Raw genomic sequence first — 57,671 nt, 5'->3', positions numbered from 1 at the left:
GGGCAATTCTATGACGACTATACTTATTCGCAACGCAACGATAATGACGATGAATGAACGTGGCGATATTTTAACGGGAGATTTGCTCATTCGCGGCAAGCGTATTGCTCAAATTGGCGGTGAGATATCGGCTGATGGGGTGGATCGAATCATTGAGGCTGATGGCAAAGTTATACTTCCCGGCTTCGTACAGACACATATACATCTATGCCAGACGTTATTTCGCGGTCGGGCAGATGATCTGGCTTTAATCGAATGGCTGCGCGAGCGGATTTGGCCGCTAGAGGCGGCTCACAGCCCAGATTCGGTTTATTATTCCGCTATGCTGGGCATCGGCGAGCTGATCCGCAGCGGGACAACAACGATTTTGGATATGGAGACGGTGCATCATACCGAGTCGGCATTCCAGGCGATATTAGAGAGCGGCATTCGCGCCATTTCCGGCAAGGTGATGATGGACCATGGCACGGAAGTGCCGCTGGCGCTTCAGGAAAATACGCAGCAATCGTTGCAGCAAAGCGTGGATTTGCTCGAAAAATGGAATGGCGCTGGCGAAGGCCGGATCCAATATGCTTTTTGTCCAAGGTTCGTTGTGTCTTGTACAGAGGAATTGCTCATTGGAGTACGCGATTTATCCGAGCAATATAAGGTTAAGGTGCATACCCATGCTTCCGAAAATACCGGAGAAATCGCAATTGTGGAAGCGGAACGCGGCAAGCGCAACGTCGTTTATTTGGATCATATCGGGCTGGCAAAGCCGAATTTGATTTTGGCCCACAGCATTTGGCTCGATGAGGAAGAGAAGCGGATTATTAAGGAAAGAGGCGTGAAGGTCACCCATTGCCCCGGCTCTAATATGAAGCTGGCATCCGGCATTGCGGAAATTCCCGAGCTGCTGCGCGAAGGCATCGATATTGGTATTGGAGCGGATGGCGCGGCATGCAACAACAATTTGGATATGTATCAGGAAATGCGGCTGACCGCCTTTATCCAGAAGGTGAAGCATGGCCCCACGGTCATGGATGCGCGCACCGTGCTGCGGATGGCGACGATGGGCGGCGCGAAGGTGCTCGGCATGGAAGACGACATTGGCAGCTTAGAGGAAGGCAAGCTAGCGGATTTGCAAATGCTTGATTTGGAGGATTTTCATGTGTATCCGTCCTATGATGCAGATTGGTTCTCGCGGGTGGTCTATGCGGCAACTCGTGGCGACGTGGATACCGTAATTATTGACGGACAAATCGTCATGGAGAAACGCATTATGAAGACGATTGACAAGCCGCTTGTGCTGCGGGAGGCTGATCGTTCCCTTCGCGGACTGCTGGCAAGACTGTAGCATATAGGCTGCAGGCCAGAAATTCATTTCATTAATAACCTCATATATATAAAAGGCGGTGGCTGCTTGTGGATATGCACGAAGTGCTGGATTCAATTGCGACACTTGAACAGCCGGCCGCGCTAGCAACGATTATACGGGTAGAGGGCCATGCTTACCGTAAGGAAGGGGCAGCGATGCTGCTAAGACTGGATGGAACGAGGACGGGAAGTATTAGTCCCGGCTGTCTGGAGGCCGATTTGCAGGAGCGGGTTAGCCGCGTGTGCTCTGCCGAAGCTTTTGAAATTATTATCTATAATATGCAGCCGGAAGAGGACATAATGTGGGGCGATACCATCGGCTGTGGCGGCATTATCCATGTGCTGCTGGAGCCTGTAACGACGGTACTCAGGGAGCAGCTGCTGACGGCAAAAAATAGGCTGCGGGCGGGAGCGACGATTTTTTTGAATCGAAGCTGGTCGAGCGTAGGGGATAGCATCTGCTATAAATTGGAGCCAGCAGCAGTGGTCAGCCTTTCTCGAAATAGATGGAAAGCTGGTCCTGATGAGCACGGAGAGGCTGGGACATTTTCGGTGAAGCTGGAGCCGCGTTCACGAGCGATTGTATTTGGCGCTGGACCAGATGCAGAGGCGCTTTGCACGATGCTTCCGGGCTGCGGATTTGATGTTGTTGTGGCGGGTTGGCATACACAGATTAGCTCTGAAAATCAGGTTAACCCCTGTGGTAGCGTGGTGAGGGTTACTGGTAAGCCTGATGAGCTTGCCTCGAAGCTGCAATTTAATAGAACGGATTATTTCGTCGTATGCAGCCATCAGCTCCACTATGATCATCAACTGATTCAGCTGGCACTGGCAGCACAATCTATTTATATCGGCGTCATGGGCTCTCGTAAACGAATGCAGCAATTATTTGGTGAAGGAAAGCTTCCTGAAAATGTTTATGCTCCGATTGGACTTTCGATAGATGCAGAGGGACCATACGAAATTGCGTTAAGCATCGCTTCCGAGCTAGTGCAAGTAAGGGCTGCGAATCGTGCGAAAGATAAGGAGGCGACTGGCGATGCAGGTGTCAGGCATTTACTTGGCGGCGGGCCTCAGCAGCAGGATGAAGCAGCCGAAGCTGCGGCTTCCTTTATCGCCGGGAGCTATGCTTGGCAGTCAGGCGCTTCATGCTCTATTAAATAGTGTCATCAAAAGCTGGATTGTCGTTCATCGCACCAACGATGAACTGGAGTGGCTGGACACTCCTGAACTGGAGCGGGCTTGCACCGCAGCACAACTGCACAAGCGAGAAAGCCCTTTGGCGGCGCGTGGAATGTCCTACTCGCTGCACAGCGGGTTTGAGGCGCTGCTTGCTCTACATCCACATACGGATGCCGTTCTTATTGCGTTAGCTGACCAGCCTTTTGTGACGGCAAGGATGGCAGAGCGTTTGATTGAGGCGCTGGAGCAGGATTCTGCGCTTGATTACGCGGCCTTCAGCTACGGAGCGGCGACGATGCCTCCGGCGCTGCTGCGAACAACGATGTTTTCCGCTTTGGAGGAGCTGGAGGGTGATCAAGGAGCAAGACGGCTCTTTGCTACAGGCAAGTATAAAGGGAAAATACTGGATTTAAACGGTGAGCCTGACTTTGCGCTTCATGATATTGACGACGAGGAGAGTCTGCTGGCTGCTATTGATTTTTGGAACAGGAGGGAGAGCGATGGCCATAAATAAACAAACGAAGCCGGAGTCTCCCATCGTATGGCAGGCAAGTGATGCTGCGGAAGCTTGCACGCTCAAGCAGCAGCTTGGCGAGGATGGCGTTTTTGTTGCAGGAGGGACGCTGCTTCGTACGTGGTGGGAAGCGGGAACTGCCCGTATGCCTGGCCATTTAATCGATATAAGCGGAATGGCCAACATGCAGAAGCCGATTGTGCTTGTTTCAAGCAGCCATGATCGGCAAATTTGTCAGATCGGAGCGGCAGCGCTGCTGTCAGAGGTCAGAAATGCTTCATATATAAGGACTCATTATTCGCTGCTCACAACCGCGATGAAAAATATCGCTGCCCCATCAATACGGAACCTGGCTACGCTAGGGGGCAATGTTCTCTCCCAGGTGGGCGACGCACTTCCAGCGCTGCTTGTATATGAGGCGGTGCTCCTCTGGCATGATGGGCAAGGAGAATTTCAGCAGTCGCTTGCAGAATGGTTATTGGAAGCCCAGGTAAGTGCCGCATGGAAAAATCGTCTGCTGCTCGCCATTATATTGCCGCCAGTTGAACTACCAGAACAGGAGGGGGACAGAAGGTTGGACGTCTATCACAAGGTTGGCCGCCGCGAAGTGTTCACTCCGTCGATAGCGACTGTCGCTATAAGCGCCATTGTAAGCTCCGAGCAGCATATCGTGGATGTACGCCTCGCAGCTGGCGGCGGGCAGACGGCGCCAAAGCGGCTTGAGCATACAGAACTGCTGCTTAAGGACGGCAAGCTTGACCGTTCGCTGCTCCATTCTTGTTATACGTCGGTCATGGAGCATTTTCATCCGGTAGGCGATGTGTTCGCTTCGGAAAGCTATCGTAAGAAGACAGCTGCCAATCTAATTGTGTCGGAGCTGTGGAAAGCGATGCAGCCCAAAGCATAATATGCTAGCTAGCTTAGCGTTCATAGAGGAGAGGTGATAGCGATGCTGTTGAACCGTGAATCAAGTGGCAAACGGTGGCGAATCAGGCCGGATGGGCTGGGGAAGGTAACAGGCCGCCTTGCTTATTTGACAGATATGTCGGCAGCAGGCATGCTCTATGGCCGGGTTCTGCGCAGTCCGCATCCTCATGCTCTTATTCTCAGCATTTGTACCGAGAAGGCGCAGCAGCTTGAAGGTGTTCATGCCGTGCTGACCCATCTCGATGTACCCGGATTGAACCGCTATGGCATTGCCCATCAAGATCAGCCTGTTTTTTGTGAAAATAAAGTTCGGTATGTCGGCGATGCAGTGGCAGCTGTAGCCGCAGAGACGGCTGAGCTAGCCGAATATGCTCTTACTCTCATTGCTGTCGATTATGAGCTGCTGCCGATCGTTGCCGATGCGGAGCTGGCGCTTTTGCAGGATGCGCCGCTGCTTCATCCACAGGGGAATATTCTTCACCGCAGCCAGTTTAATAGAGGGCAGCTAGGCAGCGGGTTCGCCGCCTGTACGCATATTGTAGAGGATACGTATTTCACGCCGAGGCAGATGCACACCTATATGGAAACCGAAGGCGGCTTGTTTGTGCCGGAGGAGGATGGGCGGTTGACGGTATATTCGCCTACTCAGCATGGGTTTATGGATCGTCTGCAATTATCGCGAATTACCGCGATGAAGCAGGAGCGAATCCGCATCGTCTCAAGCCCGATTGGGGGCTCCTTCGGCGGCAAGGATGAATTGAATGTACAGCCTTATGGCGCGCTGCTGGCGCTCAAAACAAATCGCCCCGTCAAGCTTCATCATTCCAGATGGGAATCGGTTCGAGCGGGACTCAAACGTCATCCGATGAAAATTTCGATGAAAACCGGTACAGATGCGAGCGGCCGACTGCTTGCGCATCAAGTGCGGATTATCGCCGACACTGGCGCGTATGCGACGCTGGGAGCAGAGGTACTTAACTTTGCCGTTGAGCATGTACTTGGACCATACCGCTACGAGCATGTGGAGGTAGACGGTTATTCCGTCTATACGAACAACGGAATGTCCGGCGAGTTTCGCGGCTTTGGCGGAAACCAAGCGATTTTTGCATTGGAAGGGCAGCTTGACCGGCTTGCAGAGAAGCTTGGCATGGACCCTTGGGAGCTGCGGCGGATGAATATGCGTATGCCGGATGATCCGGGCCCGTTCGGCCAGCCAATCGTCGTAACCGAAGGTGCCATGCAGGTGTGGAATGCAGCTGAAGCGAGCGGCTTGTGGCAGGAAAGAGGGGTGCCGAATCGAGAAGAGGAGCGCGAGCCGTGGATTAAGGTGGGTATTGGCTCAGCCTTCACCATGCACGGCGGCGGGCTGGGTGTAGGCATTCCCGATCCGGCAGGCGGCAGGCTCTTGTTGGCAGCCGATGGCCGTATTGAAGCGATATTCGGCTACGAGGAATTTGGGCAAGGCTTGCTTGCTACGCTTGCGCTGATGCTGATCGAGCAATTCGGTTTGGCTGAATCCGATATCCGAATGATTATCGGGGATACCGATCTAGTGCCCGACAGCGGCTCTACAACAGCTTCTAGAGCGACCAGCATGATGTGGAAGACGCTGCAAAATCTGAAGGCGCCGTTTACCTCGCAAATGCTGGAACGGGCGGCGGAGCTGCTGGGGAAATCAGCTGATAAGCTCGCAATGGGAGTAGGAGGCATTTATGAGACGGCAAGCGATTCCTTGCTGCTGACATATAAGGAGCTGGCTGAGGCAGAAGGAAAGCGGATAAGCTGCTCGACCGCCTTTCAGTTCCCGACATCAGATACCCCACGAACAGGAGCCCATTTTTTATATACGTATGCGGCTGTTGTTGTGAAGGTCGAGATTAATCAGCTGACGGGAAGAGTGAGGGTGCTTGACCAATACCATGCGGTAGCGGCAGGACCTGTCATGAACCCGCAAGGCTTTCTTGGGCAGATTGAAGGCGGCAGCAGCATGGCGCTTGGATTTGCGATTACGGAAGATGCGGTTATGCAGCAGGGACAATATATGACGAAAAATTTGGATACGTATTTAGTTCCAACGATTGTGGAGCATCGCGGTACGGTCAGTGTTGAGCCGATTGAGCATTTGCCGCATGGAGATAGCTACGGTCCGCGCGGCATTGGTGAAGTAGGCTCGATTACGCTTGCTCCGGCCATCGCCGCTGCCATTCATCAGGCGGTGGGCATTCGCGTGACGAAGCTGCCGATAGAGCCGGAGCTGCTGCAAAATGATTGTGCTTTTGCTTTTGCTGAAGAGGCGGTGATCAAGCGATGAGCAAGCATGAAATGCTGGGAACGCCGCGAGGCGCAGAGCAGTCGGAGCTGTCCTGCACCATCAATGGCGAGGAAATGAAGCTGGAAGTGGCGGGAGCAAGACGGCTGCTGTCCGTACTGCGGGACGATTTAGCGCTTACGGGAACGAAGCGTTCCTGTGAAATTGGGCGCTGCGGCGCCTGTATGGTACTAGTAGATGGCAAGCCGATCAATGCTTGCTTAACGATGGCCTACCAATGCGCGGGCAAGCAAATTACGACAATTGAAGGCATCGGTGCGGCTGATGGAGGCATGGACCCCGTACAGCGCGCTTTTCTCGAAGAGGGAGGCTTTCAATGCGGCTACTGCACGCCTGGCATGATTATTTCGGTTAAGGCGCTGCTGGATCGAAGCCCTGACCCAAGTGAAGAAGAAGTAGAAGAAGCACTATCAGGCAATATTTGCCGATGCACCGGCTACGGAGGCATTAAACGGGCCGCCCAGCGGGCGATAGAGTGGAGGAGGGAAGCGCCATGAAATTGGACTTGTTAAATACGATGAGCCGTGAGGCATTTACGGAAGCGCTTGGCGCAATTTTTGAACATTCGCCTTGGGTGGCGGAACTGGCATGGGAGAATAAACCGTTCAGCTCGGTTGAACAGCTGCATGAGAGCATGGTAAATGCGGCATATACGGCGGGAGAGGAGCGGGTGCTTGTGCTTATTCGCGAGCATCCCGATCTGGCAACTCGAATCAGCATTGGCGAATATTCCACAAAAGAGCAGCAAGGGGCGGGACTTAGCCAGTTGACGCCTGAGGAGTATGGGCAGTTTGCAGCGATGAACCGCCAGTATACGGAGAAGTTTGGCTTTCCATTTATTTTGGCGGTTCGTGGCAAAAGCAAAGCAGACATCCAGGAAGCGATGGCAGCGCGCATCGACAACAGCCTTCAGGAGGAACTAGAGGAGGCGAAATGGCAAATCGCCCGCATCACATCCTTACGCCTCAACGATTTAATAGAGCAGTAGAACGTACAGGTTTATACCAAAATGGATATAGAACAAAGGGAGAGGGTATACATGTTGAAACTTCACAGCGGACGTACACTTTATTATGGCAAAGGGGATGTACTGACTTACCGCACCTATGCTGCTCCACTGGTGGTGAAGTCCATTCCAGAATCGGCTTTTACTGGCGATACGAACGTGATTTTTGCCCATAATATTACATTTGCAGTAAGTGGCGAGACGCTGCTGACCTCTTTCTCCAAAGGCGACAATACGCAGGTCGTAGCGACGGATTCGATGAAAAATTTTATTTTGCGGCAAACGGCCGACTTTGAGGGGAGCACGACAGAAGGGCTGCTTGCGTTTATCAGCAAGCAATTTCTTAGCCGCTATCCGCATATTGACGCCATTGAGCTGAGTGCAGACCGCATTCCATTCCATACGCTTGAAGTGGCAGATGGCAGTGACGGACTGGTGGATAGCTCGCTTGTATACCGCCGTTCCCATAATGATCATGCGAGCGCTTCGATGAAGCTCGTCCGTGACGGCGAAGAGGGAGCGGCCGTTATAGTGGAGCATGAGTGCGCCATTACTGATTTGCAGCTTATTAAAGTTAGCGGCAGCTCTTTCTTTGGATTTGTCCGCGACGAATATACGACACTTCCGGAAAGCTTCGATCGGCCATTATTTATCTTTCTAAATATATATTGGACCTATGGAGATGTTGAACATGCCGTAGAAGCGGGCTCAAGGCAATACGTAGCAGCCGAGCATATCCGGGATATTACCCATAATGTGTTTCACGAATATAAAACGCCATCGATTCAATATTTAATTTATCAAGTCGGCTTGCGTATTTTGACCCGTTTCCCGCAATTGGCGGAGGTGCGGTTTGAATCGAACAACCGGACATGGGAAACGGTGGTTGACCATACCGAGGAGGATGCAGCCGCTGTCTATACCGAACCGCGCCCGCCATTCGGCTTCCAAGGCTTTACGCTTACCCGCGAGGATTTGGCTCATGAGGAAGCTTCCTCATGAGCGGCAAAATAACGACGCATGTGCTTGACATTTCCACGGGAAAGGCTGCGGCAGGGATGGAGCTGGAGCTGTGGCAGTTGAGTGAGGAAACGGGGGAACGGCTGCTGCTTCAATCGGCTGTGACCAACGGGGATGGACGGCTGGAGGCTCCGCTGCTTGCTGGCGAGGATATGAAGCCGGGTGTCTATGAGCTTGTGTTTGAGGCTGGAAGCTTTTTGTCACGCGATAGTGGCACGGTGCAGGCATCGTCGATTGAATTTATTTTTCAGCAAATACCGATTCGTTTTCGCGTTAACGATGCGCAGGCGCATTATCATATTCCGCTGCTTGTTGCGCCGGGCGGCTACAGCACTTATCGCGGTACTTAGGAGCTGCGAGGAAATTAGCGTCACTTTATTTCGTCGTAGTCTCTTAGAATAGTTTGGTAGACAGATAGGCTTGGCTTATGGGGGAAAAGGGGTGGATAGGCATGGCTTCCTACTATGATTGCATCGTTATGAATGGTTTTGTTGTTTTGACTGGTGAAGTGAAAAAGCTGGATATAGGCATTCGCGATGGCCGCATTGCTGCCTTGGAGCAGTCACTCGCAGGTGCCGAGGCCGGCTCCCGAATCGATGCGGAGGGACAGTATGTGCTGCCCGGCATGGTCGATATTCACGTGCATTTCAATGAACCGAATTTGGGGCATTGGGAAGGCTTTGCGAGCGGGTCAGCCGCACTAGCTGCCGGAGGAGCGACCTGTTACGTAGATATGCCGCTCAATGGCAATCCTCCGACTGTAACGACAGAGGCGCTTGCGCTGAAAGCAGACCAGGCAGAAGGCAGCTCGGCTGTTGATTATACGTTCTGGGGCGGACTCGTCCCAGGAAAGCTGGAGGAGCTTGCTCCTATGTTCGAAGCGGGCATCGTCGGCTTTAAAGCGTTTATGTCCAATCCTGGCGGCGAAGGAGAAGGACGTTTTCGCGAGGTGGATGACTGGACCCTCTATGAGGGGATGAAAAAAATCGCCGAGCTTGGCGGCTTTGTCGCCCTGCATGCCGAGAGTGACGCCATGACGTCCCAGCTCGCTGATGCCGCCCTTGCAGCCGGGCGCTTTGATGCTGAGGCATTCGCAGCCTCTCGGCCGATTATTGCCGAGCTGGAGGCGGTAAATAAGGCGCTGCTGTTCGCGGAGCAGACGGGCTGCCAAGTGCATTTTGTTCATATAAGCAGCTATGACGCGGTGGAGCTGATTGATCGCGCGAAGCAGCGCGGCTTGCCGGTAACGGTGGAAACCTGCCCGCATTATTTACTGCTGACGCAGAAGGACATGACGGCGCTTGGAGCGGTTGCCAAATGCGCGCCTCCATTGCGCGGCGAGGAGCAGCGCGAGGGATTGTGGCGAATGATTGGCGAAGGCAAGCTGGATGTTATCGCTTCAGACCATTCGCCATGTCCGACTTCGATGAAGGTGGATGCTGCTAAAACGTTTTTCGAGGCATGGGGAGGCATATCCGGCGCACAAAGCAGCATGGAGCTGGTGCTTGGTGAAGGGTGGATCAAGCGTGGGCTGCCGCTGCCATTGCTAGCCTCGCTGCTGTCGGGAGGACCTGCTCAGCGCTTCGGGCTTTATCCGCGAAAGGGAGCTATTGCAGTCGGCTCGGATGCCGACCTGGCTATTGTTGACCCTAATGCGGCTTATGAGCTGCTGGAGGAAAATTTATTATATCGGCACAAGCATAGCCCTTATGTGGGAAAAGAGATGGCCTGCCGAGTCGTGGCAACACTCGTTCGAGGAACCGTTGTCTATTCGGTCGACGGCGGTTTGGCAAGGACTGCATCGGGTAAATCGCTGCTCCCGATTGAGGTCGGGTCGGAAAAGGGCATGATGAAGGGGAGCGTTTGAGATGACAATGACTAGCAAACTGCAGCTCGCCTCCTTTGTCCCTAAGCTGCTGGAGGAATTGTCCCAGTTCGGCGCTGATCCGCGTGGTGGTGTGACAAGGCTGCTTTATACGGATGAATGGCTGGAGGCGCAGCAATATTTAGCCCAGCAAATGAGAGAATGGGGCATGGACGTTTATTTTGACCGGGTAGGCAATTTGTTTGGCCGGCTGCAAGGCAGTTCAGGAGAAGGACCCGTTGTTATGACGGGCTCCCACATCGATACGGTGCAATCAGGCGGATACTATGACGGGGCTTATGGTGTCGCTGCTGGGATTGCCGCTTTGGCGCATTTGAAGGAAGCTTATGGGCAGCCTGTAAAGACGCTTGAGGTAGTCTCGCTCTGCGAAGAGGAAGGCAGCCGTTTTCCGCTTACGTATTGGGGATCGGGCAATATGACCGGGCTGTATGATACGGAGCAGGACGCGGAGCGCTATGATGCTGCGGGAATTAGCCTGCAAGCGGCGATGCTCGCCTGCGGCTTCGGCAAACCGGAGCAGCGTGACCCCCGCAGATCGGATATTGCAGCGTTTGTAGAACTGCATATTGAGCAAGGACCTGTTTTGGAACAGCGGCAGCTCAGTGTTGGCATTGTTGAGGCCATCGTAGGGCAGCATCGTTATACGGTAACGGTGGGAGGAACAGCCAATCATGCCGGGACGACGCCAATGCCGCTGCGCCGCGATGCACTGGCTGGAGCAGCTGCGATGATCGTGCAGCTGGAGACGGAAGCGATTTTAACCGGATCTCCGCTCGTTGCTACGGTTGGGAAGCTGACGACAACGCCAAATACGCCGAATGTCATTCCCGGCTCCGTAAGCTTTACGGTCGATGTTCGCCATATTGATAAGACAGCCATTCGACAATTTTGCCAAACCGTTTTTAAACAGTTTGAAGAAATTGCTGGCGAACGGGAGCTTTATGTGACGATTGAACAATGGATGGAGGCAGCACCTGCTCCAATGGATCGGCAATTGCGTGAGCTGCTGTCACGAATTGCTGAGCAAATGTCTCTGCCTTATACGGTTATGCCGAGCGGAGCGGGGCATGACGCCCAGCTGCTGTCAGGCGTGTGTCCTACAGCGATGTTATTCGTTCCCAGCCGCGGCGGCATCAGCCATTCGCCAGATGAATATACATCGCCGGAGCAACTGGTAGATGGGACGGCGATACTGTCAGCATTGTTGTATGAGCTTGCTTACGAGGAGAAATGATGATGAAGAGCTACCGAGAGCTGTCGCCTTCCCCCCGCACGATTATGACGCCCGGCCCTGTTGAGGTTGACCCGCGTGTGCTTCGTGCGTTATCTTATCCTATACTGGGTCAATTTGACCCCGAGTTTACGGCGCTTATGAATGATACGATGGAAATGCTGCGCAGCTTGTTCCAAACGGACAATCGCTGGGCTTATCCTATAGATGGAACGTCGCGTTCAGGCATTGAAGCGGTACTTAACAGCTTGATTGAGCCGGGAGACAAAGTGCTGGTTCCGATTTATGGCCGTTTCGGCAATCTGCTTTATGAAATTGCCGAGCGCTGCGGCGCAGAGGTTGTGGCGCTGGATAAGGAATGGGGCGAAGTTTTTGAGCCGGATGAAGTCATCGCCGCAATGAAGCATGAACGTCCGGCGCTTGTGCTCATGGTTCACGGGGAAACGTCCACAGGCCGGATGCAGCCTTTGGAGGCGATTGGCAAAGCATGCAGGGAGCAAGACATTCTGTTTGTCGTTGATGCCGTTGCGACCATCGGCGGCGTTCCCGTTGAGACGGACGCCTGGTGTATAGATGCAGTCATTGGCGGCACGCAAAAATGCTTGTCCGTACCATCGGGCATGGCCCCGATCACTTATAACGACAGGGCGGAGCGGAAAATTGCTGCCCGCAAAAAGGTCGAGCGAGGCCTGCTCGCCCCTGGTGATGCTGTCAGCGGCAATCGCCGTCCGGCTATTCAGAGCAACTATCTGGATTTGAGCCAGCTTCAGGATTATTGGGGGCCAGCAAGACTCAATCATCATACGGAGATGACCTCGATGCTGTATGGCTTGCGCGAAGGGCTGCGAATTTTGCTCGCTGAAGGGCTTGAGGAGCGATTCGCTAGACATCGCAGGCATGAAGCTGCACTAATGTCAGGGCTTGCAGCAATGGGATTAACCTTGTATGGAAATCCAGCCTGCAAGCTTCCGGTTGTTACTTGCGTGATGATTCCAGAGGGCATTGACGGAGAAGCGGTTCGCAGCATGCTGCTAAGCAGCTTTGGCATCGAAATCGCCAGCTCGTTCGGAGTGTTAAAAGGGAAAATCTGGCGCATTGGCACGATGGGCTACAGCTGCAGCCAGAAAAATGTGCTGCATGTGCTTGGTGCACTTGAAGCGGTGCTCATTCGGCATGGCGCAGTTGTGCCAGCTGGAGAGGGCTTGCAGGCGGCACTAGCTGTGTATGATTCGTACGATCGTTAAACTTATGCTATTTTATACCGCCGCCCGGGTTTTTCCTGGAAATATAAGAAAGTATACGAATTCGCCATACTTTCTCTCTATTTCTCGGACTGAAACGCGCCAAGCCGCTAGAAGACGGCTTTCGGCCGTTTAACCTGGTTCGGCGGTTTGCTATAGCTTTGACTAGCATTTTAAATTTAAAGGAGTGCTTACGATGAAAGATGTAGTGGTACGGGAGCAATTGAAAAAACTGCCCAAAATCGATTTGCACTTGCATTTGGATGGCAGCGTTTTGCCCAATACGCTGCGCGAGCTGGCAAAGGAGCAAGGTAAGGAGCTGCCCGTTGAAGCAGGCAGCGATCTTACTCCATGGATGCTTGCAGATGAGAGCTGCAATAGCTTAAAAGAATATTTGAGCAAATTTGCTTTTGTCGAGCCCTATTTGCAAACGCCAGAGGCGCTGGAGCGCGTAGCTTACGAAGTGGTTGAGCAATCGGCGAAACAAGGCTGCCGTTATATCGAGGTGCGATTTGCACCGCTGCTGCATATTAAAGGAGGTTTGTCTCTGGAGGAGGCGATGCGCCACACCATTCATGGCTTGCGGCGTGGAGAACGGGATTTCGGCGTAAAAGCGCGGGGTATCGCCATCTGCCTGCGCCATGACGCTTATGAGCGCAATGAACAGGTCATACTGGCCGCCGCTAAGCTGCATGGCGATGGAATCGCAGCGGTAGATTTGGCTGGTGATGAAGCATCCTTCCCGCCAGAGCTGCATCGTTCCTTATTTAATCTCGCAGCGAGCAAGGGGCTGCCGATTACAATTCACGCCGGGGAAGCGGGCGGCGCGCAAAATGTGCAGGAAGCGATTGAGAGCCTTGGAGCCACCCGTATCGGCCATGGCGTGCGCATTACGGAAAATCCTGCTATTATGGAAATGGTACGCCGTACAGGCACGCCGCTGGAGCTATGCCCGCTAAGTAACATACAGACAAAGGCGGTTAGCGGCTGGGACGCTTATCCGATTAAAGCCTTTCTAGCAGCAGGCATTCGGGCGACCATTAATACGGATAATCTGACGGTTTCGGGTACGACGATTGGTTTGGAATATGAGCTGTTGATGCAAAAATGCGGCGTGACGCTGGAGGAAATCGGCAGGCTGATTTTGAACAGCGCCCATGCGGCCTTTTTGGAGCAGGATGAAAAACGGCAGCTAATTGCCGACATAGAACAGGGGCTTGCAGCTGCGGGAGTGAAGCCTGCCGTATAAGGAGAGTCCCTGATTCGGAAACAATGGAGGAAATGACGTATGCGAACCATTTTAGCCGTAATTGGGGATTATTATCATCCAGCGGAGGCCATTGCCGAAGGCTTGCAGCAAAGCTTAGCGCCATTAATGGCGTCGGGGGACATCGAGCTCAGCTATACAACGGTCAAATATTTGGCGGAGGAGCTGGCAGCAAAGCCAGATGCGGTCATATTGTACAAGGATAATAATATGAATCCCGCTGATGAACAGGTACAGCAATGGCTCGGCGAGGAGACAGAGCAGGCGATATTGCGGTATGTCAGGGCTGGTGGAGGCTGGTTCGCTTGGCATTCCGGGCTTGCATCGTATCCGGCAGATGGTGGCTACGTGCAGATGACGCGGGGTTATTTTCAGCATCATCCCGAGCAGAAGCTTGTGCATTCTTTAACGGTTGAGCCTGCTTGGCGTCCAGGCGAGGAGCATGTGAATATAGCGGCAGATCTGGCGTTTGAAACGGTCGATGAGCATTATTTTGTCCATTGTGATGAAGCAGCAACAACGGTATTTATGCGTACGTATTCCGAGGATGGGCAGTCGATTGGCGGCTGGTCCCATGCCTACGGAGAAGGCCGCGTATGTTGCTTGACGCCCGCGCATAATCGCGAAAGCCTGCTGCATCCGGTGCTGGGCGAGCTGGTGAATTCCTGTGTGCAGTGGTGCGCGCGGATGGCGTAGCTTTGCCGCCAAAGGACGGCGAAAGCCGTTTCACCTTGAAATATAGGAAAGGACATGATGTTTCCATCCTTTCTCTATATTTCTCGGACTGAAACGCGCTGCGCCGCCAAAGGACAGCGACAGCCGTTTCACCTTGCAAGATCATTTTGGCTATATATATGCTTGAAAAGCGCGGTTCCTGCAAATGATAGAGGAACTGCGCTTTTGTCTGCTATAATAAGATCATAAGCATTACGATTAGAGGGTGGTGGGTTCGAATGGATAAAGTGATAGATGAGCAATGTGACGACACATGTATAGGGACGAAGCAGGAGGGCGCAGATCTGCTTACCGCAAAGGTTGAGGAGCAGACGGCCATTGATTTGGCTGAAATGTTCAAAGCGCTAGGCGACCCGACGCGGGTTAAAATGATTTATGCGCTGCTTTCGCAAGAGCTGTGCGTGCATGATTTATGCGTCGTGCTGGATATGGCACAGTCGGCAATTTCACATCAATTGCGCTATTTGCGCAATGTGCGCATCGTAAAGCGCCGCAAAGTCGGGAAAACCGTCTATTATTCGCTTGACGATGATCATGTAAAGGAAATTTTCATCCAGACACTGCAGCATTTGCATCACAGCTAAGTGCTGCGTCCAGATAAGGAGAGGATCTAGACGTGACAGAAATGCCGCCAATTATTATACAGGCTAGCGAGGAACATATTGCGGACGCTGTCGCTTTTGCAGCGCTAGTACGTAAAGAAGTCATGCCAATGTTTTCGTCAAATGGTTTGTCGCCTGATCTCGTGAATTTCTCGGAGCATTATTTGCATCAAGCGGGAGCTGGTTTTTTTCTGGCCCTTTCAGAGCAAGGGGAAATACAGGGGTGCATCGGTGTGCAGCCCTATGATAACCGAATTGAAACGGCTATGTATGAAGCGGACCGCCCAGCCGCCGAAATTGTAAAATGCTACGTAGCGGCAAGCAGCCGCAGAAGCGGCCTAGGCTCGCTGCTTACAGCAGAGGCCAAACGTTTTATCGCACAGCAGGGCTATAGCGTAGCGTATTTGCATACACATCGTTTTCTAAAGGGTGCAGTCGATTTTTGGCAGCGTCAGGGCTTTGCCATAACGGCTGAAGATCAGGATGAATGGCAGACGGTACATATGGATGCGAGCGTTACATAAACGTACTTATAACCAGATCGATTCAGGCGCGTAGCGCTTGGGTCGTTTTTTTTGACATAGATTGGGTCAACCCTTGACATACCCCCATGGGGTATTATATGATAAACGCAACAACAGATACCCCCATAGGGTATAAAAAGGTGGCAATCAGGATGGAAAACAGGCAAACAACGCTGGAAATTTCGGGTATGACATGTGCGGCATGCGCGAATCGCATAGAGAAAGGATTAAATAAGCTGGAGGGCGTATCGCAAGCGACAGTCAACTTTACAATGGAGACGAGCCATGTCGAATATCGTGCAGATACGATTGATTTGGCTGCGGTCATTAAGCGGATCGAGCAGCTTGGATTTACAGCTGAGGAGAAGGTAGAGCAGAAGCAAGGAACGGATCGCCGGCGTGACGAGATCCGCAAGCAGCAGCTGAAGTTCATCCTATCGGCGATATTGTCTCTGCCGCTTTTGTGGGCGATGGCCGCACATTTTTCATTTACGTCGTTTATATGGGTGCCAGATTTATTGCTTAATCCGTGGTTTCAACTGGCGCTGGCGACCCCTGTACAATTTATAATCGGCTGGCCCTTCTATAAGGGGGCATTTAATGCGCTGCGCAGTGGGGGCGCGAATATGGATGTCTTGGTAGCGCTTGGAACTTCGGCAGCCTATTTTTACAGCTTGTATTTGACGTTGAAGCCTGAAGAGCATGTTGGAATGGCTAATATGCCCGTTATGCAGGAGCTGTATTATGAGACAAGCGCCTTGCTCATTACGTTGATTTTACTTGGAAAATGGTTCGAAGCGCTCGCTAAAGGCCGCTCATCGGAAGCGATTCGCTCGCTCATGGGTCTGCAGGCGAAAACTGCACTCGTTGTGCGCGACGGCTCCGAAATGAGCATCCCGGTCGAGCAGGTAATCATTGGCGATCAGCTTATTGTGAAGCCGGGTGGCAAAATTCCGGTCGATGGCGTAGTGCTGGACGGTAGCTCGGCGATAGACGAATCGATGCTGACTGGAGAAAGTCTCCCTGTTGACAAGCAGTCAGGTGATCAGGTATTTGGGGCGACTATTAATAAAAATGGCGTCTTGCGTATTCAGGCTACGAAGGTTGGCAAAAATACGACGCTGGCGCAAATTATTCATATTGTCGAGCAGGCACAGGGCTCGAAAGCACCGATTCAGCGAATAGCTGACCGTATTTCCGGCATCTTCGTTCCGATCGTTGTCGGTATCGCCGTTGTTACTTTCGCCTTGTGGTTTTTATGGATCGAGCCCGGTTTATTCGCCGAAGCGCTGGAGAAAGCCATCGCGGTGCTCGTTATAGCATGTCCTTGCGCGCTCGGACTTGCTACTCCAACTTCTATAATGGCTGGATCTGGCCGGGCAGCAGAAGTAGGCGTCTTGTTCAAGGGCGGTGAGCATCTAGAATCAACGCATCATATTACAGCGGTACTGCTTGATAAAACAGGTACGGTGACGGAAGGCAAACCTTCACTGACCGATGTTATCGTCCAAGGTGATATGCCGGAGCAGGAACTGCTTGCCCTCGTTGGCGGAGCCGAGAAAAGCTCGGAGCATCCGCTCGCAGAAGCTATTGTAGCTGCAATTGAAGCGCGGAACATTGCTCTTCCCGAAGCTGCTGAATTTACAGCAATTCCGGGCTTTGGCATTCGGGCAACTGTGGCGGGCCGCGATGTAGTTGTCGGAACACGTGCTTTAATGGAGCGTTACGCTGTTGCACACAACGGTGAAGCGTCAATGGCCGAGCTGGAGGAAGCCGGAAAAACAGTTATGCTGACGGCTGTTGATGGTCAATATACCGGCATGATTGCGGTTGCGGATACGATTAAACCTTCATCCAAGGAAGCGATTGACCGTCTCAAGCATCTCGGCATTCAGGTCATGATGATTACAGGAGATAATCCGCGGACTGCAGCGGCTATTGCAAGTGAAGCGGGGATTGAGCATGTCATCGCAGGCGTGCTGCCGGAAGGCAAAGCGGATGAGGTCAAAAAGCTTCAGGCGGCCGGCATGAAGGTAGCGATGGTCGGGGACGGCATTAATGATGCACCGGCATTGGCAGCAGCGGACATTGGCATGGCGATGGGTACAGGAACGGATGTCGCGATGGAGACGGCAGATGTTACGCTTATGCGCGGCGATTTAAACAGCATTGTCGACGCCATAACGATGAGTAAAAAGACGATGAGCAACATTAAACAAAACCTGTTCTGGGCGCTGGCCTACAATGTCATCGGTATTCCTATAGCGGCAGCGGGCCTGCTCGCTCCTTGGCTGGCAGGGGCGGCGATGGCGCTGAGCTCCGTATCGGTTGTACTCAATGCCCTGCGCTTGCAGCGGATGAAAATCAAAGCGTAATGCTAATGGCAGGGTTGCCCGTCCACCTATGAATCGGGTATTCTAAAAGGGTAATTCATTTCGTTTCTGGGAGAGGACAGCATCCAATGAATAAAAATGCAAAAATTGGCGGCGGCGGCCTTCATCACATCGCGCTGCGCGCATTTGACTTTGAAGCAACCGTAAAGTTTTATACAGAAGGACTCGGCTTTACGCCAAGACATAGCTGGGGTGAAGGGGATGGCCGCGTTATTATGCTCGATAGCGGCGATGGCAACTACCTTGAAGTATTCGCTGGCGGCAAGGCGCCGGTGGCGGACGAAGGCTCCTATTTCCATTTAGCTTACCGCTCCGAAAATATAGAGCTTGCCGTTCAGTCAGCAGTAGCTGCTGGCGCGGTAGTAACGGTGGAAACAAAGGATGCTGTGCTTGGCGACAATCCGCCAACCCCAGTGAAAATCGCCTTCGTAAAAGGCCCGAACGGAGAGATTATTGAATTTTTCCAAAGCACAGGTGACAATCAGCTGTAAGCAATCGGCAGGCTATAAGCAAGAATCATCATCTTGTGTCAAAAATGTTGGAACAGCCGAAGGCGATGCCTTCGGTTGTTCCGGCTTATGGCCTCCCATTATGAAGGCGGGCCGCTATTTTTAAAATATAGGAAAGGATATGATGTCGCCATCCTTTCTCTACATTTCTCGGACTGAAACGCGCTGCGCCGCCCAAGGACGGAGTCAGCCGTTTCACCTTGTTAGCGGTTTTAGTAGTAAGGAGGGCTTGCATGGTCGTTGTTATGGTAGTTGCGGCGCTTGCGCTGCTATTTTATTTGTTTTTCATATTGCCGACGCAGTGGTTTAAGGTGGAGCGTTACCACTATCCGGCGGGGTTAGGGCTCAAGGTGCTGCAAATTAGCGATCTGCATGTTGAAAATATTCGTATCAGCCCAAGGCGAATCCAGAAGCTGATTGAAAGGGAGCAGCCGGCATACATATTTCTCACCGGAGACTTTACCCAGAGGCTGAGCTATTTACCGAAGGTTAGGCAGTATGTGAAAGTGATTTGCGCAGCCGGCATTCCGGTTTATGCGGTGTATGGCAATCACGACCACCGGATAAAGCCTTCCGGAGTGCGCGAACTGAAGAAGCTTCTGGAACGGGAAGGCGTTATCGTTCTGACTAACGAGAGCATCGATTTAGGTGCATTTCAGCTGGTTGGAATTGATGATTGGAGCAGCAAAAAAAGCAAGCCGGGAAAAGCTTTTCTCCACGTTGATCAATCAAAGCCCATTATCGTGCTCGCACATGATCCCAATACGGTGCTTCATATTAAGCATTCCTATGATTATCTCATGTCGGGTCATTTTCATGGCATGCAGTTTAATGTTCCATTTTTGTTCCGGTTTATTAACAAGGGAAAGCTCGCTGCTTCTGGCTTTTATAAAGGCCAGCATAAATGGAGCAACGGCACCTTCTATATTTCCAAAGGCATTAGCCAGACCGAGCCCAACGCCAGATTCCTTATTCGCAGTGAAGTAACGGTGCATCAATTGTAGAACGGCTATAGCAAAGGGGGAACGTACCAATGATTTATGTAGTTAGACATGGGCAAACCGATTATAACAAGGAACAAAGAATGCAAGGAAGGTCGGGACTGCCATTAAATGTGCAGGGGATAAAACAAGCGGAGCAGCTAAGAGAGAGACTGCGGGACGTCACTTTTAATTTTGTATTTTCCTCGCCGCAAGAAAGAGCTGTGCAAACAGCTGAAATAGCAACCGGCGCAACTGCCATAATAGATGCTAGGCTCGATGCTTTCGATTTAGGGGAAGCGGATAAATTAAAAGCGAGTGAAGTGAAAATGAAAGGTTTTACTCCTGATTCAAGCGTCTATAAAGGAGTAGAAGAAACCGATCATTTTGCTGAACGAATTTTTGGTTTTATGAGTGAGCTTGAGGCGAAGAATGAAGGCAAAGAGGTTAATATTTTAATATCCGGACATGCTTGCACAACGGGCTGTATTGGTGCTTACTTCAATGGCATACCGGATGATGGAAATATTACGAGGTACTCATCAGCTAATGGGGACTACAAGACATATGAGTTCAAATCAGTGTTGGCCGATTAGCAAAATAAAAGATGTCGTAAGCAGCTTATCCTTATGAGGAAAACGAGCTGCTTTTTTCTATTGCAAAAAACGCATCGTACACTCGCTATAAGAAGCAGAGTATACGATGCGTTTCGCTTAGCAGAGGAATGTTTCTCCTCTATTTCAGGACTCACATTCCTCTGCAGTCAAGGCGAAGAGAAGGTGATCCTCCCAAACCCCATTAATTTTTAGATAGCGAAGGGCAAGGCCTTCTTGGCGAAAGCCTGCACGCTCCAGAACACGAATGGAAGGCGTGTTTCGCGGCATTACCCCAGCTTGCAAGCGGTGCAGACCGAGCTGCCCGAAAGCATAAGCGGTGACCAAGCGAACGGCCTCCGATACATAACCGTTGCCTTGATGAGCTCGATCGAGAAAATAACCGACATTGGCATTTTGCAAGGGTCCTCGTATCACATTAGACAACTCAATTCGGCCAATTAACTGCTGCCCCAACATAATGCCGAATGGAAAAGAAGCAGCTTCAGCCTGCTTCTGTATGCCAAGACTAATATGCTCCTGCTGGCCTTCCAAGGTCAGGAAGTTATCGGGGCGAACGGGATCTATAGGCTGGAGCAAGGCTTGGTTGCTTAATCTAAGCACAAGCATGGCCTCGGCATCAGCAAGCTCAAGGGGCTTTAAATAAATGCTCTGCTTTATTGTCATCTATCGGTCCTCCTTTCTAAATAGCCGCACCTGAAATCGAAGGTGCGGCCAACGGGGATAGAAGCGGGCATTTAAAAAATGCTAAGCTTAAACGGCTTCTTGTATAGCGGATAAAGCCATTTGACCCCACTCGGCGTCAACGTATCTGCGAATAAATGGGATAAGTATCCGATAATGGCCACTCGCATAATGCCTTCAAGATGAAGCTGCTGCTCCAGTCCCCAGGCGATTGCGCCCCATGCCGCGGTAGCCCATACCGTATGGGTCATGCCGCGATGCTTGAGCCAAGGCGCCACAGCCACGAATGCACCCAGGCCGATAAGCCAGTTCATGCCGAACCAGAAGCCGCCATACACAAAGGCTCCACCGATAGCGCTGACAAGTGCATTGCGGATGACGCCGCGTTTCGCAACGAGTCCAAGCAGCACGACGCCAACGGAAGCAACAAGCAGCTTCCAGCCAACGGTATGATTGACCACATACAAGTAGCTGACAATCGCAATCATAATAACGCCGCCCCAAATGAGCAAATCATGAATGAGCTTGGACACTTTGCCGAGCTTGCTGCTCAAAATACTGGGGCCATCCAGATCCGCGCTTAAGGCGGAGATCGCGGCAACGGCTACATAAGCAGCCGCATTCGCAGGAGTGAAGGAATAATAAGCTGCCGCACCGGCTCCAATAGCCATGCCAATCGTAAGATGTGTCGTGCCTTTCATTGTTCCTCCTAATGCCTGGCTATTATCCAGCTGTGTATTCAAACGTATGTTCGCTATGTTATTATACTAGAAACAGCCGAAGGGAACAAGAGTGCGCATCATTTCTTTCGTATATTACAAGTGGGGAGGTATAAGAATGGAAGAAACGATTATGTTTTTTGAAACGCCTGACGAATGGCGCAGCTGGCTGGAGCATAATCATGAGCAGGAGGCGATGCTTTGGGTCGGTTTTCGTAAAAAAGGCAGCGGGAAGCCATCCATTAGCTGGCCCGAGTCAGTAGATGAAGCGCTATGCTTTGGCTGGATTGACGGCATTCGCAAAAGCATAGATGAAGAGAATTACAAAATACGCTTTACGCCGCGGAAAAAAGGAAGTATCTGGAGCTCTGTTAATATACAGCGTGTTACGGAGCTAAGTGAAAGCGGACTAATGCAGCCAGCAGGGCTTGCTGCTTATGAACGGCGCAAGGAAGCGAAATCTTCCGTGTATGCTTATGAGCAGAAGCCGGAGCATATTGTACTGGCGCCAGAGGAGGAAGCGGCTTTCAGGAAGCAGGCAGCGGCATGGAGCTATTTTCAGGAGCAGCGTGCAACATATCAGAAAACGGCCCTGTGGTGGGTGATCAGCGCCAAGAAGGAGGAGACGCGCAGCAAGCGGCTTCGCACCTTGATTGAAGACTCCGCCAGCGGACGAAACCTACAGCAATTTACGCCAATCGTCAAAAAGTGACAAGCGTAAACGGCCGAAAGCCGTCCTCTGGCGGCAAAGCTACCGTTTCGCGTTGAAATATAAGCCGGTTATACGAGGGAAACTTATAAATGCTTATATTTAAAGAAAATTTTTTTTGTTTCTTTTTTGCAACACTTTTCGCCGTATCTGCGTTGTATAGTTATTAGCATAGAAACGAGTAAGGGAGCGGTACAAAATGAAAAAAGCAATTCTCAGCGCAGCACTCGCCATCGCTTGTTTATTAACACTAGGTTTAGCCGTAGATAATGGCAAAGGTAATGCATCCAGCAGCCCGATTAATCAAACGACCGTCTACATGGATCATATAATGAAACAAAATAACGCCTTCGTCGTTACATATGATGAAATTCAGTGGTACGAAGGTGAGGCGGCGAACGTTCAGTTCCGCCAGCATGAACAAGATGCTGAAATGACGGATGCACCAGATGGCTACTACATTGTCAATGACGATCCTCAGCTTCATGACCTGCCGATTGCAGCAGATGCTGAAGTATTCATGCAAATTTACAATCGTACGGGCAACGCTGCAGAAGCAGATATTCAATGGAATGAGCCGATCACCGTTGACAAATTCGTCTCGATTATGAATTCCGATGATCCATTTCATCTGAAAAATTTCCCTTATCACGTTACGATTAAAGACGGGGAAATTGTGAAAATTGTTCAGCAATATATCCCGTAAGCCAGAGTGTGAATCCGGGGCATTCGAGCCAAGGAACACATAACCCTAACTCTGGACTTGATGAATAGCTGCAAGCGAAGCTGTTATGCGATTATGCATAGCAGCTTTTTATTTTGCATTAAAAAAAGTTGATGACAATCGATTGACACAGGAATGAAGGCCATGGTATCATTCCTGATAGTAAATATTACGAATAGATAACGAGCTAAAGCGCTCGTTTTTTATTTGAATACTAATCGTAATGATTACATATATTTAGCGCGAAAGATATGCCCGAAAGGGAGAGGGAGCTTGGTTATGCTGTTATTGAAGGGGAATAAAACGAATAAACGATTATTTTTCACCATCCTGCTGCTCGTTCTGTCTATGGTCATTGCAGGCTGCGGAAAAGCTGGAAATCCATCATCGGAGACCGGAAATGCTGGTCAAAGCACTGCTGCTGCGGAAAATAAAGCGGGAAAAAAGCTGACGCTGCTCTACCATTTTAAGAGCGGAAGTTTGGACCCGCATAATGATTATATTGTTTTGAAAGCGGGCGTAGTTGAAACGCTTGTACGTATGGATGACAAGCTGGAGCTTCAGCCGTGGCTAGCGTCCGAATGGGAGTCGGTAGATGCCTCAACGTGGCGTTTTACAATCCGCGAAGGCGTTACCTTTCATAATGGTGCCAAGCTTGATGCGGCTGCTGTTAAAGCTTCGCTTGAACGCGGCATAGGCGTGAACAAGGCGCTGGACACGACACTTAAGATCGCTTCTATGAAGGCGGAAGGCCAAGAGCTTACCATTACGACAAAGGAGCCACTGCCAGCTTTTCCATCTGAGCTTGTAAATCCATATAGCGGCATTATCGATGTGGCGGCTGAGCAAGCAGTGGGTACAGAAGCGTTTAATAAGGCGCCAGTCGGTACGGGGCCCTTTCAAGTAAAAGGCTTCACGCCGAATATGGAAATCAATCTGGCCCGTTATGACAGCTATTGGGATGGTGCCGCACAGCTTGAAGAAATTACGTTCAAATTTAATGAGGACGGCAATGTACGGGCACTGGCGCTTCAGGCGAAGGAGGCCGATCTAGCATTTCAGCTTCCAGCCGAAATGGTCGATGTCATTAAACAGGATCAAGACTTGAAAATAGAGTCGCTTGCTGGCTTGCGTGCGCATTTCCTGCTTTACAACCAACAGCAGCCCGCTTTAAAAGACGTACTGGTCAGACAGGCGCTGGATTTGCTCATTGACCGTGAAAGCATGGCGAAGGACGTCATGCTGGGCAATGCTTCTCCTGCCAATGGTCCATTTAACGCGAATTTGCCTTTCGGCAGCAAGGAAGCGGTCCAACCGCTCGATACGGGCAAGGCGAAGCAATTGCTCGAACAAGCCGGCTATGCACAAGGCAGCAGCGGCAAGCTGGAGAAGGATGGAAAGCCGCTGACCCTTGAGCTTGTTACTTATAAAGGCCGGCCAGAGCTTCCGCTCATTGCCCAGCTCCTGCAATCCGATGCCGCTAAAATTGGCGTAACGTTAACGATAAAGAACGTTGAAAATGTAGATACGTATTTGCGGGATAATAGCGATTGGGATTTGGCCACTTACAGCAATTTGACAGCTCCGCGCGGGGATGGAGGCTTTTTCCTGAATTCGGCGTTTACAGTTGGAGGTTCGCTTAATCCGGCTAATATTAGCAGTGACGAACTGAGCGCAATCCTTGCACAGCTGAATGCTACGGGTGACGCAGCGCAGCGCGTAAAGCTTACCCAAGCTGCCGCTGCGGTAATTAAAGCGCAGGCTCTGCATTCCTATGCGGTCTATCCAAACATAATTGTAGGCATGAATAAGAAGGTGACTGGTTGGACACCAGGACCTGAAGAATATTACTTAGTTACAAACAAGATGGATGTGTCTTAACGTGCTGCAGCTCATAAAAAAACGATTGCTTCAACTCATATTTGTACTCTTTATTTTATCCTTAGTTATTTTTATTCTGATGAAGCTCGCTCCTGGCGACCCTGTGCTTACCTTGCTGCATGCTGATGAAATGTCGATTACACAGGCCGATGAAGCTGCGCTTCGGGAGGAGCTTGGCTTCGATCAGCCCGTGCTTGTGCAATACGGAAAATGGATGCTCGGGCTAATCCAGCTTGATCTGGGCAATTCGTACTTAAAAGGCCGTCCGGTGCTGGATGAGCTGCTGGATAAGCTGCCGGCGACGATTCAGCTGACAGCTAGCGGCCTTGCAGTCATGGTAGCCATTGCACTCCCGCTCGGCCTAATCGCTTCGCGCTATCCAAACCGCTGGCCGGATCATGTGTCCCGCATACTCGCACTTGTTGGCGCGTCGATTCCGAGCTTTTGGATGGGGCTACTGCTCATCTACTTATTTTCCTTAAAGCTAGGGTGGCTGCCGACAAGCGGCAAGGGCAGCTTCGCACATATGATTTTGCCATCTATTACGCTCGGTTTTGCAATGGCTGCTGTCTATGCAAGGCTGCTGCGCTCCGGGCTGCTGGACAGTCTATCCCAGGATTATATTAAAGCAGCAAGGGCACGTGGGCTAGCTGAACGCCGCATATTAATGGGACATGCGCTGCGTGCCGCGCTGCTTCCGGTTATTACAGTGTTCGGCGTCAGCTTCGGCAATTTGCTCGCAGGATCCGTTGTCATTGAAACGCTGTTTGCTTGGCCGGGGCTTGGCAGCTTGGCGCTTGAGGCGATTTTTGAACGTGATTATCCGATTATTCAAGGGTATGTGCTGGCGACGGGACTATTCGTTGTTGTCGTCAATCTGCTAGTTGATCTCAGCTACAGCTTGCTTGACCCGCGAATTCGCTTAGGGAAAGGAGCTGTCTCATGAATGGGAAAATAACTGCGGAGCTTTCACTGCCGCTAAGACGGAGCCAAATGGGCCGGCAAATGCTGCATAACCGTACGATGCTGCTGGGCATGGGCTTGCTTGGAATCATCGTGCTGCTTGCGCTGTTTGGACCTATTATTGTGCCTAATGATCCTTTAACTGTGCAAATGGGAGAACGGCTGCTCTCCCCAAGCTGGCAATACCCGCTCGGAACGGATCATCTCGGAAGATGCATTTTCACAAGGCTTGTTATAGGTGCGCAGCTTACGCTAGGCATCTCAGCCATTGTCATTGTTACGGTAATCATACTTGGCGTACCGCTGGGGCTTATTTCGGGCTATATCGGCGGACGCTTCGATTCGATTATTATGCGGCTTGTAGATGGCATGGGTGCGCTTCCGGAATTTATTTTTGCCATCGCGTTTGCTGGTTTTCTCGGACCTAGCCTGCCTAATTTGATTTTTGCCATTGTGCTGGTGAAATGGATTGGCTACGCCCGGGTTGTGCGCAGCGTCGCCTTATCTGAGCGCGAGAAGGAATATGTGCTGGCGGCAAAGGTTGCGGGCTGCAGTACTTGGACGATTTTGCGCCGCCACTTGCTGCCGCAAATAATCTCTCCTGTTATCGTGCTGGCGGCACTAGATATTGGGAAAATTATGATCATCTCGATGCTCTCCTATCTGGGACTTGGCGCACAGCCGCCAACGCCAGAATGGGGCGCCATGCTCAATGATGGCCGACCTTATTTTCAATCTGCGCCGCAGCTCATGATTTATCCGGGACTTGCCATTATGGCGATCGTCATTGCCTGCAATCTGCTCGGTGAAGGGCTGCGCGAAGCACTGGATGTCCGCAGTCGCTAGTATCGATTCGAGGTTAGCAAGGGAAAGGAGGCGTATGACCTGATGCTGCAAATAATGGATAAGGAAATGCCAGTGCTGGAGGTTTCACAGCTGCAAATTTTCACGCGCCAGGGGAAGCAGCAGCGCCCGCTCGTTCATGGCGTCAGCTTCGTCATCCCTAGAGGCGAGACACTTGCACTTGTAGGGGAAAGCGGCAGCGGCAAAAGTGTAACCGCAAGTGCTGTGCTTGGCTTGATGTCCAGCTCGCTTGGCATAGGCAGCGGGGAAATTCGCTTTCGCGGGGAAAATGTTCTAGCGTGGGCGGATAAGAAGCGGCGAGGTTTGCGTGGACGCGAAATCGGATTTATTTTTCAAAATTATCAGGAGAGCTTTACGCCATTTATTACGGTTGGCAAGCAGATGAATGAAACGCTGCGTTCTCATGAGAAGTTGACAAGGCGGCAGGCAAAGGTGCATGCGTTGGAATGGCTGGAGCAGGTAGGGCTGCCTGCGGAGCGTGTCTATAGCAGCTATCCCTTCCAGCTAAGCGGTGGGCAGCTTCAACGGGCTGCCATTGCTGCGGCGATGATGCTTCAGCCTTCGCTGCTTATAGCAGATGAGCCGACGACGGCGCTGGATGCGCTTTCGGGCGAAAAGGTGCTGGATGTGCTTTCCAGCCTTCAGAAGCGAACGGGCTGCGCAGTACTGCTCATTTCACATGATCTGCGGCATGTGGTGAAACGAGCTTCGACGATAGCCGTCATGAAGGACGGGCATATTGTTGAGCTGGATACAGCAGAGCATATTTTGTATCACTGCCATCATGAGTATACGCAGCAGCTATTGAATGCAAGGCCATATATAACATAAATGACTTAACGTACGGGAATTTAGGAGGTGAACAGCAGGTGCAGCCTTTGTTGCGTGTAGAGCGTTTAAGTAAAACCTTCATGAAATCGAAGGAGCAGGTTTATGCGCTGAAAGAAATTTCGCTGCAAATTGCGAGGGGTGAATGTCTTGGCGTTGTTGGCGAAAGCGGCAGTGGAAAAAGCACATTAGGCAAAGTGATTTTGGCGCTGGAGCGACCGGATAGCGGTGAAGTATGGCTGGATGATGTTCCACTGCTACAGCTAAAGGGGGCGGCACTTAGAGAGCAGCGGCAGCATGTGCAGGTCGTATTTCAGGACCCGAACGCCGCGCTTAACAGCAAAATGCCCATTTGGCGTTCGATCATGGAGCCGCTTGATAATTTTCCGAAGGTAATGCCGCCTTTTCTGACGGGCGATCGCTCAGATAGGCTCGGTATGGCGTCGCAGCTGTTAGAGCTTGTCGGCCTGCCTATGGATCATTTGGCCCGTTATCCGCATGAGCTCAGCGGCGGGCAGCGGCAGCGGGTCGCTATCGCTCGGGGGATCAGCTTGAACCCTAAGCTGCTCGTCTGTGACGAGCCAACCTCAAGCCTCGACGTATCCGTTCAGGCACAAATTTTGCAGCTGCTCAAAAGCTTGAAGCAAACACTGGGCATGTCCTATTTGTTTATTTCCCATGACATAGCCTCCGTCCAATATATGAGCGATAGAATGATTGTTATGAAGGATGGAGAAATGATTGACGAGTTTGCAAGCTCCGAGTTGACACATGAAGATCGGCATCTCTACACCAAGCTGCTGGTGGAGGCGGCGAGCTAGCCGTCTTGTCTGAAACAACATATAAAATTATAATTTGAAACATTTTAGAAACTGTGCTATTATCAAAACCATCTTAAAAAGCGAGGAAGAGAAAACATACGAAGGCGATTATGTTCAGAGAGCAGGGGGAGTGCTGAGACCTTTGCCATAATCCTTGTATGCCGTCATCTCGGAGCTTTTGATGGAAAGCGGAGCCTGTGTGCGCTGGGCACCCGTGAGTAGACTCAAACGGAATGGCACACGTTATCGTGCGGCAGGTAGGGCATGGCCCTATCTCATGAGGCTGAAATCGCAAGATTCCAGTGAATCAGGGTGGTACCACGAAATTTTTCCCCTTTCGTCCCTTAAGCATGGCAGAAGTTTGCTATCGCTTGCGGATGAGAGGGGTTTTTCTATTTTCAAAAATAGGAAAAGCGAGGAAGAGAAAACATACATTAGCGATTATGTTCAGAGAGCAGGGGGAGTGCTGAGACCTTTGCCATAATCCTTGTATGCCGTCATCTCAGAGCTTTTGATGGAAAGCGGAGACTGTGTGCGCTGGGCACCCGTAAGTAGACTCAAACGGAATGGCACACGTTATCGTGCGGCAGGTAGGGCATAGCCCTATCTCATGAGGCTGAAATCGCAAGATTCCAGTGAATCAGGGTGGTACCACGAAATGATTGCCCCTTTCGTCCCTTAAGCATGGCAGAAGTTTGCCGTCGCTTGCGGATGAGAGGGGCTATTTATATTTCAAGGAGGCAGTCACATGGATAAATCAACTATACTTACGAGCGAATTACAGCAGCAGGATCAGAAATGGGTAACCGGATCGGAGCTGCTATTAAGTGGCTTGCTGATGGAAGGGGTAGATTGTGTATTTGGCTACCCGGGCGGAAATGTCCTGTATATTTATGATGCGATGGTTCATAATCGGGATTTCAAGCATATTTTGACCCGGCATGAGCAAGGGGCTATTCATGCGGCTGACGGCTATGCGAGGTCAACTGGGAAAGTGGGCGTTTGCATCGCTACCTCCGGTCCAGGGGCGACGAATCTAGTGACCGGCATTGCGACTGCTTATTATGATTCTGTACCATTAGTTATTATTACGGGTAATGTCTCAACAGCGGTTATGGGTACGGACGCCTTTCAGGAAGCCGATATCGTTAGCATGACGATGTCAATAACGAAGCATAGTTATCTGGTACGTGACGCTCAGGAGCTTCCGAGAATTATCCATGAAGCGTTTCATATCGCAAGCACGGGGAGGAAAGGTCCGGTTTTAATTGACATACCAAAAGACGTTTCAAATCAGAAAATGCTGGCTCAGCCAACTAGCCCAATTCATATACGCGGTTATCACGGCAATCCGATTCCGAATCATGAGGAAATAGATCGATTAATCGAGGCGATTGCCCAGGCTCAAAAACCCGTTATTATAGCGGGTGGTGGCGTCGTTTATTCAAATGCTTCCGATGAGCTTATCGAATTTGCGAACAAAACCAATATGCCAGTTGTGACGACCTTGCTTGGTTTGGGCGGTTTCCCAAGTGCACATGATTTATGGCTGGGTATGCCAGGCCATCATGGTGCGTATGCGGCGAATATGGCTATCCAAAACGCTGACCTCATCCTTTCAATAGGTTCACGATTTGACGACCGGGTGACGATGAAGCTCGATGGCTTTGCTCCGCAAGCAAAATGGATTGCTCATATCGATATCGATCCAGCTGAAATTGGAAAAAATATTAAAACGGACATAGCATGCATCGGAGATATAAAGGCTGTGCTGCAATATGCCAATACGCTCGCGGTAAGCTCACAATCGAGCAGCTGGATTGCTGAAGTGCAGCAAAATAAAAGGCTGTATCCCTTGAGGTACAAGGATTCCGATACGGAGCTTAAACCACAATTTGTTATTGAAATGATTCATGAAACGACGCAAGGAAATGCAATTATTTCGACGGACGTGGGGCAGCATCAAATGTGGTCCGCGCAATTTTACAAATTCAAGCATCCCCGTTCGCTCATTACCTCCGGGGGCCTAGGTACAATGGGCTTTGGCTTCCCCGCTGCTATCGGTGCTCAAATCGGAAACCCAGACCGACTAGTTGTCTCCATAAATGGTGACGGGGGCATGCAGATGTGTGCGCAAGAGATGGCGATTTGTGCGATCAACCAGATTCCCGTTAAAATCGTTGTTATTAACAATCAAGTGCTTGGCATGGTTAAGCAGCAGCAGGAGCTTATGTACGAAAGGCGCTATAGCCAGATCGATCTTGCCGGCAGCCCAGATTTCGTTAAGCTTGCTGAGGCGTATGGCATTAAAGGGCTAAGAGCAAGCAATAAAGAAGAGGCTATTCGCGTCTGGGAGGAGGCATTGCACACACCGGGGCCTGTACTTGTTGAGTTTGTCGTGCCAACAGATGAGAATGTATATCCGATGGTTTTAGCCGGAACGACCTTGGATCAGATGATTATGGGAGATTTTGAATAATAAAGCGGCTGAGTGGCGATTTGTTTTATGTGATTAAATAAATGCTGTCGTTTTGTGCAGATAGGCTTTGTCAGTGTCAGCTTTCATCGTTTACAATGAGGAGGAAAGAAGCGGGTGCCGAGTCTTAAGCATGGCTGCTTCGACACAATGGGTAAGGGGAGACTTGCGATGAGCGACAGAAAACGAATTATACTCGATGTAGACACTGGGGTCGATGATGCCATCGCGATTTTATACGCGCTGCTTTCTCCTGAAATTAAGGTGGAGGGCATTACGACAGGGTACGGAAATACGACGGTGGAGCAAGCTACAGATAATACGCTAAGAGTAGTACAGCTTGCCAATTGCGGCTACGAGGTGCCAGTTGCAGCAGGGGCGGTAGCGCCTACCGTAAGGCCTTCGCGTGGAACGGATGCGCATATTCATGGGCATAATGGTATTGGAGATGCGCATCTTCCGCCTTCCTCTCAACAGCCGCTGAAGGAAAATGCGGTCGATTTCATTATTCGCAAAGCTGCGGAAAATCCAGGAGAGCTCACTCTGGTGACGACAGGAAGAATGACGAATTTGGCGCTTGCGCTGGAAAAAGCGCCTGAGCTTGCAGGGCAGCTGAAGCAGGTGGTGACGATGGGCGGCACGCTGTTTGCACCCGGCAATGTCACGCCAGTTGCAGAAGCTAATATCTATGCCGATCCTGAAGCGGCGGCTGCGGTTTTTGCATCGAATGTGCCACTCACGATTGTCGGGCTTGATGTGACTGTGCCTACAAGGCTTACCGGGGCTGATTTGGAGAAGCTTGCGCGCTACGCGCCAGAAAATAAGCAAGCAATCATCCGCTTTTTGAATGAATCGCTTGGCGTTTATTTTGAATTTTACCGCAAGGTGAACTATTTTATTGAGGAATGTCCGATGCATGATGCGCTTGCCGTTCTTGTAGCGCTTAATCCGTCGCTCGTTACGACACAAAAATTTAACGCCGTCGTCGATTGCAGCAGCGGGCTGACAGCGGGTATGATTGTAACAGACAGAAGACCACGTCCATCTGTGGGCAGAAGTGTGGAGTTTTGCGTTGAGGTGGATTCGGCCAGAGCGATTCGCCAAATGATGTCGGTATTCTGGAGCGAATAAAGCTAGATAATGAAAGATAAGTTACGTGTACGTAATTAAGGGAGGATTTTGGCAGATGGAGCAGCGTTTTTCGCGGGAATCTAGATGTTATAAAACAGCAAGGGTGTTTCCAACAGATGTGAATAATCATAATACGCTGTTTGGCGGGAAACTGATGGCCTATATCGATGATATTGCCTCCATTGCGGCGACGAAGCATTGCCGCCGATCCGTTGTTACCGCTTCGACGGATTCGGTCGATTTTCTTTATCCCATCCGCCCTACGGATTCCGTATGTCTTGAAGCGTTCGTTACTTGGACGGGACGTTCCTCCATTGAAGTGTTCGTTAAAGTGGTGAAAGAGGATTTGCTGCGTGGAGAGCGGGAAGTGGCGGCGACGTCCTTTCTGACATTCGTTGCGCTTGATTCGGACAAGCGTCCGGTTGTGGTGCCAGCGGTCGTTCCCGAAACGGAAGAGGAGCTTAAGCTATTTGAAACAGCAGAGCAGCGGGCAGAAATGCGCCGTACCCGCCGCGAGCAGAGTAAACGCTTTGCTGAATTTTTGACGGTAAAGCATCCTTGGGACTGAGTGTAAATGATAGCTGCCAGAATGTATAGATTGTGCTTGCGGTTTGTATCGCTGCTGCGATTAAGGCCGCAAGGACAGCACGTACTGAATGCATGTGTATACAAACAAGGCGAGGCCTGTACATATGCCTAGAACGATATAAACTGCTTTTTTGCCGCTCACATGGACACCAACTTTCATCAATTCTTTCTTTATTATAAAGCAGATGAGAGCGAAAGTCATGGCGACGCAATGGCAGCGCGGTTAAATAGAATCGGAATAGCAGCAGCGCCCCTTCTAGCCGATAAGCCGGAAGGGGCGTTGCTGTCCTTCTATTATAAGGTAGTAATGACGCGATCCACTATGCCATATTGTACCGCTTCCTCTGCGGAGAGGAAATAATCGCGGTCCATGTCCAGCTGGATTTTCTCCAGCGGCTGGCCGGTTCGCGCGGAGGCTATCTGGTTGAGATGCTCTCTAATACGAATAATCCGATTGGCAGAAATCGCAATATCGCTTGCTTGGCCCTGAACGCCGCCATGCGGCTGGTGGATCATTACCTCGCTGTTGGGCAGGGCAAAGCGCTTGCCTTCAGCACCTGCAAGCAGTAGAATAGCGGCGAAGGATGCTGCAAGCCCCACACATATCGTACTGACATCCGGCTTAATATATTGGATCGTGTCATAGATGGCAAAGCCTGCTGAAGTAGAGCCGCCCGGACTATTAATATAGATACTGATGTCTTTCGTTGGATCCTCCTCCGCGAGAAACAGCAGCTGGGCAACGATACTGTTCGCGAGCTGGTCGTCAATCGCTGAGCCAAGAAAGATGATGCGATCCTTCAGCAGCCGTGAATAAATATCATAGGATCTTTCGCCGCGCGCGCTTTGCTCCACTACGTAAGGCACATAATTGGTCATAGGTTATACCTCCATTTATTCCGTTGGATATTTGCTTTCACTTAGTAAACGATTATCGGGGGCGAAAAGGATATGCAGCACTGCAAGCTTTTTTTTGCTCATCCGCGTATCTTAATAGGGACTTCATTCGTTTACAAGGTGAAACGGCTGTCTCCGTCCTTTGGCGGCGCGGCGCGTTTCAGTCCGAGAAATATAGAGAAAGGATGAGAAAATCATATCCTTTCCTATATTTTAAAATAAACGGTTCTGCTGCGTCTTCGCCCGGAATCTGGTTAAGAGGAGCGTGTCCCATGCGTTTGAAAAACAAAACCGCCTTACCGAACGAATATAACGTGCAGCAGCTTGCAGGCTTGCGCAAGTACAGCATCTCGCTGACAGGCTCAAGCTGGGATGCCGAAGATTTGGCGCAGGAATCGTGGCTGAAGGCGAGCCTCGCTGCGGATGCCGCCAGCCATCAGAATCCCGAGGCGCTGCTTCGGCGCATTGCCAAAAATAGCTGGATCGACCAAACCCGCAGAAAAGCAGTCTGGCAAAAAATAAGCGGAGAACTGCTGCATTTGCATCAGCAGGAAATCGCAATAAATAATCAAGAAGCTAGCGAGCTTGAGATTGTTTTTCATGTGCTGGTGAAGCATATGACAACGGCTCAAAGGGCTGTTTTTATGCTGCGGGACGTATACGGTTGTTCAAGCATCGAAGCTGCGGAAATTTTGGGGATGACAGATGGGGCTGTTAAAGCGGCGCTGCACCGTGCCAGGCAAGCGCTTATAGCTGTGCGCCAGCATCTGCTTCAGGATGGGCTGCCCCAGCCACAGGAGGAGCAAATGAAAACCTATGTACGGGCGCTGGCCTCTGCCTATTTGTCAGGCAATATGAAGGCAGTTGCCGCTTTAATGCAGCTTAGCGAAAATGATCCAGAGCTGGCCATCCACATGGCCCAGCATGAGCTGGGGCGCCTTGCGTCACGGCGCCAGACGGTTCCAGCAGAAGCGCGGAATATGGCGCTGGAATATGCTTTTATACACCATGCAGCCTAATCGCTAAATTACGGGCTATCGGTTTGTGAAAAAGCTAACTGTGCATGAGTAGCTGATTAATTTCTAATCATTAGCGAGTGCAGTCCAGTGTCTAACAAACGATCCAAGTCATGCCGCTTTCATTGACAGTAATAGTTGCCTGAATTATAATTGCCTAAGTCAACTATGTGAGTTATGCATCAATGAGGGGGAACGGCATGCTATCTCAGGAACAACGCCCGCGCTTATGGACTACTGCATTTATTACGCTAACCGTCTGCTCTTTTCTAGTTTTCTTTAATTTGCAGCTTTTGCTTTCTCCGCTTACGGCTTATACGAAAAGCACTTTTATGGCGAGTGACGTATCTGTCAGCCTCGTGACGAGCGTGTTTGCTGTTTCTGCGATTTTAACGCGTTTTATGACGGCGTTTGTGATGAAAAGAATGCCTCGATTGGCCATTTTGTACTTCGGCATTGTGCTTGCTGCCCTTTTTACCGCTATGTATATCGCGGCTGAATCCTTAGGCTCCTTGCTCATCATGCGTGTATTTTATGGCATTGGCTTTGGCATAGCCAGTACGATTATTCCCACACTCGTATCGCAAATTATTCCCGCTGGGCGTATTGGGGAAGGGATTGGCTATTTTGGCTTGTCCACCAGCATTGCGATGTCCATTGGCCCCATGATCGGGCTGAATATTTGGAAGCAATTCGGTTTTGAGGCGTTAAGCATAACCGGAACGGCAGCTATTTTGCTCGTTATCCCGATTCTGATATGGTTTCGTCCACTTCCGCCAGAGCCTCCGCGCCAGAGCCAGGAGGAGCGGAAAAGGGCTGCCGCAAGCAAGCCGCCCTTTAATTTCCAGCTTGTGCTTCCCGCGCTATTAAATGTGCTGCTGTCGATAACATACAGCGGGATATTAAGCTTTATCGCCTTGTATGGTGAAAAGCTTGCGATCAACCAGATCGGCTTGTTTTTCTTATTTAATGCGGTGACGATTATTATCGTTCGCCCGATTTCCGGCAAATTGTTTGACAGCAAAGGCCATGCCGCAGTGCTTATTCCTGGTGCGTTATGTGTCATTGCAAGCTTGACGGTGCTGTCGTTTACGACTTCCATTTCGCTGCTGATCATATCCGCGCTGCTGTATGGTCTAGGATTCGGCGCTGTCCAGCCAACGATTCAAGCTTGGATGCTGCGCAGCTCAAGTCCGGAGCAGCATGGAGCTGTGAATAGCATGTTCTATAACGCAACGGATCTTGGTGTTGCGACAGGGGCTATTTTATTAGGCACCATTGCCTCAGCGACGAGCTATGAAATGATGTATCGCTGCGCTGCTGGTGTCATGATTATCTTTTTACTCGTATATTTGATCATTAGCATGACGACGGCTGCAAAACATAAAAAGCGGGGCTGGATCAGGTCAGAAGCGGTTTCCCATAATATTTCAATGAAAAACAATTGACACCACCTTACTTGTCATGTAAGATGTAGAATGAATTACGATCTAACATCAGATGACAGCAAGGCATCAAACCATATATTTCTTTTCGTATAACCTCGTAAGCCGTATTCAGCTGCAGCTGGATATAAGAACAGGTCGGGGGTATCTACAGGAAGCCTTTACTTCCTAACTACGATAACAAGGATCAAGCTGTATTGATCGTTGCTATGTGGTTAGGATTTTTGTGTTGTCTGGGAAAGTTTAGAGAGACAATCAAGGAGGTTTAAGGACACAAATGAAGTATTTATTATCGGTTTTATTCGGTGCGATTAGTTACGGTGTGTTATCTACAATCGTGGTACTTGCCTATGGTCAAGGCTACCAATTAGGTGAAGTGGTTGGTGCGCAGCTGCTGACGGGATTTATTTTGGCCTGGATGCTGGCTTTTTATACGAAACAGCGGGAGCAGCGCAAAGCCCGTACGGCTCCAAACGCAGTTTCTCCTGTTACTCAAGCGGCCGAGGCTGCCAAGGCGCTTGCCGCTAAGCTGACGTGGAAAAGCAGAGTGTTGCTAATGCTTGCGGGTATGCCGACAGCTATAACAGGCTTGTTGTATTATCATTCGCTTCGTTATATTCCAGCTTCGCTGGCGATTATTTTATTGTTTCAATTTACATGGATCAGCGTATTGATTCAAGCATTCAGCAAGCGTCAACGTCCTAAAGGCGTTATGATGCTAGCATTGATTGTTTTGTTCGGAGGCACGCTGCTTGCTGCCGGCATTATGGAGGACGGCGCTGCCCAGTTCAACTGGATCGGCATCATTTTCGGCTTATTGTCCGCCGTGAGCTATTCCTTGTTTATTTTGTTCAGCGGCAAAGCGGTGCCAGCTGTACATCCGGCTTACCGCAGTGCTTGGATGATTACTGGCGGTTTGCTGCTTGTGTTTATTTTATTCCCGCCAATGTTTCTGTTTAATGGTTTGATTTGGGGTCAACTGCTCGTGTTCGGTTTCCTGCTAGGGCTGTTCGGTGCGTTTATCCCGCCTGTTCTGTTCGCAATCGGAGTGCCGCATATTGGTGAAGGCATGGCTGGCGTATTAGGCGCAGCCGAGCTTCCTGTAGCTGTCACGATGTCGGCCCTTATATTGAATGAGCATGTAAGCATGCTGCAATGGGTGGGCGTCGTTGTCGTGCTGATGGGCATTTTGCTGCCAGAGCTGAAACGCTTTAAAGGGCGTTCACAGCGTACAATGGCTGCTTAACTAGCGCTTGCTTTTTTATTAAAAAGGGGCAGATTTTCAAAAGGCATAACTTCTTTTTTATCAAACTTTGAAACATTTAGCTGAATTTTCCGTCTGTAGCAAAAAGGCGGTGTAAGGATTGAAAAAATGGCTGATTTTGTCGCTCCTGCTATTGTGGCTGCTCCCATCACAGGTGTCTGCGTTATCTTGCGCACAGATGAGAACACCAGCTGAGGCTTTTGATTGGTATGACGGTATCGTTATTGCTAAAGTAAATGAACGATACAAAACGATCTTTGCCAGTGACAATAAGCTTGTACTGACCGTGAGCACTAGCTATAAGGGAATTGAAGCACGCACACTGTCCGTATCAGAAGATCCGACCTGGGGAGCTTTAAATGGGCCGAGCGAAGAGGGCGTGGAGTATCTCTTTTTTCTGAAAGAGAAGGATGGGAAATGGGAGCATCCGCTATGCGCGCCTTCCATGACAACGCCAGTCAATAAGGAAATGGCGGCTTTTTTGAAGGACAAGGAATTGGATCTGAAAGCACAAGAATCGGTAGCTAAGCAGCAAACGACGCCCATATCCGAGAGGACTGCAGAGAGTAGTCAGAATCTAGAAAGCAGCTCATCAAGCAGGATTGTGATAGGTATCGCATTATTGGTGCTGGTTATTGCAGTAGGAGTGATCGTTTATCGTCGCTACGGCAGGCGGAACAAGTAATTGCTCACGATGTGATACTGCCATAATGAAGGAGGGAGCCTGAGCAATCAGGCTTTTTCTGTTTTTTAGAATTTTCTACTTTTGAATTGTGGTGAAATTTTGGCTAGTAAGTACAGTCGACACTTGCTAGCCAAAACGCTGCATTTTTCACTTGCGAAAATCATGCGGCTGCGCTCCTGCAGGCCAAGGAGAAACGCTATTAAGTCCCTTTACTTGACTAGGAATCCTGATAAATCAGTATTTATCTATAAATGAATACCTTTACTTTAGTTGAAAAATAAGGAACAGAAAGCCGGGAATGAAAATTTCCGGCTTTTTCGTTGTAGCCTGTGGGATTCCTTTCTGGAATCGGAGAACAGGCATTTTATAAAGATTATCAAAATAACCCTTATTTACTTTTTATATTCATTTAAATAAATTTTTACATTTTGATAAAGAGGAGTTTAGCTTCGGTTGTAGAAAAGGTAATATAATCCAACGATTCGAGCTTCTTCTCCCCTAATGTGCATTTTTTGTCGGGTACCTTTGTAGAGTCCACCACAATTATGTCTGAAACCATGCAGCAAATTTTACACAAGCAAATAGAGATTTAATAAATATGTTAAAGGAAAGAAGGGTCATTCCATGTCAATGAGTGAAACCAAGCTGCAACTTCAAGAACATGAAGGCGCTGTTTACGTGCTTACAGAAGCACAGCGAAGAATATGGTACATGGAGCTGCTGAATCCCCATACCACGGTAGCCACACTTAACAGCTTACTTACCATCAAGGGGACGATACAAGAGGAATTGATTCTGGAAGTGCTGCAAAATCTTGCTCTTCGTCATGAAGCTTTGCGCATGCAATTGCTGTATAGGGAGGCGGAGGAGCCTCTCAGCTATGTTGTGCTTTATGAACCATTTGACATTCATGTTGTGGATTTAAGAGAAAGTGAAGCTGAAGCATGGCGGGTAAACGTCGATTTTCTGTCGCGTCAGCCATTCTCTCTTTTTGATTCCCCTTTATTTAAGTTCACATTGCTTCGGACTGGAGAGCAGGAAGCCAGATTGTTTTTGAGCATTCATCATATTATTGCGGACGGCTATTCGCTCAATTTGATAGGGAATGAAATCATTAGCGGCTATAGGGCCTTGCTTTGTCATGAGGAGCTTCCTAATGAGCTGGCGCCTGCTTGTACGGGGCTGCTGCAAAGTGAGGAACAATATTTACAATCTTCCCGCTTTCTAAAAGATAAGGCCTTCTGGGACGAAGAGTTCAGCACGCTTCCCCCAATTACACGGATTGACTCCTCCCAAAGCGCGAGGCAGCTAGCGAGCAGTTCGGCAAGCTGTGTATATTATGAAATAGCTGCATCCGAAGGCAACGTTATCCATGCTTTCTGTGAGGAACAGCAAGTTTCCCCATTTAACTTGTTCGTGGCTGCTCTTTGTCTTTATTTGTCGCGAATTTGCGGAGATGAGGAGATCGTGCTCGGAACGATGTATGCCAATCGGACATCGCGGGAACAGAAAGCGATGGTGGCGATGCTGGTCAGCACGACGCCTTTCCGTATGCGGCTGGATACTTCATGGTCGTTCGCAGATTTCCTGAAACAGGTGAAAAGCAAGCAAAGCGAGCTGATTCGGCATCAGAAATACCCGTTTAACCGGATTGTACCTGAGCTTCGCAACCAATTTGGTTTTACTGATGCGCTGCTACCTGTATTTTTCAATTACCATCCGATGGAGTGGGATGCGCTGCCCGCTGACGCACCATTCCAATATGAGACGAAGCCGCTCGGAAATGATCATCAAGATAACGAATTGACGGTGCACATTCGCGAACATGTAAAAACAGGCGAAATGGCTATTCAAATCGATTATTTAACAGACCTGTTTGCACGCGAAGACATTGACCTTTTGATTCAACGCTTGCTGCATGTGATTAGAGAAGCCATAACAGATCCTTTGCAAGCGATAGGACGTTTTAACATTCTGCCTTCTTGGGAGCTGCAGGACGTACTGAGCTCGTACAGCTTTGGACGGCGGATTAAGCACCAACAAGAGCTTTTATTGCACGAAATGTTCGAGGCGCATGCTGCAAACACACCAGATCGTACCGCTGTTGCGGGATCTGACGGCTCGTCGCTGACCTATCGTCAATTGAATGAGCGAGCTAACAAGTTGGCGAGAACACTGGGTCAACAAGGCATACGCCAAGGGGAGCCTGTAGCCATTTTGGGAACACGATCTCCGCTCATCGTGACCGCTGTTCTTGCTGTATTAAAAGCAGGCGGGGCTTTCGTTCCGCTGGATAATTCGCTGCCTGCTGAACGGCTGGCCTATATGGTGTCGGATAGCGAAGCACGTATCCTGCTTACGGCAGATGATGTCATTATGGCTATTCCTGACGACTGCCAAGTCATTGATTTGAGACAAGAGGCAAGCTATGGCGAGGATGGGGCCAATTTGCTACATCATTGTTCTGCTGAACAGCTTGCGTATGTCATCTACACGTCTGGAACTACAGGCAGACCGAAGGGGGTTATGGTCGATCAATTCAGTTGGGCTGAAACAGCGAGGTCTTGGGGCCATGAATATAAGCTGGAAGTTATGGAGGTAAGGCTCCTGCAATTGGCGAGCTTTTCTTTTGACGTATTTGCAGGCGATTTGGCCAGAGCATGGCTCAGCGGAGGGCTGCTTGTCTTATGTTCGGATGAGGCTCGTCTCAGCTTGCCCCGTCTCCATGCCGCTATCGTCGAATACGGCATTACGCTGCTGGAGTCGACGCCAGCATTGCTTGTACCGCTGATGGATTATATATATGAAAATGATTTAAGTACGGGGCAACTGCGGTTGTTAATTATGGGCTCTGACCGTTTTCCTGCGAAAGACTTTCAGAGGGTGCACGAGCGTTTTGGCTCTGCCATGCGCATTCTCAACAGTTATGGGGTAACGGAAGCATGTATTGATGCGTCCTATTATGAAGTGGGGATGGGGGACATGCTGCCTCAGGAAGGAAGCATACCGATTGGTCGGCCGCTTCCTCATGTCAATCTTTACGTGCTAGGTCAGGGTGGAACCTTACAGCCCGTTGGCGTGCACGGGGAGCTGTGCATTGGCGGAGCCAGCGTAGCTCGGGGCTACCTGAACAGGCCGGAACTGACGGCCGAGCGTTTCGCTCCAGATCCATTCGTTGAAGATGGGCGCATGTATCGCACAGGGGATCAGGCTTGCTGGCTGCCGGACGGAAATTTGCAGTTTCTCGGGCGCTTGGACGACCAGCTCAGTATTCGGGGCTATAGGGTCGAACCGGGCGAGATTGAAGCGCGTTTGCTAGAAATTGAATCCATCCGCGAGGCGGTTGTTGCTGTCATGCCAGATCGCCAGAAAGAGCTGGTGCTTTGCGCATATTACACAGCAGAAGCAGTGCTGGAAACGGCCGAACTGCGAGCATTTTTGTCTTCGATGCTGCCAGACTATATGGTGCCTGCTGCCTTTAAGAAACTGGAGAAACTGCCTTTAACAACAAACGGCAAAGTGGATCGCAGAGCTTTGCCTGCACTGGATGAAATAGTTTCCTCCAAATTATACATACGTCCAGTTACAGATGCGCAGCAGCGGATGGCTGCGTTATGGCAGGAGGTGCTGGGTCAAGAGCGGATCGGGCTGGAAGACAATTTCTTTGATCTTGGAGGCCAATCGCTGAAAGCCATAACGCTGCTGACGCGCATCCATCAGGAATTTCAGATAGAGCTCGGCTTGCGGGACATTTTTCAGGCTGTAACGCTCAAAGATTTAACCGAGTCGGTCAGCTCAGCCACCGAATATATTTACGAGTCGCTTATGCCTGCGCCACATCAACCGTATTACCCGCTGTCATCTGCGCAGAAACGGCTATTTATGCTGCAGCAATTGGATGCTTCGGGTCTTAGCTACAATATGCCAGCTGTCTTGCATTTGGAAGGCCCGCTGGATAAGCAGCAGATGGAGGCAACATTGGGTGTCCTTATCGCTCGGCACGACGCTTTACGCACTTCATTTACAGTTGTAGATGGAGAGCCTGTTCAGCATGTGCATCAGCAGGTTGTCTTCTCCCTTCTTTATGAGGAAGCAGAGGAAAAAGAGGCATACGAGCAAATTTCGACTTTCATCCAACCGTTTGACCTTGGCATGGCTCCGCTGCTGCGGGCAAAGATTGTACGTATTGGGGAGCAACGGCATCTGCTCTTGTTTGACATGCATCATATTATCTCGGATGGTATTTCTGTGCAAATTTTGACCGGGGAGCTAGCTGCAGCTTATGCCGGAGAAATGCTGGAGCCGTTACAGCTGCAATATAAAGACTACGCTGTATGGCAGCAAGCCTACAAGTACACACAAGATTACGCCAAGCAGGAAGCCTATTGGCTGGATCAGTTTGCCGGAGACGTGCCTGTGCTTCAACTGCCGACCGACGATTCTCGCCCGGCTGTACGCAGCTTTAAAGGAAACCGAGTAGACGCCGAGCTTCGGGGCGAGCTTGCAGCAGCGGTCCGGGAGCTGGCTCGCAAGAGCGGTGCCACCGTATATATGGTGCTGCTAGCAGCATACAGCGCACTGTTGTCGCGAATCAGCGGGCAAGAGGAGATTGTTGTCGGAACGCCTGTTGCAGGGCGTCAGCACGCGGATCTGTCAGGCATGTTAGGTATGTTTGTCAATACCTTGGCGCTTCGCATGCACCCGGAAGGCGACAAAACGTTTGCCGCCTATCTGCGCGAAGTGAAGCAGACGGCATTGTCTGCTTTTGAGCATGGGAATTACCCATTTGAGGAATTAGCCCAGCGCATTGTTCAGCAGCGTGATCTAAGTCGCAATCCGCTCTTTGACGCGATGCTCGTTGTGGAGCATGCGGATCACGAGGAGTTTAAGCTTGCCAATGTCCATGTTACTCCGCACGCATTGGATTATACGGCAGCTAAGTTTGACTTGACACTCACCGTGACGGAGCGGGAGGAAAGCTTCTCATTGAGATGGGAGTATGACTCCGCTTTGTTTGGACATCGTACGATAACACGCTGGAGCGATTGCTTCCATGAGCTGCTGGTTCAGGCTGCTCGCTCCCAGGATGCGAAGCTAGGGACATACGATATAGTAACGGGTCAGGAAAGAGAGCAATTGTTAGGCCAGTTTGCCGGGACTAAGAAAAACTATGGCCCAGCAATCTCGGTGCTAACGTTATTTGAGCAGCAAGCTATGCAAACTCCAGACCAACCGGCTGTCATTTGGGAAAAGGATGAGCTGAGCTACCGGCAGCTCAATGAGTGGGCAGAGCAGCTCGGCGCTGAGCTGCGGGGGCAGGGAGTGGGAGCGGACACGATTGTCGCTGTTATGACTCATCGTTCGTTAGAAATGGCGGTAGGCATACTGGCGGTCTTGAAAGCAGAGGGAGCCTACCTTCCGATCGATCCTGAATTTCCGATCGATCGCATTCGGTATATGCTAGGGGACAGCCGCCCTCAAGTGCTGCTTACGTTCAGAACGTATGAGCCGCTTGTTGCGGAACTCCAACAGGACATTTCTGTTTTGTATTTTGAGGACCACCCGCTACGGCAAATCCCAGTGAAGGCAGTGAAACGCTCGTTCGCTCCAGAACACTTGGCCTATGTCATCTACACATCGGGTACTACAGGGAAGTCTAAGGGCGTTATGATTGAACACGGCAGCTTGGCGAACACGATACAGTGGAAAAAACGCCACTATTCGTTTGGCCCGCAAGATAGAGCGTTGATGTTGAATCCTTTTATTTTTGATTCGTTTGTGACTCACTTTTTTGGGCCTATCGTTTCAGGCGCAGCCGTTGTTATTTTGAGTGATCAAGGCAGCAAAGATGCTTCAGCCATTCGCGAAGCGATCGTGAGCCATCAAATTACCCATTTGCAAAGCCCTCCAAGCTTCTACTCTGCCATGCTGGAAAGCATGATGCATAAGGATTGGCGCTCGGTGCGAAGTGCGGTAGTAGCCGGCGAGGCGGTTGGCCTGCCTTTAATTCGTCGACTGAAGGCTATGAATCCCGATATGCAGCTGATGAATGAATACGGTCCAACCGAAAATACCGTCGTGACGACAGCAGTGGAACTAACGGAAGAGACGGCTGTAACCATTGGGCGACCCATACCGAATGCGCGGGTTTATATTTTAAATGCACAAGGTATGCTGAATCCGCTCGGTGTACCGGGCGAACTTTGCATTGCCGGGGCGGGCTTGGCCCGGGGATATATGAATCAACAGGAATTGACGGCATCCAAGTTTACGGCTGATCCTTTCGTGCAGGGCGAACGTATGTACCGAACAGGCGATTGGGGCCGGTGGCTGCCGGATGGCACATTGGAGTATTTGGGACGAATGGATCATCAAGTGAAAATTCGGGGGAACCGGATTGAACTCGGCGACATTGAGACGCATCTATTAACGCTTCCAGAAATGAATGAGGTAACCGTCACTGTGATCGAGGAATCAGAGGGCAACGCCAGTTTATGCGCTTATTTTGTAGCGGAGCGGGAATACGCAGTGAAGGAGCTAAGACAGCTGCTTGGCTTGGCATTGCCGTCTTATATGATGCCGTCTTATTTTGTTCAAATACCGCAAATGCCTTTGACTGCCAATGGCAAATTGGACCGCCGAGCGCTTCCGCTTCCTGACAGCAGCAATCTGACCAAAGATGGCAGCTACTTGGCTCCGAGGTCCGAGGCAGAACGAAAGATGATCGAAGTGTGGCAGGAAGTGCTGGGCGTACGTCCGATAGGGGTTCAGGATGATTTTTTTGAACGAGGTGGGCATTCGTTAAAAGCCACGTTTGTTGTTGCTCGCATGCAAAAAGAGCTTCAGGCCGACGTTACGCTGCGGGATCTGTTCCAATACCCGACCGTTGAGGCGATGACAGAAGTGATCGCATCCAGGTCAATGAAAAGATTTGATGCTCTAGAGCTAGCGACGCAGATGGACTATTATCCGCTTACGAGCGTGCAAAAAAGGCTATTCGTGCTGCAACAAATGGAAGGAGCAGAAGTTAGCTACAACATGCCCGCCGTTCTGCGGATGGAAGGTATGCTGGACCCATTACGCTTTGAGTCCTCCTTGCAGCAGCTCATTCTGCGTCATGACGCGTTGCGAACATCCTTTGCATTCATCGACAACGAGCCCGTACAGCAAGTGCATGAGCATGTGCAGATAGCCGCAGCCTACCGGGAGGCGGAACAACAGCAGCTTGATGCCGTAATTGCGGAGTTTGTACGTCCATTCGATCTTGGACAGGCTCCTTTGCTGCGCGTGGAGGTTGTACGCGTGGAAGCACAGCTGCACTATGTGCTGCTCGACATGAACCATATGATCTCGGATGGCGTGTCAATGAGCATTTTTGTAGAAGAATTTACGAAACTGTATGCTGGAGAAAAATTGGAACCGCTGCGGCTGCAATACAAAGATTATGCCGTATGGCAGCAGAAATACGCCCAAAGTGCCGTGTATCTGGAGCAGGAGGGCTACTGGCTCCAGCATTTGGGCGGAAAACTGCCTGTGCTGCATCTTCCTGCCGATTACACACGTCCGGTTTTGCGCAGTTTTGCGGGGGGCCGAGTCGATTTCAAGCTAGACAATGCGTTGTCGGAGGCGGTACAAAAGCTCGCGCTGGATAAAGGGGCCACCGTGTACATGGTGCTGCTGGCGGCGTACAGTACGTTCCTGTCGCGGCTGTCCAACCAGGATGAGATCATCATTGGCTCCCCTGTTGCTGGACGTCCGCATGCAGATTTGTCATCCATGATGGGGATGTTTGTTAATATGCTGCCTTTGCGTACATTCCCTTCAGGACCAAAGGGTTTTGCCCAATTTTTAGAGGAAATCAAACAAACGACACTGGATGCTTTAGTGCATGGGGATTATCCTTTGGAGGATTTTGTGAATCAGGTTGTCAGAGAGCGGGATATGAGCCGCAATCCGTTGTTCGATGCCGTATTTGTGCTGCAAAATACCGATTTGTTGCCCATTGCGCTACCTGACTTGAGCGTAGAATCGTATCCGTTTGCCGAAACATCGGCGAAGTTTGACCTCACGCTTCAGGTTAACGAGCATCAGGACGGCTACTACTGCTCCCTGGAGTTTTCCACGGCATTGTTTGCTCGTGAAACGATAGAGCGCTGGTGCCGCTATTTTACGGACATGCTGCATCATGTAGTCGCTGAGCCGGATACGCGGCTTGCCGAAGCGAGGTTGCTTCGTGAGCAAGAACAACATGAACAGCTTATGGCTTACAGCGGGCTACCTGTGTCGCCTGTAATGCAAGTGTCTATTACAGAGCGTTTTCAAGAAATCGTCCATCATCATCCTGAACGGCTGGCCGTTGTATGCGGCGAGCGGCAGCTTACGTACGGGGCATTGCAGTGCCAGTCCTTAGCTGTAGCCGGGAAGCTTATTAGAAAGGGGCTGCTTCCTCAAGCGGCTGTTGGCATTTTGGCTGAGCGCTCCATCGAGTTTGTTGTTGCAGTCATGGGCATTTTGCAGGCGGGCGGCGCTTACGTACCTTTGGACCCGGAGGCTCCGGATGACCGCCATATGTATATATTGAACGATTGTGGCGCGGAATGCATGATCGTTGTTGGCGATTTGCGCGTGCCGGAACGGTATGAGGGATCGGTAATCAGGCTTGATGCTGATATGCTTCTGGAGGAAGCTCTGGAGGACAACGGGGAATCGCGCACGATCCGTAAAATTCGCAGCGATGATCCTGCCTATATAATGTACACCTCTGGCACAACAGGCAGTCCAAAAGGCGTGCTGGTCACACACGGCAATGTCGTCAACCTGGTGACAGGAGGCGGGTATGTGCCGTTTCATAGCGATCATCGTTATGCGCAGACCGGCTCGGTCAGCTTTGATGCGGCAACATTTGAAATTTTTGGCGCACTGCTTCATGGCGGAGCGCTGTACCCGGTAGAAAAAGACGTACTGCTAAGTGCGAGACGATTAGGACATTTTATTGCAGCAAACCGCATTACGGTCATGTTTTTGACAACATCGCTATTTCACCACTTGGCCAATGAGGAAGCGGGAATGTTTGATGGGCTTCAGCATTTGATCATGGGTGGAGAAATATTGCTGCCGAAGCCTGTTCACGCTGTTCAGAAGGCTAGCCCGTCCATCACGATATGGAACGGATACGGGCCGACGGAGAACACTACGTTTTCGACTGCCTTCCCTCTCACTGAGACGACCGGGATGACGAGCATTCCGATAGGACGGTCGATTGGTGGAACGACAGCCTACGTGCTTGGCACTGGCGGTCAGATGCTTCCCGTTGGCGTACCGGGAGAGCTGCACCTCGGAGGTGCCGGTGTAGCCAAAGGCTACTGGAACCAGCCTGAGCTCACGAAGGGGAAATTCAAGCCTGATCCGTTTATTGAAGGTAAAACCATGTATGCAACAGGGGATTTGGCTCGCTGGCTGCCTGATGGCAATCTCGAATATATGGGACGAATCGATCAGCAGGTCAAAATTCGGGGATACCGGATTGAACTGGGCGAAATTGAAGCGCGTCTGCTGCTGCACGCCGATATTCGTCAAGCTTCAGTCGTCATTCGGAAAGATACACCTGGAAACGAAATGCTTTGCGCTTATTATGTTAGCGACGGTGTGTTAGATCCTTCAAAATTGAGATATCAGCTGAGCACAGCTCTGCCTTTGTATATGGTCCCTGAGTATTACATCCGCCTTACGGAACTGCCGCTTACGAGAAATGGGAAGCTGGATCGATCGGCATTGCCTGCGCCTGCATACGATACAGCGGCAACTGCGCCATATGTTGCCCCTCGTACAACGACGGAAGCTCAACTAGCGGCAATTTGGGAGGACGTATTGCAGACTTCGCAAGTGGGAGCAAGAGATAACTTTTTTGCACGGGGAGGGCACTCGCTAAGCGCGATGACGCTGGCATCGCACATCCATCAAGTAATGAATGTGCGAGTGGAGATTCGTGATATCTTCCGTTTTTCGACTCTTGAAGCGCTGGCGCTCAGTATAGAGGAGCGAGGGAAAGACCTATTTGAGGGTCTGCGGCCTTCGGCTCCGCGTGACTACTATCCGCTGTCTTCCGCGCAAAAGCGGATGTACGTGCTGCACCAGCTTGAAGGTGCGGAAATGAGCTATAACATGCCTGCGGCTCTGCTATTCAATGGACGGGTGGAGTTTGCCCGATTGGAACGCGCTTTTAAGGAGCTTATCGCCCGCCACGAAGTGCTGCGGACCAGTTTTGATATGCTTGATGGCGAGCCCGTTCAAAAAATTACCGCAGAGGTTGATTTCAATTTGGCTTACGGGGAAGCTGGAGACAGACCAATAGAGGAAATGATTCGGGCGTTCATGCGTCCTTTCGATTTGGGCCTGGCTCCGCTGCTGCGCATTCAGTTGACGAAGCTGACCGATACGCAGCATCTGCTTCTGTTTGATATGCATCACATCATCTCTGACGGGACTTCAATAAGCCTTTTCATCGAGGAGATGACATGGCTGTACGCTGGCAAGCGTTTAGAGCCACTATCCCTTCATTACAAAGATTACGCGGTATGGCATGCATTTAACAAACACTCGGAAACGTATGTCAAGCAAAAAGAATTTTGGGTACAGCAGCTTGGCGGCGAGGTTCCGATTCTTCATTTGCCGTCGGATTTCCCCCGTCCAGCTATAAAAAGCTTTGCGGGAAGTCGGCTGGATTTTGTCATAGATGCAAAATTGAGCACGCAAGTAAAACAACTGGCGCAAGACACAGGGACTACTTTATTTATGGTATTGCTTGCTGCTTACAACGTGTTCCTAGCGAAAATTTCAGGTCAAGATGATATTGTCGTGGGCACGCCGATTGCCGGTCGTCCTCATGTAGACCTGTCCGATATGATGGGAATGTTCGTGAATACGTTAGCCATTAGATCAATGCCGTCTGTAGACAAAACATTCAGGGACTACTTGGAGGAAATCAAGCAAGTTTCTTTGGCAGCGTTTGAACATGCGGACTACCCGTTTGAGGAAATTGTCGATCAAGTCGTTCAACACCGGGATGTGAGCCGGAACCCGGTCTTTGATGCGATGTTCGCTCTGCAAAATATGAAACGATCTGTTCTGCATATGTCAGATGTCGAGATCCTTCCTGTCCCAATGGAAAACCCGACGGCAAAATTCGATTTGTCTTTGTTTGTCAACGAGTCCGCAGATGAGCTGCATGGCAGCTTGGAGTATGCGACATCGCTGTTTGAGGCGGGTACCATTGAACGTTGGAAAGATCATTTTATCGCACTGCTTCGGCATACCTTGGCTGAGCCGGACGTCATGCTCGGCAAGGCGAACTTGCTTAATGAACAAGATTTGATGACTCTGCATCGGTGGATGGAAGGGCCTGTGAAGAAGCTCGAAGACACAAATGTGCATCAGTTATTTCATAAGCAGGCGGAGAAAACACCGGAAGCGGCTGCGCTCGTATTTGGCGATACCATGCTTACTTACGGGGAACTTGACCGTTTATCGGATCAAATGGCTGCTGCTCTACGACAAGAGCAGATCGGCGGCGGAAGCATTGTAGGGCTAATGGCTCTGCGCTCTCCCAAAATGATTATCGGTTTGCTTGGCATTTTGAAAACGGGAGCGGCCTTCCTTCCGATTGATCCTTCCTACCCTGAGGAACGAATTTCGTTCATACTGGAAGATTCTAAAGTCTCTTGCCTGCTGGTGGATTCGGATTCCGCCCAAACGCATGATTGCCTTGTCCGTCGCAGCAAAACGAGAATCATCGAACAGCTTCTTGCCACAATAAGCTCCAGCGATACAAGTGAGGTTTCACATGAGCAGCTTCAGAGTCCAGCAGCGACCGAAAGCAGCCGACTGCTCTACGTCATCTATACGTCGGGTACGACAGGCAATCCGAAAGGTGTCATGCTTGAACATGGCAACCTCATCAACTTGATTATGCATCAATATGAGCATACTTACATTCCGTTTGACAAGGATGTGTTGCAGTATGCTTCGTATAGCTTTGATGTGAGCTATCAAGAAATTTTCTCGACTTTGCTTGCCGGAGGAACGCTGCACTTGATCAAGGAGGAGATGCGCCAAAATGCAACTGCGCTTTTCCGTTATGTGGAGGATCGAGGCATTCAGACCTTGCTCCTGCCTTCGTCGTTTGTCAAATTCGTCTGGAACGATCCGACTTATGAATCGGTATGGCCGAAGTGCGTGAAGCATTTGATTACAGCGGGAGAGGCGCTAATTGTTGGTCATGCACTACAGCAATTTTTGCGAGAGCAGGGCGTAACGCTGCACAATCATTACGGTCCTTCCGAGACGCATGTGGCTACGACGTATACGATAATGCCGAAAGAGCCGATGGCTGCGCTGCCTCCGATTGGTAGACCGATTAGCAATTCGTCTGTTTATATTGTCGATTCTCTAGGACAGCTGCAACCGATCAACGTAGCCGGCGAGCTGTATATTGGGGGAGCTTGTGTCGGCAGAGGTTACCTGCATCAGCCTGATTTGACAAGTGAGAAATTCCTTTCCAATCCATGGTCACCCGGAACCCGGATGTACCGAACTGGGGATAAGGCCCGCTGGTTGGCCGACGGAAACATTGAGTATTTAGGCCGTATCGATCATCAGGTTAAAATTAGAGGATACCGAATCGAACCGGGCGAGATCGAAACCAAGCTGCTGGAGTTGGACGGGATTCGAGAGGCTGCTGTAATTGCGCTGCAAGATGAACGCGGCAGCAATGAGCTGTGCGCTTATGTGGCAGGTGAGCGTGAATACACATTTGCTGAGCTGCGTGCAGCGCTTAGAACGATCTTGCCGGAATATATGATACCGGCCTATTTCGTGCAGCTTGCAGAGCTGCCGGTTACGCGTAACGGCAAAATTGACCTTAGAGCGCTGCCGAAGCCGACGGAAAATTTGGCGGAAGGCGATTATGTCTCGCCACGGACACTAGTAGAAACAAAGCTGGCTCTGCTGTGGCAGGAGGTACTGGGGCTTGAGCGCGTCGGCATTCGCGACAACTTCTTCGAGCTTGGCGGCCATTCGCTCCGAGCAATGACGCTCGTTTCGCGCATTCATCAGGTACTGGAGACCGAGGTTCCCCTGCGGCAGTTATTCCTTTCGCCTACGGTCGAAGGTCTGGCGGCCGTACTAGAAACAGCCGACGAGCGCGAATTTGAAGCGCTGGTGCCCGTGAAGGCTCAGGAGGCGTATCCGCTGTCCTCAGCGCAAAAGCGCCTGTACATTTTACAGCAGCTAGAGGGAGCGGAGCTTAGTTACAACATGCCAGTCGCTCTGCGTCTGGCGGGAGCGCTGGATCGTCAGCGGCTGGAAAGGGCACTGCAAGCGCTGGTGGCCCGCCACGAATCGCTGCGGACAGGGTTCGCAGTAGTGGACGGGGAGCCGATGCAGCGAATTGTGGCGTCTCCCGTGTTCTCGGTAACTTACGAGGAAGCGACGGAGGAGGAAGCACAGGAGCGCGTTCGCACCTTCCTTCGTCCGTTTGACCTCAGCGAAGCGCCGCTGCTGCGGACGACGGTGGTACGTGTGGACGAAGCGAATCATTTGCTGCTGTTCGATATGCATCATATTATTTCCGACGGCACGTCGATGAGTATATTTGTCCAGGAGTTTACGAAGCTGTACGGAGGAGAAGAACTGGAGCCGCTGCGTTTGCAGTATAAAGATTATGCGGTTTGGCAGCAAAGCTACCGGGAAAGCGCGTCTTATGGGGAGATGGAGCGCTACTGGCTGAAGCAGTTCGCCGGGGAGCTGCCGGTGCTGAGCCTGCCGCTTGATTATCCGCTTCCGGCGGTGCGCAGCTTCGAGGGAGCGCACGTAGAATTCGAGCTGGACAGCGAGCTGTCAGCAGCGCTGCGGGAGCTGGCCCGGGCGAATGGGGCGACGTTGTATATGGTGCTGCTGGCGGCGTACAGCGCGTTGCTGGGTCGGTTAAGCGGTCAGGAGGAGCTGATCGTGGGCACGCCGATTGCGGGACGTTCGCATGCTGACTTGCAGGGCATGCTGGGGATGTTTGTGAACACGCTGGCGCTGCGACTAAGCCCGTCGGGTGAAAAATCGTTCTCCGCCTACTTGCAGGAAGTGAAGCAGACGGCGCTAAGCGCCTTCGAACACGGGGACTATCCGTTCGAGGAACTGGTGGAGCAGGTAGTCAGGCAGCGAGATTTGAGCCGCAATCCGCTTTTTGATGCGATGCTGGTGTTGCAAAACACGGAGCAGTCGGAGCTGGAGCTGACAGATCTGCAATGGACACCGTACCCGGTAGAAAGCGGAGCGGCGAAATTCGATTTGACGCTGTCGGTAAGTGAAGAGGAGCAGGTCATGCGTTGCACGCTGGAATACGCGGTGAAGCTGTTTGAGCAGGGCACGATAGAGCGCTGGGTGGTTCATTTTACGGAGCTGCTGCGTCAAGTGACCCGTGATTCGCATACAACACTGGGAAGCATGGACTTGCTGACGGCAGGACAGCGGGAGCAGGTGCTGGTGCAATTCAACGCTACGGAGCTGGAGCTCCCTGTGAACGCGACGGTGCATGGGCTATTCGAGCAGCAGGCTGCGCGAACGCCGGGGCATCCGGCGCTGGTGAGTGGACTGTCCGTGTGGACGTACGACGAGCTGAACGGACAAGCCAACCGCATCGCGGGCTGGCTGCGCGCGCATGGCGTGAGCAGCGAAGACCGCGTCGGTGTGCTGCTGTCCCGTTCGCCTTGGCTGATCGCGGGTCTGCTGGGGATTATGAAAGCCGGTGCGGCCTATGTGCCACTGGATCCGGCGCTGCCAGCCGGCCGCATCGAAGGGATGGTTCGGGATGCCGGAATCAGCATTCTCTTAAGCGAAGAAGCCCAACGAGAAACGGTGGCGGGCTGGGTAGAAACCCCGCTGCGTCAGGTGCTGTGTCAGGTGCTGTGTCTGGAGGAGCAGGGCTCTGACGGACAGCAGGAGGCTTCAGATGGACAGCAGGAGGAGCATGCCTCAGATAGACAACTGGCTTCGCAGGTGAGGTTCGCCTCTGTGGAGGAACTGAAAGCTTATTCCTCGGCATCAACGGAGGTGGAGACCCGCGCTGAAGGCAGCGCGTATGTCATCTACACGTCGGGGACGACCGGCACGCCGAAAGGTGTGGTGGTGGAGCATCGGAACGTGGTCAACTTTATGATGGGGATGGTGGAAGCTCTGCCCTTTGCGCCATCTGCAACCATGCTCAGTGTGACGACGGTGTCCTTCGACATCTTCGTGACCGAGAGCTGGGTACCGCTGAGCTGCGGCATGCAGGTGCTGCTGGCGAGCGAAGCGGAGCAGCAGGACCCCGCGCAGCTGGCTGCGCTGCTCACGAAGCATCCGGCCCAGGTGATGCAGACGACACCTTCCCGTCTGGTGATGCTGCTGGAGGATGCGCGCAGTGCAGCTGCGCTGCGTCCTATGCAGGCGCTGCTGATTGGCGGGGAGCCCTTCCCTGCCACGCTGGAAAGCCAATTGCGCAGTCAAACGGAGGCGGAGCTGTACAATATGTACGGGCCGACGGAAACGACGGTCTGGTCGACGTTTGAACACCTGAGAGGAGCGGGTGAAGGCGGAAAAATGAGCATCGGCCGTCCGCTGGCCAATACGCAGGTGTATGTGCTGAACGAGGCGCTGCAGGTGCAGCCGATCGGAGCGGTGGGAGAGCTGTGCATTGGAGGAGCTGGGGTAGCCCGAGGCTACTGGGCACGCGAGGAACTGACGAAGGAGCGGTTTGTCGGGCATCCGTTTGTGCCCGGGGAGCGGATGTACCGGACTGGCGATTTAGCCAGATGGCTGCCGGATGGTCGATTGGAGCATATGGGCCGGATGGACCATCAGGTGAAGATACGGGGTTACCGGATCGAGCTGGGCGAGGTGGAAGCGCATCTGCTGCAAATCGAAGGGGTAAAAGAAGCGGTGGTGACGGTGATCGCTGGAGAAAGGGAGACGGACGCAGCGGAATTGTGCGCGTATGTGACCGTGACGGGCAGCAGCGAGCTGGGAGCGAAGGAGATACGAAACAAGCTGGCAGAGGGACTTCCCTCGTATATGATTCCAACGCACATCATATCCCTAACCGAGATGCCGCTAACACCTAACGGGAAGCTGGATCGCAAGGCGCTGCCGAAGCCGGAAGTCGGGGGGCAGAGCGAAGCGGCGTATGTCGCGCCACGAACACCAGTCGAAGCGGAAGTCGCGCGGCTGTGGGAGGAAGTACTGGGACTTGAGCGCGTCGGCATTCGCGACAACTTCTTTGCGCTTGGCGGCCATTCGCTCCGGGCGATGACGCTAGTATCGCGTATGCATCAGGCATTGGAGACGGAAGTGCCGTTAAGAGAGGTGTTTCTCTATCCGACCGTTGAAGAGCTGGCAGCGGTGATTAGCGTACGGGAACAGAAGGCGTATGCGGCCATTCCCCGTGTGGAAGCCAGAGACTACTATCCGCTATCCTCGGCGCAAAAACGGATGTACCTTTTACAGCAGCTAGAAGAAGCGGGGAAAAGCTACAATATGCCGGGGATGCTGCTGCTGGAAGGCGAGCTAAACCGAGCGCGTTTTGAAGCAGCGTTCGGGCTCCTGATTGCCCGTCACGAAACGCTGCGAACCGAATTTGAGCTGGTGCAGGGCGAACCGATGCAGCGGGTAAAGGAAGCGGTTGACTTTGAGGTTGCCTATGTAATAGTGGCAAGCGAGGAGGAGGTCGAAGCTCGTGTGCGCGAATTCGTGCAGCCGTTTGACCTCAGCGAGGCGCCGCTGCTGCGGGTCGAATTAATCGAATGGGCGGAAGAGCGCTATGTGCTGCTGCTGGATATGCATCACATCATTTCCGATGGCGCGTCGATGGATATTTTGGTGGACGAATTCGCCCGTCTCTATCGGGAGGAGAAGCTGCCTGAACTGCGGATTCAGTACAAGGATTATGCAGTTTGGCAGCAGTCTGAGGCCAATAAAGAACAAATGAAGGAGCATGAAGCCTACTGGCTGAAAGCCTTGGCTGGAGAATTGCCCGTGCTGGAGCTGCCGACGGACGCCGCACGTCCAGCGGTGAGACAGTCCGATGGAGCTGCGTTTGACTTCGAGCTCGATTCGCATCAGAGGGATGCGTTACATGAGCTTGCTGCTCAGCATGGATCGACCTTGTATATGGTGCTGCTCGCGGCGTATACAATTTTGCTGCATAAATACTCCGGGCAAGAAGACATTATTGTCGGTACGCCGATTGCAAGCAGAATGCATCCGGACATAGAGCCGCTCATTGGAATGTTCGTCAATACCCTTGCGATCCGCACATATCCGCACGGCAGCATGCCGTTTTTGAGCTATTTGCAGGAAATGAAGGAAACGGCGCTCGGAGCGTATGAGCATCAGGACTACTTGTTTGAACAATTGGTAGAAAACGTGCAGGTTAATCGTGATTTAAGCCGCAATCCAGTGTTTGACGCCATGTTTGTCCTTCAAAATACAGAAAACACAGGCATTCGTATGGAAGGGCTTGAACTAAAGCCATATCAGAGCGAATACGCGATAGCTAAATTCGACCTTGTTCTGGATGTTCGGGAAGAAAGCGACGGACTATCATGCAGCCTACAGTACGCAACAGCTTTGTTCAATAGGGAAACGGCACAGCGGATGGCGAAGCATTTTGCTCATTTGGTAGACAGCATTATTGAAGCACCTGAGGCAGAAATTGCCGATCTGAGCATGCTGAGCAGTAAGGAGCTGGCACAGATTTTGCACGGTTTCAATGATTCTTCAGCGGAGTATCAGCGGGAGAAGACGATTCAGCAGCTGTTTGAGGAGCAGGCGCAGCAAAATCCGAATGCTGTAGCCGTTCGGTTTGAGCAGGAGCAGTTGACGTATCGGGCGTTGAACGAACGAGCCAATCGCTTGGCGCGAACACTGAGGGCTGCGGGTGTGAAGCCTGATCAATTGGTGGGCATTATGGCTGAGCGCTCGCTGGAAATGGTCGTTGGCTTGATGGCGATTTTAAAAGCAGGGGGCGCATATGTGCCGATTGATCCGGACTATCCGCAGGAACGAATCAGCTATATGTTGGAAGACTCCGGGACGCAGGTGCTGTTGGTTCAGGAGCATCGGCAGCAGCAAGCTGTGTTTGAAGGCACGGTCATTTTGCTTGATCATGAGCAGTCTTATCATGAAGATGGGGCCAATCTGGAATCCGTCAATGTGCCGAGCAATGCGGCCTACGTCATCTACACATCGGGGACGACAGGCAAGCCGAAAGGAACCTTGATCGAGCATAAAAATGTTGTGCGGCTGCTGTTCAACAGCAAAAACCTGTTTGATTTCGGCCCGTCGGATACGTGGACGCTGTTCCACTCGTTCTGCTTTGACTTCTCGGTATGGGAGATGTACGGGGCTTTGCTGTACGGCGGGAAATTGGTCATCGTGCCGTCGCTGGCGGCAAAAAATCCGGCGCAATTTCTGCAATTGCTTGCTGAGCAGCAAGTGACGATTTTGAACCAGACACCAACCTATTTCTACCAATTGCTGCGTGAAGCGCTGGCAGAGGAAGCGCCGATGCTGAGCGTGCGCAAGGTCATTTTTGGTGGTGAGGCATTAAGCCCGCAACTGTTAAAAAACTGGAGAGCGAAATATCCGGCGACGCAGCTGATCAATATGTACGGCATTACGGAAACGACGGTACATGTCACGTACAAAGAGATTACCGAGGTAGAGATTGAGCAGGCGAAAAGCAATATCGGCCGTCCGATTCCTACGCTAAAAGTATACGTGCTGGATGCAAAGCGCAATTGCGTGCCTGTCGGTGTAACTGGGGAAATGTATGTAGCTGGCGAAGGGCTGGCGCGTCTGTATTTGAACCGTCCTGATTTGACAAATGAGAAGTTTGTTGACAATCCTTTTGATGCTGGCGCAAAAATGTACCGTTCCGGGGATTTGGCAAGATGGCTGCCAGATGGCAGCATCGAGTATTTGGGCCGAATCGACCATCAAGTGAAAATTCGCGGGTACCGTATTGAGCTTGGCGAAATCGAAACGCAGCTGACCAAGGTGGAAGCGGTGCAGGAGGCAATCGTTCTCGCTTGCGAGGATGGAGGCGGAGAGAAGCTTCTTTGCGCGTATTTTGTAGCAGATCAGCCGTTTGCGGTAAACGAGATAAGAAGCCTGCTATCGCAAGAGCTGCCGGGGTACATGATTCCGTCGTACTTTGTGCAGATGGATCGGATGCCGCTGACATCGAACGGAAAAATCGACCGCAAAGCGCTGCCAGCGCCTGAAGGCAGATTGCAAACAGGAGAGGAGCTTGTTGCGCCGCGCACGTCGCAGGAAGCGGAGCTTGCGGAAATTTGGCGGGAAGTGCTCAAGCTGGAACGGGTTGGTATAAAGGACAATTTCTTTGAGCTTGGCGGCCACTCTTTAAGGGCAGCAACGCTGGTAAGCATGGTACGTAAAGTGATGAATGTGGACCTCCCGCTGCGAGAGGTATTCCAATACGCTACCATTGAACAGATGGCGTATGCGATTGGTAAGCTGGAACAAGCTTCTTACAGCTTCATTCCTTCCATCATTGAAGAAAATGAATTTTATCCACTGTCCTCAGCGCAAAAGCGTCTGTACGTGCTACAGCA

At 51.2% G+C, this 57,671-nt stretch carries 37 protein-coding genes, 1 pseudogene and 1 riboswitch; of the genes and pseudogenes, 35 read left to right on the top strand and 3 right to left on the bottom strand.

Features of this window, described 5'->3' with window-relative positions:
* Positions 1 to 10: 10 nt before the first annotated feature.
* From ACSR9A_RS20450 to ACSR9A_RS20355, 20 genes and pseudogenes are all read left to right on the top strand, one after another.
* A complete protein-coding gene (locus tag ACSR9A_RS20450) occupies positions 11 to 1,336 on the top strand; it encodes a 5'-deoxyadenosine deaminase (protein WP_473759232.1) in 1,326 nt (441 codons plus the stop codon).
* A gap of 74 nt (positions 1,337 to 1,410) precedes the next feature.
* On the top strand, positions 1,411 to 2,520 hold the full coding sequence (locus ACSR9A_RS20445) for an XdhC family protein (RefSeq protein WP_473760183.1): 1,110 nt from the start codon (positions 1,411 to 1,413) through the stop codon (positions 2,518 to 2,520).
* Complete coding sequence (locus ACSR9A_RS20440; protein ID WP_473759231.1) at positions 2,441 to 3,052, top strand: nucleotidyltransferase family protein; 612 nt, start codon at positions 2,441 to 2,443, stop codon at positions 3,050 to 3,052. The genes ACSR9A_RS20445 and ACSR9A_RS20440 overlap by 80 nt, the downstream gene beginning before the upstream one ends.
* Positions 3,039 to 3,959: an FAD binding domain-containing protein gene (locus tag ACSR9A_RS20435; RefSeq protein WP_473759230.1), complete on the top strand. Its 921-nt coding sequence runs from the start codon at positions 3,039 to 3,041 to the stop codon at positions 3,957 to 3,959. The genes ACSR9A_RS20440 and ACSR9A_RS20435 overlap by 14 nt, the downstream gene beginning before the upstream one ends.
* 42 nt (positions 3,960 to 4,001) lie before the next feature.
* Positions 4,002 to 6,290, top strand: a complete 2,289-nt coding sequence (gene pucD, locus ACSR9A_RS20430) for a xanthine dehydrogenase subunit D (RefSeq protein ID WP_473759229.1) — start codon at positions 4,002 to 4,004, stop codon at positions 6,288 to 6,290.
* Positions 6,287 to 6,805: a (2Fe-2S)-binding protein gene (locus tag ACSR9A_RS20425; RefSeq protein ID WP_473759228.1), complete on the top strand. Its 519-nt coding sequence runs from the start codon at positions 6,287 to 6,289 to the stop codon at positions 6,803 to 6,805. The genes pucD and ACSR9A_RS20425 overlap by 4 nt, the downstream gene beginning before the upstream one ends.
* Complete coding sequence (uraD, locus tag ACSR9A_RS20420; RefSeq protein ID WP_473759227.1) at positions 6,802 to 7,296, top strand: 2-oxo-4-hydroxy-4-carboxy-5-ureidoimidazoline decarboxylase; 495 nt, start codon at positions 6,802 to 6,804, stop codon at positions 7,294 to 7,296. The genes ACSR9A_RS20425 and uraD overlap by 4 nt, the downstream gene beginning before the upstream one ends.
* 51 nt (positions 7,297 to 7,347) lie before the next feature.
* Positions 7,348 to 8,316, top strand: coding sequence for a factor-independent urate hydroxylase (gene pucL, locus ACSR9A_RS20415; RefSeq protein WP_473759226.1), 969 nt, complete (start codon positions 7,348 to 7,350; stop codon positions 8,314 to 8,316).
* Positions 8,313 to 8,684, top strand: a complete 372-nt coding sequence (gene uraH, locus ACSR9A_RS20410; protein WP_473759225.1) for a hydroxyisourate hydrolase — start codon at positions 8,313 to 8,315, stop codon at positions 8,682 to 8,684. Before pucL ends, uraH begins: the two co-directional genes overlap by 4 nt.
* A gap of 101 nt (positions 8,685 to 8,785) precedes the next feature.
* A complete protein-coding gene (locus tag ACSR9A_RS20405; RefSeq protein WP_473759224.1) occupies positions 8,786 to 10,201 on the top strand; it encodes an allantoinase in 1,416 nt (471 codons plus the stop codon).
* Position 10,202: 1 nt separating this feature from the next.
* Positions 10,203 to 11,453: an allantoate deiminase gene (gene allC, locus ACSR9A_RS20400; protein WP_473759223.1), complete on the top strand. Its 1,251-nt coding sequence runs from the start codon at positions 10,203 to 10,205 to the stop codon at positions 11,451 to 11,453.
* A gap of 2 nt (positions 11,454 to 11,455) precedes the next feature.
* Complete coding sequence (locus ACSR9A_RS20395) at positions 11,456 to 12,694, top strand: pyridoxal-phosphate-dependent aminotransferase family protein (protein ID WP_473759222.1); 1,239 nt, start codon at positions 11,456 to 11,458, stop codon at positions 12,692 to 12,694.
* Between the two features lie 193 nt (positions 12,695 to 12,887).
* Positions 12,888 to 13,940 carry an adenosine deaminase gene (gene add / locus ACSR9A_RS20390; RefSeq protein WP_473759221.1) on the top strand — a complete coding sequence of 351 codons (1,053 nt, stop codon included), beginning with the start codon at positions 12,888 to 12,890 and terminating at the stop codon, positions 13,938 to 13,940.
* Between the two features lie 39 nt (positions 13,941 to 13,979).
* Positions 13,980 to 14,654, top strand: a complete 675-nt coding sequence (locus ACSR9A_RS20385) for a ThuA domain-containing protein (protein ID WP_473759220.1) — start codon at positions 13,980 to 13,982, stop codon at positions 14,652 to 14,654.
* A 257-nt stretch (positions 14,655 to 14,911) separates the two neighbouring features.
* Positions 14,912 to 15,277, top strand: a complete 366-nt coding sequence (locus ACSR9A_RS20380; RefSeq protein WP_046233172.1) for an ArsR/SmtB family transcription factor — start codon at positions 14,912 to 14,914, stop codon at positions 15,275 to 15,277.
* A gap of 41 nt (positions 15,278 to 15,318) precedes the next feature.
* Positions 15,319 to 15,819, top strand: a complete 501-nt coding sequence (locus ACSR9A_RS20375) for a GNAT family N-acetyltransferase (protein WP_473760180.1) — start codon at positions 15,319 to 15,321, stop codon at positions 15,817 to 15,819.
* Positions 15,820 to 15,944: 125 nt separating this feature from the next.
* Positions 15,945 to 18,194: pseudogene (locus ACSR9A_RS20370) on the top strand (heavy metal translocating P-type ATPase); the annotation flags it as partial.
* A gap of 86 nt (positions 18,195 to 18,280) precedes the next feature.
* Positions 18,281 to 18,703, top strand: a complete 423-nt coding sequence (locus ACSR9A_RS20365; protein ID WP_473759219.1) for a VOC family protein — start codon at positions 18,281 to 18,283, stop codon at positions 18,701 to 18,703.
* Positions 18,704 to 18,954: 251 nt separating this feature from the next.
* A complete protein-coding gene (locus tag ACSR9A_RS20360; protein WP_473759217.1) occupies positions 18,955 to 19,725 on the top strand; it encodes a metallophosphoesterase in 771 nt (256 codons plus the stop codon).
* Positions 19,726 to 19,754: 29 nt separating this feature from the next.
* The gene (locus tag ACSR9A_RS20355) at positions 19,755 to 20,297 is read left to right on the top strand and encodes a histidine phosphatase family protein (protein WP_473759215.1); all 543 of its coding nucleotides are present in this window, start codon (positions 19,755 to 19,757) and stop codon (positions 20,295 to 20,297) included.
* Positions 20,298 to 20,441: 144 nt separating this feature from the next.
* Here the strand turns inward: ACSR9A_RS20355 and ACSR9A_RS20350 are convergent, their stop codons facing one another.
* A complete protein-coding gene (locus tag ACSR9A_RS20350) occupies positions 20,442 to 20,981 on the bottom strand; it encodes a GNAT family N-acetyltransferase (protein ID WP_473759213.1) in 540 nt (179 codons plus the stop codon).
* A gap of 71 nt (positions 20,982 to 21,052) precedes the next feature.
* Positions 21,053 to 21,700: a metal-dependent hydrolase gene (locus tag ACSR9A_RS20345; protein ID WP_056037893.1), complete on the bottom strand. Its 648-nt coding sequence runs from the start codon at positions 21,698 to 21,700 to the stop codon at positions 21,053 to 21,055.
* Positions 21,701 to 21,836: 136 nt separating this feature from the next.
* Between ACSR9A_RS20345 and ACSR9A_RS20340 the strand changes: the two genes are divergently transcribed.
* The 10 genes from ACSR9A_RS20340 to ACSR9A_RS20295 all read left to right on the top strand — a co-directional run bounded on the left by ACSR9A_RS20340 (position 21,837) and on the right by ACSR9A_RS20295 (position 32,683).
* Entirely contained in the window at positions 21,837 to 22,430 is a 594-nt protein-coding gene (locus ACSR9A_RS20340) for a YdeI/OmpD-associated family protein (RefSeq protein WP_473759211.1), read from the top strand.
* Positions 22,431 to 22,626: 196 nt separating this feature from the next.
* On the top strand, positions 22,627 to 23,133 hold the full coding sequence (locus ACSR9A_RS20335; RefSeq protein WP_473759209.1) for a hypothetical protein: 507 nt from the start codon (positions 22,627 to 22,629) through the stop codon (positions 23,131 to 23,133).
* A gap of 297 nt (positions 23,134 to 23,430) precedes the next feature.
* Positions 23,431 to 25,032: a nickel ABC transporter substrate-binding protein gene (gene nikA, locus ACSR9A_RS20330; RefSeq protein ID WP_473759207.1), complete on the top strand. Its 1,602-nt coding sequence runs from the start codon at positions 23,431 to 23,433 to the stop codon at positions 25,030 to 25,032.
* 4 nt (positions 25,033 to 25,036) lie between these two features.
* Positions 25,037 to 25,978 (top strand): nickel ABC transporter permease, encoded by a 942-nt coding sequence (gene nikB / locus ACSR9A_RS20325; protein WP_473760177.1) that lies wholly within the window; start codon positions 25,037 to 25,039, stop codon positions 25,976 to 25,978.
* The gene (gene nikC, locus ACSR9A_RS20320; protein WP_473759205.1) at positions 25,975 to 26,841 is read left to right on the top strand and encodes a nickel transporter permease; all 867 of its coding nucleotides are present in this window, start codon (positions 25,975 to 25,977) and stop codon (positions 26,839 to 26,841) included. Before nikB ends, nikC begins: the two co-directional genes overlap by 4 nt.
* Before the next feature lie 42 nt (positions 26,842 to 26,883).
* Positions 26,884 to 27,690, top strand: coding sequence for an ATP-binding cassette domain-containing protein (locus ACSR9A_RS20315; protein ID WP_473759203.1), 807 nt, complete (start codon positions 26,884 to 26,886; stop codon positions 27,688 to 27,690).
* Between the two features lie 38 nt (positions 27,691 to 27,728).
* Positions 27,729 to 28,508, top strand: a complete 780-nt coding sequence (locus ACSR9A_RS20310) for an ABC transporter ATP-binding protein (protein ID WP_473759201.1) — start codon at positions 27,729 to 27,731, stop codon at positions 28,506 to 28,508.
* 748 nt (positions 28,509 to 29,256) lie between these two features.
* A complete protein-coding gene (ilvB, locus tag ACSR9A_RS20305; protein WP_473759199.1) occupies positions 29,257 to 30,987 on the top strand; it encodes a biosynthetic-type acetolactate synthase large subunit in 1,731 nt (576 codons plus the stop codon).
* A gap of 168 nt (positions 30,988 to 31,155) precedes the next feature.
* On the top strand, positions 31,156 to 32,115 hold the full coding sequence (locus ACSR9A_RS20300) for a nucleoside hydrolase (protein ID WP_341282622.1): 960 nt from the start codon (positions 31,156 to 31,158) through the stop codon (positions 32,113 to 32,115).
* A gap of 55 nt (positions 32,116 to 32,170) precedes the next feature.
* On the top strand, positions 32,171 to 32,683 hold the full coding sequence (locus ACSR9A_RS20295) for an acyl-CoA thioesterase (RefSeq protein ID WP_341282623.1): 513 nt from the start codon (positions 32,171 to 32,173) through the stop codon (positions 32,681 to 32,683).
* A gap of 314 nt (positions 32,684 to 32,997) precedes the next feature.
* Here the strand turns inward: ACSR9A_RS20295 and clpP are convergent, their stop codons facing one another.
* A complete protein-coding gene (clpP, locus tag ACSR9A_RS20290; protein ID WP_341282624.1) occupies positions 32,998 to 33,582 on the bottom strand; it encodes an ATP-dependent Clp endopeptidase proteolytic subunit ClpP in 585 nt (194 codons plus the stop codon).
* Positions 33,583 to 33,872: 290 nt separating this feature from the next.
* Here clpP and ACSR9A_RS20285 point away from each other — a divergent pair, with 290 nt between their 5' ends.
* From ACSR9A_RS20285 to ACSR9A_RS20265, 5 genes are all read left to right on the top strand, one after another.
* The gene (locus tag ACSR9A_RS20285) at positions 33,873 to 34,619 is read left to right on the top strand and encodes an RNA polymerase sigma factor (protein WP_473759198.1); all 747 of its coding nucleotides are present in this window, start codon (positions 33,873 to 33,875) and stop codon (positions 34,617 to 34,619) included.
* A 197-nt stretch (positions 34,620 to 34,816) separates the two neighbouring features.
* A complete protein-coding gene (locus ACSR9A_RS20280) occupies positions 34,817 to 36,064 on the top strand; it encodes an MFS transporter (protein ID WP_473759196.1) in 1,248 nt (415 codons plus the stop codon).
* 65 nt (positions 36,065 to 36,129) lie between these two features.
* A riboswitch (purine riboswitch) is annotated at positions 36,130 to 36,256 on the top strand.
* An 82-nt stretch (positions 36,257 to 36,338) separates the two neighbouring features.
* Positions 36,339 to 37,307 carry an EamA family transporter gene (locus tag ACSR9A_RS20275; RefSeq protein WP_473759195.1) on the top strand — a complete coding sequence of 323 codons (969 nt, stop codon included), beginning with the start codon at positions 36,339 to 36,341 and terminating at the stop codon, positions 37,305 to 37,307.
* A 118-nt stretch (positions 37,308 to 37,425) separates the two neighbouring features.
* Positions 37,426 to 38,010: a hypothetical protein gene (locus ACSR9A_RS20270; protein WP_473759194.1), complete on the top strand. Its 585-nt coding sequence runs from the start codon at positions 37,426 to 37,428 to the stop codon at positions 38,008 to 38,010.
* A 624-nt stretch (positions 38,011 to 38,634) separates the two neighbouring features.
* A partial coding sequence (locus ACSR9A_RS20265) for a non-ribosomal peptide synthase/polyketide synthase (RefSeq protein ID WP_473759193.1) occupies positions 38,635 to 57,671 on the top strand: 19,037 nt, incomplete at its 3' end.

This window comes from Paenibacillus sp. R-74696, from assembly GCF_055814915.1.
Note: the sequence above shows the minus strand (reverse complement) of the source record. Positions and strands in the feature narration are given on the sequence as shown.

Excerpts from the sequence above, each read along its gene's own strand:
- ACSR9A_RS20450 (WP_473759232.1), top strand. The coding sequence starts at position 11 with ATGACGACTATACTTATTCGCAACGCAACGATAATGACGATGAATGAA.
- ACSR9A_RS20445 (WP_473760183.1), top strand. The coding sequence starts at position 1,411 with ATGCACGAAGTGCTGGATTCAATTGCGACACTTGAACAGCCGGCCGCG.
- ACSR9A_RS20440 (WP_473759231.1), top strand. The coding sequence starts at position 2,441 with ATGAAGCAGCCGAAGCTGCGGCTTCCTTTATCGCCGGGAGCTATGCTT.
- ACSR9A_RS20435 (WP_473759230.1), top strand. The coding sequence starts at position 3,039 with ATGGCCATAAATAAACAAACGAAGCCGGAGTCTCCCATCGTATGGCAG.
- pucD (WP_473759229.1), top strand. The coding sequence starts at position 4,002 with ATGCTGTTGAACCGTGAATCAAGTGGCAAACGGTGGCGAATCAGGCCG.
- ACSR9A_RS20425 (WP_473759228.1), top strand. The coding sequence starts at position 6,287 with ATGAGCAAGCATGAAATGCTGGGAACGCCGCGAGGCGCAGAGCAGTCG.
- uraD (WP_473759227.1), top strand. The coding sequence starts at position 6,802 with ATGAAATTGGACTTGTTAAATACGATGAGCCGTGAGGCATTTACGGAA.
- pucL (WP_473759226.1), top strand. The coding sequence starts at position 7,348 with ATGTTGAAACTTCACAGCGGACGTACACTTTATTATGGCAAAGGGGAT.
- uraH (WP_473759225.1), top strand. The coding sequence starts at position 8,313 with ATGAGCGGCAAAATAACGACGCATGTGCTTGACATTTCCACGGGAAAG.
- ACSR9A_RS20405 (WP_473759224.1), top strand. The coding sequence starts at position 8,786 with ATGGCTTCCTACTATGATTGCATCGTTATGAATGGTTTTGTTGTTTTG.
- allC (WP_473759223.1), top strand. The coding sequence starts at position 10,203 with ATGACAATGACTAGCAAACTGCAGCTCGCCTCCTTTGTCCCTAAGCTG.
- ACSR9A_RS20395 (WP_473759222.1), top strand. The coding sequence starts at position 11,456 with ATGAAGAGCTACCGAGAGCTGTCGCCTTCCCCCCGCACGATTATGACG.
- add (WP_473759221.1), top strand. The coding sequence starts at position 12,888 with ATGAAAGATGTAGTGGTACGGGAGCAATTGAAAAAACTGCCCAAAATC.
- ACSR9A_RS20385 (WP_473759220.1), top strand. The coding sequence starts at position 13,980 with ATGCGAACCATTTTAGCCGTAATTGGGGATTATTATCATCCAGCGGAG.
- ACSR9A_RS20380 (WP_046233172.1), top strand. The coding sequence starts at position 14,912 with ATGGATAAAGTGATAGATGAGCAATGTGACGACACATGTATAGGGACG.
- ACSR9A_RS20375 (WP_473760180.1), top strand. The coding sequence starts at position 15,319 with ATGCCGCCAATTATTATACAGGCTAGCGAGGAACATATTGCGGACGCT.
- ACSR9A_RS20365 (WP_473759219.1), top strand. The coding sequence starts at position 18,281 with ATGAATAAAAATGCAAAAATTGGCGGCGGCGGCCTTCATCACATCGCG.
- ACSR9A_RS20360 (WP_473759217.1), top strand. The coding sequence starts at position 18,955 with ATGGTCGTTGTTATGGTAGTTGCGGCGCTTGCGCTGCTATTTTATTTG.
- ACSR9A_RS20355 (WP_473759215.1), top strand. The coding sequence starts at position 19,755 with ATGATTTATGTAGTTAGACATGGGCAAACCGATTATAACAAGGAACAA.
- ACSR9A_RS20350 (WP_473759213.1), bottom strand. The coding sequence starts at position 20,981 with ATGACAATAAAGCAGAGCATTTATTTAAAGCCCCTTGAGCTTGCTGAT.
- ACSR9A_RS20345 (WP_056037893.1), bottom strand. The coding sequence starts at position 21,700 with ATGAAAGGCACGACACATCTTACGATTGGCATGGCTATTGGAGCCGGT.
- ACSR9A_RS20340 (WP_473759211.1), top strand. The coding sequence starts at position 21,837 with ATGGAAGAAACGATTATGTTTTTTGAAACGCCTGACGAATGGCGCAGC.
- ACSR9A_RS20335 (WP_473759209.1), top strand. The coding sequence starts at position 22,627 with ATGAAAAAAGCAATTCTCAGCGCAGCACTCGCCATCGCTTGTTTATTA.
- nikA (WP_473759207.1), top strand. The coding sequence starts at position 23,431 with ATGCTGTTATTGAAGGGGAATAAAACGAATAAACGATTATTTTTCACC.
- nikC (WP_473759205.1), top strand. The coding sequence starts at position 25,975 with ATGAATGGGAAAATAACTGCGGAGCTTTCACTGCCGCTAAGACGGAGC.
- ACSR9A_RS20315 (WP_473759203.1), top strand. The coding sequence starts at position 26,884 with ATGCTGCAAATAATGGATAAGGAAATGCCAGTGCTGGAGGTTTCACAG.
- ilvB (WP_473759199.1), top strand. The coding sequence starts at position 29,257 with ATGGATAAATCAACTATACTTACGAGCGAATTACAGCAGCAGGATCAG.
- ACSR9A_RS20300 (WP_341282622.1), top strand. The coding sequence starts at position 31,156 with ATGAGCGACAGAAAACGAATTATACTCGATGTAGACACTGGGGTCGAT.
- ACSR9A_RS20295 (WP_341282623.1), top strand. The coding sequence starts at position 32,171 with ATGGAGCAGCGTTTTTCGCGGGAATCTAGATGTTATAAAACAGCAAGG.
- clpP (WP_341282624.1), bottom strand. The coding sequence starts at position 33,582 with ATGACCAATTATGTGCCTTACGTAGTGGAGCAAAGCGCGCGCGGCGAA.
- ACSR9A_RS20285 (WP_473759198.1), top strand. The coding sequence starts at position 33,873 with ATGCGTTTGAAAAACAAAACCGCCTTACCGAACGAATATAACGTGCAG.
- ACSR9A_RS20280 (WP_473759196.1), top strand. The coding sequence starts at position 34,817 with ATGCTATCTCAGGAACAACGCCCGCGCTTATGGACTACTGCATTTATT.
- ACSR9A_RS20275 (WP_473759195.1), top strand. The coding sequence starts at position 36,339 with ATGAAGTATTTATTATCGGTTTTATTCGGTGCGATTAGTTACGGTGTG.